General features: G+C 56.6%; 51 protein-coding genes (2 of these 51 only partly in view). 31 read left to right on the top strand and 20 right to left on the bottom strand.

Features of this window, described 5'->3' with window-relative positions; translation table 11 throughout:
* From CTZ24_RS22535 to glgX, 4 genes are all read left to right on the top strand, one after another.
* On the top strand, positions 1–802 hold the 3' portion of the coding sequence (locus CTZ24_RS22535; protein WP_208725846.1) for an ABC transporter substrate-binding protein. The gene continues 284 nt to the left of window position 1, outside the view; 802 of the gene's 1086 nt are visible here — the last part of the coding sequence; its start codon lies beyond the left edge, outside the window; the stop codon is at positions 800–802.
* A 273-nt stretch (positions 803–1075) separates the two neighbouring features.
* Positions 1076–2857, top strand: coding sequence for a malto-oligosyltrehalose trehalohydrolase (treZ, locus tag CTZ24_RS22540; RefSeq protein ID WP_208725847.1), 1782 nt, complete (start codon positions 1076–1078; stop codon positions 2855–2857).
* Positions 2854–5271 (top strand): malto-oligosyltrehalose synthase, encoded by a 2418-nt coding sequence (gene treY, locus CTZ24_RS22545; protein WP_208725849.1) that lies wholly within the window; start codon positions 2854–2856, stop codon positions 5269–5271. The genes treZ and treY overlap by 4 nt, the downstream gene beginning before the upstream one ends.
* Positions 5272–5371: 100 nt before the next feature.
* Entirely contained in the window at positions 5372–7453 is a 2082-nt protein-coding gene (glgX, locus tag CTZ24_RS22550; RefSeq protein WP_208725851.1) for a glycogen debranching protein GlgX, read from the top strand.
* Here the strand turns inward: glgX and CTZ24_RS22555 are convergent.
* Positions 7440–8348, bottom strand: coding sequence for a LysR family transcriptional regulator (locus tag CTZ24_RS22555; RefSeq protein WP_208725853.1), 909 nt, complete (start codon positions 8346–8348; stop codon positions 7440–7442). The two genes, glgX and CTZ24_RS22555, sit on opposite strands and share 14 nt — an antisense overlap.
* Positions 8349–8480: 132 nt before the next feature.
* Here CTZ24_RS22555 and CTZ24_RS22560 point away from each other — a divergent pair, with 132 nt between their 5' ends.
* Positions 8481–9230: an SDR family NAD(P)-dependent oxidoreductase gene (locus CTZ24_RS22560; RefSeq protein WP_208725856.1), complete on the top strand. Its 750-nt coding sequence runs from the start codon at positions 8481–8483 to the stop codon at positions 9228–9230.
* Positions 9231–9236: 6 nt separating this feature from the next.
* Here the strand turns inward: CTZ24_RS22560 and CTZ24_RS22565 are convergent, their stop codons facing one another.
* Positions 9237–9962 (bottom strand): SDR family NAD(P)-dependent oxidoreductase, encoded by a 726-nt coding sequence (locus CTZ24_RS22565; RefSeq protein WP_208726614.1) that lies wholly within the window; start codon positions 9960–9962, stop codon positions 9237–9239.
* Positions 9963–9980: 18 nt separating this feature from the next.
* Positions 9981–10520 (bottom strand): 2,4'-dihydroxyacetophenone dioxygenase family protein, encoded by a 540-nt coding sequence (locus CTZ24_RS22570; RefSeq protein WP_208725858.1) that lies wholly within the window; start codon positions 10518–10520, stop codon positions 9981–9983.
* A gap of 280 nt (positions 10521–10800) precedes the next feature.
* Here CTZ24_RS22570 and CTZ24_RS22575 point away from each other — a divergent pair, with 280 nt between their 5' ends.
* Both CTZ24_RS22575 and CTZ24_RS22580 read left to right on the top strand, forming a co-directional pair.
* Positions 10801–12123: an MFS transporter gene (locus CTZ24_RS22575; RefSeq protein WP_208725861.1), complete on the top strand. Its 1323-nt coding sequence runs from the start codon at positions 10801–10803 to the stop codon at positions 12121–12123.
* Positions 12124–12225: 102 nt separating this feature from the next.
* Positions 12226–12678 (top strand): SgcJ/EcaC family oxidoreductase, encoded by a 453-nt coding sequence (locus CTZ24_RS22580; RefSeq protein ID WP_208725865.1) that lies wholly within the window; start codon positions 12226–12228, stop codon positions 12676–12678.
* Between the two features lie 6 nt (positions 12679–12684).
* Here CTZ24_RS22580 and CTZ24_RS22585 read toward each other — a convergent pair whose 3' ends face one another.
* The 5 genes from CTZ24_RS22585 to CTZ24_RS22605 form a co-directional block, all read right to left on the bottom strand.
* Positions 12685–13851 (bottom strand): alpha-hydroxy acid oxidase, encoded by a 1167-nt coding sequence (locus tag CTZ24_RS22585; protein WP_208725866.1) that lies wholly within the window; start codon positions 13849–13851, stop codon positions 12685–12687.
* A gap of 128 nt (positions 13852–13979) precedes the next feature.
* Positions 13980–14741 carry an iron efflux ABC transporter permease subunit FetB gene (gene fetB, locus CTZ24_RS22590; protein WP_208725868.1) on the bottom strand — a complete coding sequence of 254 codons (762 nt, stop codon included), beginning with the start codon at positions 14739–14741 and terminating at the stop codon, positions 13980–13982.
* A complete protein-coding gene (gene fetA / locus CTZ24_RS22595) occupies positions 14728–15393 on the bottom strand; it encodes an iron efflux ABC transporter ATP-binding subunit FetA (RefSeq protein ID WP_208725870.1) in 666 nt (221 codons plus the stop codon). Before fetA ends, fetB begins: the two co-directional genes overlap by 14 nt.
* A 98-nt stretch (positions 15394–15491) precedes the next feature.
* A complete protein-coding gene (gene arnT / locus CTZ24_RS22600; RefSeq protein ID WP_208725871.1) occupies positions 15492–17138 on the bottom strand; it encodes a lipid IV(A) 4-amino-4-deoxy-L-arabinosyltransferase in 1647 nt (548 codons plus the stop codon).
* Positions 17139–17279: 141 nt separating this feature from the next.
* Entirely contained in the window at positions 17280–18272 is a 993-nt protein-coding gene (locus tag CTZ24_RS22605) for an FUSC family protein (protein WP_208725872.1), read from the bottom strand.
* 294 nt (positions 18273–18566) lie between these two features.
* Here CTZ24_RS22605 and CTZ24_RS22610 point away from each other — a divergent pair, with 294 nt between their 5' ends.
* The gene (locus CTZ24_RS22610; protein WP_208725873.1) at positions 18567–19946 is read left to right on the top strand and encodes a glycoside-pentoside-hexuronide (GPH):cation symporter; all 1380 of its coding nucleotides are present in this window, start codon (positions 18567–18569) and stop codon (positions 19944–19946) included.
* A complete protein-coding gene (locus CTZ24_RS22615) occupies positions 19943–21979 on the top strand; it encodes a glycoside hydrolase family 31 protein (RefSeq protein ID WP_208725874.1) in 2037 nt (678 codons plus the stop codon). The genes CTZ24_RS22610 and CTZ24_RS22615 overlap by 4 nt, the downstream gene beginning before the upstream one ends.
* Positions 21980–22035: 56 nt before the next feature.
* Here the strand turns inward: CTZ24_RS22615 and CTZ24_RS22620 are convergent, their stop codons facing one another.
* From CTZ24_RS22620 to galB, 4 genes are read right to left on the bottom strand one after another with little or no spacing between them, the layout of a single operon-like run.
* Positions 22036–22920 (bottom strand): NAD(P)-dependent oxidoreductase, encoded by an 885-nt coding sequence (locus CTZ24_RS22620; RefSeq protein ID WP_208725875.1) that lies wholly within the window; start codon positions 22918–22920, stop codon positions 22036–22038.
* Positions 22913–24004: a 4-oxalomesaconate tautomerase gene (locus CTZ24_RS22625; RefSeq protein WP_208725876.1), complete on the bottom strand. Its 1092-nt coding sequence runs from the start codon at positions 24002–24004 to the stop codon at positions 22913–22915. The genes CTZ24_RS22620 and CTZ24_RS22625 overlap by 8 nt, the downstream gene beginning before the upstream one ends.
* 2 nt (positions 24005–24006) lie before the next feature.
* Positions 24007–24723, bottom strand: coding sequence for a 4-carboxy-4-hydroxy-2-oxoadipate aldolase/oxaloacetate decarboxylase (locus CTZ24_RS22630; protein ID WP_208725877.1), 717 nt, complete (start codon positions 24721–24723; stop codon positions 24007–24009).
* Positions 24720–25457 carry a PIG-L deacetylase family protein gene (galB, locus tag CTZ24_RS22635; RefSeq protein WP_208725878.1) on the bottom strand — a complete coding sequence of 246 codons (738 nt, stop codon included), beginning with the start codon at positions 25455–25457 and terminating at the stop codon, positions 24720–24722. The genes CTZ24_RS22630 and galB overlap by 4 nt, the downstream gene beginning before the upstream one ends.
* A 136-nt stretch (positions 25458–25593) precedes the next feature.
* Between galB and CTZ24_RS22640 the strand changes: the two genes are divergently transcribed.
* Positions 25594–26805 (top strand): LysR family transcriptional regulator, encoded by a 1212-nt coding sequence (locus CTZ24_RS22640; RefSeq protein WP_208725879.1) that lies wholly within the window; start codon positions 25594–25596, stop codon positions 26803–26805.
* 122 nt (positions 26806–26927) lie between these two features.
* On the opposite strand, the gene flhA is transcribed toward CTZ24_RS22640, so the two are convergent.
* The 6 genes from flhA to hypA all read right to left on the bottom strand — a co-directional run bounded on the left by flhA (position 26928) and on the right by hypA (position 32689).
* Positions 26928–28997 (bottom strand): formate hydrogenlyase transcriptional activator FlhA, encoded by a 2070-nt coding sequence (gene flhA / locus CTZ24_RS22645; RefSeq protein WP_208725880.1) that lies wholly within the window; start codon positions 28995–28997, stop codon positions 26928–26930.
* 110 nt (positions 28998–29107) lie between these two features.
* Positions 29108–30118, bottom strand: a complete 1011-nt coding sequence (hypE, locus tag CTZ24_RS22650) for a hydrogenase expression/formation protein HypE (RefSeq protein ID WP_208726616.1) — start codon at positions 30116–30118, stop codon at positions 29108–29110.
* A complete protein-coding gene (hypD, locus tag CTZ24_RS22655) occupies positions 30105–31235 on the bottom strand; it encodes a hydrogenase formation protein HypD (protein WP_208725881.1) in 1131 nt (376 codons plus the stop codon). The genes hypE and hypD overlap by 14 nt, the downstream gene beginning before the upstream one ends.
* The gene (locus CTZ24_RS22660) at positions 31235–31492 is read right to left on the bottom strand and encodes a HypC/HybG/HupF family hydrogenase formation chaperone (RefSeq protein WP_208725882.1); all 258 of its coding nucleotides are present in this window, start codon (positions 31490–31492) and stop codon (positions 31235–31237) included. The genes hypD and CTZ24_RS22660 overlap by 1 nt, the downstream gene beginning before the upstream one ends.
* Positions 31483–32334 (bottom strand): hydrogenase nickel incorporation protein HypB, encoded by an 852-nt coding sequence (gene hypB / locus CTZ24_RS22665; RefSeq protein WP_208725883.1) that lies wholly within the window; start codon positions 32332–32334, stop codon positions 31483–31485. Before hypB ends, CTZ24_RS22660 begins: the two co-directional genes overlap by 10 nt.
* The gene (gene hypA / locus CTZ24_RS22670; protein ID WP_208725884.1) at positions 32327–32689 is read right to left on the bottom strand and encodes a hydrogenase maturation nickel metallochaperone HypA; all 363 of its coding nucleotides are present in this window, start codon (positions 32687–32689) and stop codon (positions 32327–32329) included. Before hypA ends, hypB begins: the two co-directional genes overlap by 8 nt.
* 205 nt (positions 32690–32894) lie before the next feature.
* On the opposite strand from hypA, the gene hycA reads away from it, so the two are divergent.
* The 18 genes from hycA to hcr all read left to right on the top strand — a co-directional run bounded on the left by hycA (position 32895) and on the right by hcr (position 53766).
* Complete coding sequence (hycA, locus tag CTZ24_RS22675) at positions 32895–33350, top strand: formate hydrogenlyase regulator HycA (protein ID WP_208725885.1); 456 nt, start codon at positions 32895–32897, stop codon at positions 33348–33350.
* A gap of 89 nt (positions 33351–33439) precedes the next feature.
* Positions 33440–34045, top strand: a complete 606-nt coding sequence (locus CTZ24_RS22680) for a 4Fe-4S dicluster domain-containing protein (RefSeq protein ID WP_208725886.1) — start codon at positions 33440–33442, stop codon at positions 34043–34045.
* On the top strand, positions 34042–35850 hold the full coding sequence (gene hycC, locus CTZ24_RS22685; RefSeq protein ID WP_208725887.1) for a formate hydrogenlyase subunit 3: 1809 nt from the start codon (positions 34042–34044) through the stop codon (positions 35848–35850). The genes CTZ24_RS22680 and hycC overlap by 4 nt, the downstream gene beginning before the upstream one ends.
* Before the next feature lie 9 nt (positions 35851–35859).
* Positions 35860–36786 carry a respiratory chain complex I subunit 1 family protein gene (locus CTZ24_RS22690; RefSeq protein WP_208725888.1) on the top strand — a complete coding sequence of 309 codons (927 nt, stop codon included), beginning with the start codon at positions 35860–35862 and terminating at the stop codon, positions 36784–36786.
* An 18-nt stretch (positions 36787–36804) separates the two neighbouring features.
* Positions 36805–38514 carry a hydrogenase large subunit gene (locus CTZ24_RS22695; RefSeq protein ID WP_208725889.1) on the top strand — a complete coding sequence of 570 codons (1710 nt, stop codon included), beginning with the start codon at positions 36805–36807 and terminating at the stop codon, positions 38512–38514.
* Positions 38515–38526: 12 nt separating this feature from the next.
* Positions 38527–39072: a formate hydrogenlyase complex iron-sulfur subunit gene (locus tag CTZ24_RS22700; protein WP_208725890.1), complete on the top strand. Its 546-nt coding sequence runs from the start codon at positions 38527–38529 to the stop codon at positions 39070–39072.
* Positions 39069–39833, top strand: a complete 765-nt coding sequence (locus tag CTZ24_RS22705; protein ID WP_208725891.1) for an NADH-quinone oxidoreductase subunit B family protein — start codon at positions 39069–39071, stop codon at positions 39831–39833. Before CTZ24_RS22700 ends, CTZ24_RS22705 begins: the two co-directional genes overlap by 4 nt.
* A complete protein-coding gene (locus CTZ24_RS22710) occupies positions 39833–40243 on the top strand; it encodes a formate hydrogenlyase maturation HycH family protein (RefSeq protein ID WP_208725892.1) in 411 nt (136 codons plus the stop codon). Before CTZ24_RS22705 ends, CTZ24_RS22710 begins: the two co-directional genes overlap by 1 nt.
* Positions 40236–40703 carry a hydrogenase maturation peptidase HycI gene (gene hycI / locus CTZ24_RS22715; protein WP_208725893.1) on the top strand — a complete coding sequence of 156 codons (468 nt, stop codon included), beginning with the start codon at positions 40236–40238 and terminating at the stop codon, positions 40701–40703. Before CTZ24_RS22710 ends, hycI begins: the two co-directional genes overlap by 8 nt.
* 182 nt (positions 40704–40885) lie before the next feature.
* Positions 40886–41431 (top strand): electron transport protein HydN, encoded by a 546-nt coding sequence (hydN, locus tag CTZ24_RS22720; protein WP_208726618.1) that lies wholly within the window; start codon positions 40886–40888, stop codon positions 41429–41431.
* A gap of 35 nt (positions 41432–41466) precedes the next feature.
* Positions 41467–43617, top strand: a complete 2151-nt coding sequence (gene fdhF, locus CTZ24_RS22725; protein WP_208725894.1) for a formate dehydrogenase subunit alpha — start codon at positions 41467–41469, stop codon at positions 43615–43617.
* Positions 43618–43700: 83 nt separating this feature from the next.
* On the top strand, positions 43701–45965 hold the full coding sequence (gene hypF / locus CTZ24_RS22730; RefSeq protein ID WP_208725895.1) for a carbamoyltransferase HypF: 2265 nt from the start codon (positions 43701–43703) through the stop codon (positions 45963–45965).
* Positions 45943–46956 (top strand): HoxN/HupN/NixA family nickel/cobalt transporter, encoded by a 1014-nt coding sequence (locus CTZ24_RS22735; protein ID WP_208726620.1) that lies wholly within the window; start codon positions 45943–45945, stop codon positions 46954–46956. The genes hypF and CTZ24_RS22735 overlap by 23 nt, the downstream gene beginning before the upstream one ends.
* 279 nt (positions 46957–47235) lie before the next feature.
* Positions 47236–47982, top strand: a complete 747-nt coding sequence (locus CTZ24_RS22740) for a gluconate 2-dehydrogenase subunit 3 family protein (protein ID WP_208725896.1) — start codon at positions 47236–47238, stop codon at positions 47980–47982.
* A gap of 4 nt (positions 47983–47986) precedes the next feature.
* Positions 47987–49750, top strand: a complete 1764-nt coding sequence (locus tag CTZ24_RS22745) for a GMC family oxidoreductase (protein ID WP_208725897.1) — start codon at positions 47987–47989, stop codon at positions 49748–49750.
* A complete protein-coding gene (locus CTZ24_RS22750; RefSeq protein WP_208725898.1) occupies positions 49747–50964 on the top strand; it encodes a c-type cytochrome in 1218 nt (405 codons plus the stop codon). The genes CTZ24_RS22745 and CTZ24_RS22750 overlap by 4 nt, the downstream gene beginning before the upstream one ends.
* Before the next feature lie 164 nt (positions 50965–51128).
* The gene (hcp, locus tag CTZ24_RS22755) at positions 51129–52781 is read left to right on the top strand and encodes a hydroxylamine reductase (protein WP_208725899.1); all 1653 of its coding nucleotides are present in this window, start codon (positions 51129–51131) and stop codon (positions 52779–52781) included.
* 10 nt (positions 52782–52791) lie between these two features.
* A complete protein-coding gene (gene hcr, locus CTZ24_RS22760; RefSeq protein ID WP_208725900.1) occupies positions 52792–53766 on the top strand; it encodes an NADH oxidoreductase in 975 nt (324 codons plus the stop codon).
* 47 nt (positions 53767–53813) lie between these two features.
* On the opposite strand, the gene CTZ24_RS22765 is transcribed toward hcr, so the two are convergent.
* Complete coding sequence (locus CTZ24_RS22765; RefSeq protein ID WP_208725901.1) at positions 53814–54143, bottom strand: YciI family protein; 330 nt, start codon at positions 54141–54143, stop codon at positions 53814–53816.
* A 101-nt stretch (positions 54144–54244) separates the two neighbouring features.
* Between CTZ24_RS22765 and CTZ24_RS22770 the strand changes: the two genes are divergently transcribed.
* Positions 54245–55138: a LysR family transcriptional regulator gene (locus tag CTZ24_RS22770; protein ID WP_208725902.1), complete on the top strand. Its 894-nt coding sequence runs from the start codon at positions 54245–54247 to the stop codon at positions 55136–55138.
* Between the two features lie 37 nt (positions 55139–55175).
* Here the strand turns inward: CTZ24_RS22770 and CTZ24_RS22775 are convergent, their stop codons facing one another.
* Positions 55176–55976 (bottom strand): IclR family transcriptional regulator, encoded by an 801-nt coding sequence (locus CTZ24_RS22775; RefSeq protein ID WP_208725903.1) that lies wholly within the window; start codon positions 55974–55976, stop codon positions 55176–55178.
* A 71-nt stretch (positions 55977–56047) separates the two neighbouring features.
* Between CTZ24_RS22775 and CTZ24_RS22780 the strand changes: the two genes are divergently transcribed.
* Together CTZ24_RS22780 and CTZ24_RS22785 are read left to right on the top strand one after the other, a co-directional pair.
* A complete protein-coding gene (locus tag CTZ24_RS22780; RefSeq protein ID WP_208725904.1) occupies positions 56048–57502 on the top strand; it encodes an NAD-dependent succinate-semialdehyde dehydrogenase in 1455 nt (484 codons plus the stop codon).
* 28 nt (positions 57503–57530) lie between these two features.
* Positions 57531–57671, top strand: partial view of an iron-containing alcohol dehydrogenase gene (locus CTZ24_RS22785; protein WP_208725905.1) — the 5' end (the start) only. The gene runs 1020 nt beyond the window's last position; 141 of the gene's 1161 nt are visible here — the first part of the coding sequence; it begins with the start codon at positions 57531–57533; the stop codon falls past the right edge of the window.

Here is a 57671-nt window from a genome sequence, read left to right on the forward strand (position 1 = left end):
TATAAACCCGGAGCAGGTGCTGGCGTTAAAACCGGACGTGGTGATCCTGCCAAGCCTGGCACGCTATGACGACGGCGATTTGCGCCTGGCAGCGATGCTCAAGGCGGCGCACATTCCGGTGGTTAAAATCGACCTGCGCGTACATTTGCTGAAGAACACCACGCGCAGCGTCGCAATCTTTGGTGAAGTACTGAACCAGCAGGCACGAGCCAACGCCTTCAATGATTTCTACCGCGCGCACATGCAGGTGATTCAGCAGCGTCTGGCGAGTTATCAGGGGCCAAAACCGACGGTGCTGCTGCAACTCCATCTCGGACGTCGCAATGAATGTTGCGTCACCGCCGTAAAAGGCAGCCTGGGTGAATTGCTGAACGCGGCCGGAGGCGACAATATCGCCAGCAAAACTGTGCAAGGCGTGTTTGGGCGTCTGAGTGAAGAGACGGTGATCGCCACGCAACCGGAATACTACATCGCCACGGGTGCAGGGGATAACGATGCGCAAAGCGCGCTGAAGTTAGGTCCGGCAGTGGCTCCGCAAGCAGTGCAAAGCAGCTTTAACGCCATGACCGCAAAACAGAACGGCCTGCGTGAACTGAAAGCACTGCGCAACGGTCATGCGGCGGTGATTTGGATGAATTTCTACCTCAGCCCGTGGCATATCGCCGCCACTGAGTTTATGGCGAAGACGCTGTATCCGGATCGGTTTAAAGATGTCGAGCCTGAGCAAACCCTGAAGCAAATCTTCCATGACTATCTGCCGATTCCGTATAGCGGCACGTATTTCCTGCAACCACAGCCATAAAATGCCTACCTTCTCGTAGCGGCACGGTTTATCGCGCAATCCTGTGCATGATGCAGGAAAAAGCCGCGCGATAAATCGCGCCGCTACTGCCCGTGCAGAATTGCGTATCTGCCTGCGATAAATCGCGCCGTTACGGAAAACATGCCACCGTAGTCTATGCTTGTTTCTCACAGGCTAATCCCTGACCACCCCGAAATTTATAGCTCGCATTACCGTATTAGAAACTGCGCGACGTCGTTGACAGCTCACTTCTGGAACCAGCGAGGCGATAAAATGGAGTCCAATACCTTTAACAAAAGTTGGGGTGCTGAGTATGCACCAGACGGCAGCGTGCGCTTTCGCCTCTGGGCCTCCGGCCAGCGCAGCGTCACACTGCGTCTGGCAGGCGTTGATCATGTGATGGAGACCAGTGGCAACGGCTGGTTTACATGGCAGGAGAGCCATGTGACGCCAGGTACGCCTTATCAGTATCTGCTGGCCGATGGCACGCTGGTGCCCGATCCCGCCTCACGCGCGCAACAATCCGATGTGAATGGCCCCTCGCTGGTGATTAATCCCAACCACTATCCCTGGCAGCACCCTGACTGGACCGGACGCCGCTGGGAAGAGAGTGTTTTCTACGAGTTGCATATCGGCACTTTTACACCGCAGGGCACGTTTCAGGCGGCGATTGAAAAGCTGCCGCACCTGGCGGAACTGGGCATCACCATGATTGAGCTACTGCCGGTTGCGCAGTTTGGCGGTAACCGTGGCTGGGGTTATGACGGCGTGCTGCTCTATGCCCCCCATTCGGCCTACGGCACGCCCGATGAGCTGCGGGCGCTGGTGGATGCCGCGCACGGGTTGGGTATCTTAGTGGTACTGGATATCGTGCTTAACCACTTTGGCCCGGAAGGCAATTATCTGCCGCTGTTATCACCGGATTTTTTCCACCAGCAACGGATGACGCCCTGGGGGGCCGCAATCGCCTATGATGTCGCGCCGGCACGTCACTACATTGTCGAAGCGCCCTTGTACTGGCTGAAAGAATTCCGCTTTGATGGCCTGCGCTTTGACGCCATCGACCAGATCAAAGACCCATCCGGGCAACACGTATTGCTGGAAATCGCTGAGCGTATTCGTCAGGAGATCAGCGACCGGCAGATTCATCTCACCACCGAAGACAGTCGCAACGTTATTTTTCTGCATCCACGCGACCCGGACGGCAGCGCGCCACTGTTTACCGGCGAGTGGAATGATGACTTCCATAACGCGATTCATGTCCTCGCCACCGGTGAAACCCATGCGTACTACACCGATTTTGCCGACCAGCCGGAAAAACTGCTGGCCCGCATCCTGACGCAGGGCTTTGCTTATCAGGGCGAAGTCTCGCCCCACAGCGGCAAGCCACGCGGAGTGGACAGTTCCGGGCAACCGCCGGTGGCTTTTGTCGATTTTATTCAAAACCACGACCAGGTCGGCAACCGCGCCCAGGGTGACAGGCTGCTTACCCTCGCCGGAAAGGCTCGCACTCAGGCATTGTTTGCCACCTTGCTGCTCGCACCACATATTCCATTGCTGTTTATGGGTGAGGAGTATGGCGAGACGCACCCTTTTCTGTTCTTCACCGATTTCCACGGTGATCTGGCAAAAGCCGTACGCGAGGGGCGTGCCCGCGAGTTTACCGGCCATGCCGGACATGAGGCTGACAGCGTGCCGGACCCAAATGCCCGCAACACCTTTGTGAAGTCGAAGCTCGACTGGTCGAAAACCAGCGGCAGCGAGGGACAAGCGTGGCTGGCGTTGACCCGGCAACTGCTGGCGTTGCGTCAGCAACATATCGTGCCATTACTGAATCACACGCCCAAGGGCCGGGTTATCACCATCGCGCCAGGTTTGGTTGCAGTCAGTTGGCATTTTCCCGCAGGGACCCTGTCGCTGGCGCTGAATATCGGCGAGCAAGCACAGCCGCTGCCAGCGCTGCCCGGTACTACCCTGTTTAGCTCGACTCCGGTGACCGCTTCGTTGCCACCCAATTCGGTGATCGTACGGCTGGCGCTGGAGGATCAACCATGACCATTCCAACCGCAACTTACCGCATTCAGTTTCGTGACGGCATGACGTTTGATCGTGCCGCCAGGCTGGTGCCTTATCTGAAAAAGTTGGGCGTGAGCCATCTGTATGCCTCCCCCATTTTCACCGCTACCACCCATTCCACCCACGGTTATGATGTTACGCGGGCCACGCAAATTGACCCGGCATTAGGTGGACGGGCGGGTTTTGATCGCCTGGTGCAGGCACTGCAAAACGCCGGTCTGGGGCTGATCCTCGATATCGTGCCCAATCATATGGCGGCTTCGCTGGAAAATCCGTGGTGGCGTGATGTTATCGCGCACGGCGAGCACAGCCGCTACGCGCATTTCTTTGATATTGACTGGTCGCGCCCGCTGACGCTGCCGTTTCTCGGCACACCTTTTTCCGAAGCGTTGGAAAAGGGAGAAATCAGCGTCAAAGCCGATCCCCTCACCGGTCTGCCCGCTTTCGCGTATTACGACAATGTTTACCCACTGACACTGGATAGCTGGCAGGGGCTAAATCTTCAGGACAAGGTGGACCTTACCGCGCTGCACGAACGCCAGCCCTATCGGCTGATGAGCTGGACCGATGCACCGCGCGATCTTTCGTATCGGCGTTTTTTCGAAATCACCGGGCTGGTCGGCGTGCGGGTCGAAGACCCGGAAGTATTTGACGCAACCCATCAGCTGATTCTCGAACTGGTGCACAGCGGTGCGGTCAACGGGTTACGTATCGATCATATTGATGGTCTGGCCGACCCCAAAGGTTATCTGACACGACTGCGTCAGCAGGTCGGCCCGGCGTGCTATATCACGGTGGAGAAAATTCTGGCAGGCGATGAAGCGCTGGCCGCAGACTGGCCGGTATCTGGCACCACCGGTTATGAATTTATCGCCGCCCTCGCCGATGCGCTGGTCGCCGGCCCTGGCATTCAGGCGCTGCGCCACGCTTACAACGCGGTAACCGGCAAGTCACTGAATATGGACGCTGAATTACGGGCGGCGAAAGCGCTGATGGTTGATCGCAATTTCGCAGGCGAATTTACCCGGCTGCTGGCACTGGCGCAGCAACTGGTCGCCACTGACTCACTGGAGAACGATCTACGTGAATTGCTGCTGGCCTTCCCGGTATATCGCACCTATGCCACCGCTGCGGGGTTACCTGCGACTGATGACCTGCTGCTGCAAAAAATTGTGGCGCAAATCGGGGCGGATACCCCGCTAACCCGGCTTTTTCGCGGTACGGCGCCGGATGACGCCACCGCGCTGTTTCGCACCCGCTTTCAGCAACTTAGCGGCCCGCTGATGGCAAAATCGGTAGAGGACACCCTTTTCTTCCGTCAAAGCGTGGCGCTGGCGTTGAATGAAGTGGGTGCAGAGCCACTGGCAGGTGACTTCTCGCCAACCCGTTTCCACCGCGCAATGCAGGCACGACAGCAACAACAACCCGCCGGACTTTCCAGCACCTCCACCCATGATACCAAGCGCGGCGAAGATGCCCGCGCCCGTTTGTATGCCCTCAGCGAAGCGCCAGAGCGCTGGGCAGCCGCGGTGGCGCGCTGGCGACAGCTGCATCAGCCATTCGTCCGGCAGTTGCGCGATGGCCCGGCCCCGGAACCGGCGGTGGAGTGGCTGCTGTATCAGGCGCTGGCAGGGGTGTGGCCGGTAACGCTGAAACCCGATGACGCGCCAGCATTACAGGCGCTGGAAACACGTTTTATTGATTTTGTCGAAAAAGCCCTGCGCGAAGCGAAACTGCGCACCGACTGGGCGGAGGACAATCAACACTATGAACAGACGGTGCTGGCCTACGCCCGTCAGTTACTGTCGCCCGACAACCCGGACTTTTTGCAGGATTTCACCACCACGCTCCAACCGTTTATTCATGCCGGGCTGGCAAACAGCCTGAGTCAGACGCTGATCAAGCTGGTCGCACCAGGCGTGCCGGATATCTATCAGGGGAGCGAAGCACTGAATTTTAGTCTGGTCGATCCCGACAACCGTCAGCCACCCGATTTTGCCCGGCTACAACAGATGCTGGCTGAGTCGCCGCCCTACAGCTGGCTCAATGGCCAGATAAAACAACAGGCGATCGCCGCGTTACTGTCTGTGCGCCAGCAACATGCGCCGTTGTTTGACACCGGTGCTTATCTGCCGCTGGCAACCTCACGGGACGATGTGATTGCCTTTGCGCGCACCGACGGAGACGCAGCGCTGTTGGTGGTGGTGCCGCGTCTGCCGTTCACGGCGTTTCAGGGGCAGTTGCCGCATCCGCTGCCGCGGGCACCGATTGATCTGCCCGCATCGCTGACTGCACGCCGCTACCGTGACGTGCTGCAAGGCGGCGAAATTGACGTGGGCGATACGTTGATCAGCGCTGAGCCTTACCTGGTTTTATTTAGCAGCTCACAATAACTGCGCGATAAATCGCGCCGCTACCGGATTCATACGACTCGTAGCGGCGAGATTTATCGCGCATATCGAAATCAGGTGTTTATTTACAGGAGAGGGAACCATGTCACACACCAAACCTGGCGTTATTACCGCCGGTTACAGCTATCCGCTGGGGGCCAATTTCGATGGTGATGGGGTGAACTTTGCCCTGTTCTCCGCGCACGCTGAGCGCGTCGAACTCTGCCTGTACGATGACAGTGGACAGCATGAAATCGCCAGATTTGACCTGCCGGAGTACACCCATGAAGTCTGGCATGGTTATATTCCTGGCCTGCAACCTGGCGCGCTATATGGTTATCGCGTACACGGTCCGTTTGATCCGGAAAATGGTCACCGTTTTAACCCGCATAAGCTGCTGCTGGACCCCTACGCCCGTGATCTTTCCGGTGATATCGCCTGGAACGAGGCGCATTTCGCCTATGATTTACATCACGACGGCGAAGACAAGGATCTGACGTTTGATACCCACGACAGCGCCGCCTTTACACCAAAATGTCGGGTTATCGATCCCAACGAATTCGACTGGCACGACCAAAACCGCCCCGTTATCCCCTGGTCGCAGGCCATCATCTATGAAACCCATGTCAAAGGCTTCACCCAGCTTAACCCGGCCATTCCTGAAGCGCTGCGTGGCACCTATGACGGCATGTCGCATCGCGCGTCGGTGAATTATCTCAAAAGCCTGGGCATCACCTCGGTCGAGTTATTGCCGGTGCACTGGTTTCCCGACGACCAGCATCTGCTGGATAAGGGACTGAAAAACTTCTGGGGTTACAACACGCTGAACTTCTTTTCCCCTGCGGCGCGCTATTTTGGCCCACGCGGTATCCAGGGGTTTCGCGATATGGTACGCGCGCTACACGATGCCGGTATCGAGGTGATTCTTGATGTGGTGTATAACCACACGGCGGAGGGCAACGAACTGGGACCGACCCTGTCGTTTAAAGGCATCGACAACTACTCCTATTACCGCACCCTGGCGGATCAGCATCGTTACTACGTTAACGACACCGGCACCGGTAATACCGTCAACACCTCACACCCACGAGTGTTGCAGATGATTATGGATTCCCTGCGCTATTGGGCTGAATCGATGCATATCGATGGTTTTCGCTTCGATCTTGGCACCATTCTGGGACGTGAACCCGGAGGGTTCGACCCACGCGGCGGCTTTTTTGATGCCATGACCCAGGACCCGGTGTTAGGGAAACTGAAACTGATCGGTGAACCCTGGGATATCGGCCCTGGCGGTTATCAGGTTGGCGCATTTCCACCTGGCTGGGCGGAGTGGAACGACAAATATCGTGACACGGTACGTGAATACTGGAAAGGCGACAATGTCTCCAGCGATTTTGCCGCGCGTCTGCTCGGATCCGGCGATTTGTATGATCAACGTGGTCGCCGCCCGTGGGCCAGCATCAATTTTATCACCGCCCATGACGGCTTTACCCTGAATGACCTGGTGTCGTACAACGAAAAACACAATGAGGCCAACGGCGAAGAGAACAACGACGGTCACAACGACAATCGTTCGTATAATTACGGCGCAGAAGGCCCAACCGACGACGAACACATCAATGCGGTGCGTGAACGCCAGAAGCGCAATTTTCTCGCTACCCTGCTGTTTTCCCACGGTACCCCCATGATGCTGGCCGGTGACGAGTTTGGCCGCAGCCAGATGGGCAACAATAACGGTTACTGCCAGGACAGCGAAATCTCGTGGGTTCACTGGGAAAACCTGCCCGCCAGCGCCGACGCGCTGCGCGAATTTACTCGCCAGCTTATTCGGTTGCGCGCCAGTCAGCCGCTGCTGCATCGCGAGAACTGGCGCGACGGCATGGTGATTGAATGGTTCAACGCCGGTGGCGGCCTGCAACAGTCGGAGCACTGGGAAGAAGGCACGACCCTCGGCATGTATATTGGCCGTCCCGACCTGCAAACCGTTGAGGGTATCTGGCATGACGTGTTGATGCTGTTTAACCCATTTGAAGGCAACGTGCCGTTCCGTATCCCACAGTTTGGTGAAGGAGGCTGGGTGCTGGAACTGAGTACCAGCGACAATTATCAACCCGGATTAGTGATCACCAAAGAGAAAGATTTCGAGCTGGAAGGCCGCAGCCTCGCGCTGTTCAGACGCCCCTGAGACGTTGTGGAAACACCGCAATCAGCCAGTCAATAAACACCCGCAACCGCTGCGTCACATGGCGGTTTTGCGGGTAAACCACATGAAACGGATAGGCGGCCGGTCGCCAGGGTTTGAGGATCTCCACCAGCGCCCCTCGTTGCTGCGCTTCCGCAGTGGCATAGGTAAAGGTCTGGATTATCCCCAGCCCGGCCAATGCCGCCGCCAGATGTGCGTTGCTCTCGTTGACACCGATACGGTGCTCGCTCTTGATCTCGGTTCTCTCCCCCTCACGCATAAAGCGAAACGGAAACGGACGCCCACTTTGTGGTGACAGGTAGCTGATCAACCGGTGGCCGTTTTTTAACTCATCCGGGTAAGCTGGCACGCCAAAAGCTTTCAGATAGCCGGGTGTGGCGCAGGTAATCATGGTGGCATTGCCGATATGGCGGGCGATCAACGATGAATCGCTCAGCGGCCCACCGCGAATCACGCAATCGACGTTGTCGCTGATCAAATCCACTGCGCGATCCGACACCCCCAGATCAATGCGGATATCAGGATAACGCGCGAGAAAATCGGGGAGCGCCGGAATCAGCACATCGCGGGCGGTTGAGCCGCCAACATCAATGCGCAGATGTCCACGCAAACGGCTGCTGACCACGTTAAACGACGCATCGATATCCTCCAGGTCGCGCACGATACGCAGCGCTTTTTCGTAGTAATCGCGCCCTTCCGCCGTCACCGTGACGCGGCGCGTGGTGCGTTGCAGCAAGCGAATCCCCAGATGCGCCTCCAGCTCCTGCACCAGCTTGCTCAAGGTAGCATTCGGCATATCGAGTGAATCCGCCGCGCGGGTAAAATTCCCCGCTTCCACCACGCGGGCAAACGCCCTGATCGCCAGCAGTTGATCCATTGCGCCCTCAGTTATTATCCATGTATGTGAATAGTCCTTTTCATTTTACACGATTTATCACTAAACGCGGCAAGGTTACATTGCGTCCATGCACTACACGACACGTTAAATCATCAATCTGGAGAGACAAACATGAACGCATCACTGAAAGGTAAAATTGCATTGGTTACCGGTGGCACCAGCGGTATCGGTCTGGCGTCAGCACAAGTCCTGGCAGCACGCGGCGCGCAGGTGTTTATTACCGGACGCCGTCAGGCAGAACTCGATGCCGCCGTCGCCAGCATTGGCGCAGCCGCTACCGGCATTCGCGCTGATGCGTCGGTCCTGAGCGATCTCGACGCCGTATATGCTCAAATCGCCCAACAGGCTGGCCGCCTTGATATCCTGTTCGCCAACGCCGGTGGCGGCGATATGTTGCCGCTCGGCAGCATCACCGAAGAACATTTTGACCGTATCTTTGGCACCAACGTACGTGGCGTATTATTCACCGTACAAAAAGCGCTGCCGTTGCTGAGTGACAAGGCGTCGGTAATTCTTACCGCCTCCACCACCTCGGTGAAAGGCACCGCCGGATTCAGCGTCTACAGTGCCAGCAAAGCCGCAGTGCGTAACTTTGCCCGCTCATGGGCGCTGGATGTGAAAGAACGCGGCATCCGCATCAACGTGGTCAGCCCTGGTCCGATTCGTACCCCAGGGTTAGGTGAACTGGTTAGCGAAGAGCAGCGTCAGGGTTTGTTTGATGCGCTGGCCGCGCAGGTGCCGCTGGGCCGTCTCGGTGAGCCGGAAGAGATTGGTAAGGTAGTGGCGTTTCTGGCCTCCGACGATTCCAGCTTTATTAACGCCACCGAACTGTTTGTTGATGGTGGTATGGCGCAGATTTAGTTGTCATTACGCGGTTAAATACCCGCCATCCACCGGTAAAATAATCCCGGTAATAAACGACGCCGCCGGACTGCACAGGAAGGTCACCGCCTGTGCCACATCGTCCGGCTGGCCCCAACGTTTCAGCGGCGTGCGTGACAGAATCGGTTGCGCACGTTGCGGATCATCCTGCAACGCCTGGGTTAATGGTGTTGCAATCCACCCCGGCGCAACGGCATTAACGCGGATTCCCTCCTCCGCCCAGGCAATCGCCAGTGACTTGGTGAGCTGCATAATCCCGCCCTTGCTGGCGCTGTACCCCGGAACCAAACCGCCACCAAAAAAACTCAGCATCGACGCAGTATTAACGATACACCCCTGGCTTTGCGCCAACTTTTCACGCGCGGCACGACAACAGCGCATTGTTCCGCTGAGGTTAATATCAATCACTTTTTCAAACACCTCCACCTCATGCTCCCTGCCCCGGCTGATAATCCCGGCACAGTTCACCAACAGGTCGAGTTGCGGTAACGCGCCGAACACATCCATGATCGCCTGGTTATCACGCACATCCAGTTCCTGAATGCGAACCCGTTCGCTGGCGGCTAACTGATGCTGCTCGCTGCCGACACCCGCCGCGATCACCTCCGCACCGAGGCTGGCAAGCTGGCTGACAATACCGGCGCCGATGCCACTGGTGCCCCCCGTGACCAGCGCGGTTTTCCCGGCAAACAATGTCGGGTGAAAAGTCATCATGCGGGTTCTCCCTGTCTAACGAATAAATTGATCGACAAAATCGCTACCCAATCCGACCGCGTCGTAGTGCTCACGGCACATCGCGATTTTAGTGAACACATCCTCGAACCCAATATGCTCTCCCCAGGGATCGACGTAATACATACAGCCATGTACCTGGAACAGGGTGATCATCTCTTCCACGTCCGGGTCAACCACCAACGTATGCGTCTCGCCTGGCGGTTCGAAGACGTAACCGCCTTCTACCGCTTCCCAGTCATGTTCGAGATAGCGCCAGCGTCCTTTCAGCACAAAAGCATGAACCGGGGCAGGATGACGGTGACGACTCAGCACCCCGGACTTGCGTACTTTCAGCAAGTTCATCCAGTAACCGGCAGACCGGTTGAGGCATAGCGGGCGAAACCAGACGTTTTCTGCCTGGGGCACCCAGATACGGTCGTCCAGTGGTACCGCGTTCGGGATGACCAGGTCCGGCACCATTTCGGCGGGCTGGCTGAACTGATAAGGCATACGACGCAGGGTTTCTGCGTCCGGTGAGGTGTCATTACGCTTCATCGCTGACTCCGTTTTATTAACAATTAAGTTACATAGATTTAGTCGCTGATAACGGCTGTTGGCAACAGGCCACAGGTTGAAATGTGGACACCATCACGAAAATCTGACATGTTATAATTAAGTATAACATCAGCGTATCCTCCTGAATACAGGAGCGCCATAGCGCGCAAATTCCGCCATTTGTGATCGCTATCTAAACAATAAACTCTGCCTCTTGCCGCTTTCACCTGACCCATGACTATTATTCTGACATGTCAGTTAACAACAACAGGATATCGCTATGTCATCGCATCAGGTTGTGGGCAGGAAACGTTGGTTTGTTGCTTTTGTGTTACTTTTGGGCGGTTTTATCAACTATCTCGATCGCGCCAGCCTGGCGGTGGCCGCGCCATCGATGATGGCTGACCTGCATCTCACCAACACCGACATTGGGTTAATGGGGTCGGTGTTTTCCCTGTTTTTTGCCTTTAGCCAGTTTCCGGCTGGCTGGCTGGCGGATCGCTTTGGTCCCCGTAAGGTGTATGCTTCGGCAGCCTCCTTGTGGGGACTGTCGACTATGATCACCGGGTTATGCACCAGCCTACCGGCGCTGCTGGGCGCCCGTGCCTTGCTGGGGATGACCGAAGCCCCCGGCTGGCCGACCTCCGCCAAAATCACCTCGATTTGGTTTCCGCGCAAAGAACGGGCGCTGGCAAGTTCCATCTGGGATGCTTCCTCACGGTGGGGACTGGCATTCGCCCCACCGCTGCTGGTGTTGATGAGCCTGCATTTTGGTTGGGGAGCGCTGTTTTATCTGGCGGGTAGCCTTGGGGTAATTTTTGGCCTGATCTTCTTCTGTCTCTATCGCCATCCGGAGCAACATCAGGGGCTTGGTGATGCGGAGAAGCAGTACATTGTCGCTGGTGGCGGTGGCAGCGTCTCCAACATCCCCCGCGGCAAACGCGTGAAATGGCGTGAGTTGTTCCGCTATCAATCGATGTGGGGAATGATGCTTGGCTGGTTTTGCTACATTTGGCTGTTCAATATCTTTGTCACCTTTCTGCCCCTGTATCTGATGAAAACCCAGCATCTCTCCCTGAGCAGCATGGGGGTGTACGCCAGCATTCCTTATCTCGCCGGTATTGTGGGTGCCGCGCTGGGCGGTTATGCGGTGAAATGGCTGATCGATCAGCGCAAAGTGGCCGAACCACTCAAGGCGAAAAAAGTGGTGATTATGGTCGCGGCCTTAATCAGCGGCGCAACCACCGTTGCCGTGCCTTTTTGTGATTCGCTGATCGGCGCACTCAGCATGATGACAGTGGCGATGTTTTTCCTCTCCGCCGTCTCCTGTACCTGCTGGGCGATCCCTGGCGATGTCGCGACCAATGATATTGTCGGTTCCGTATGCGGCATCCAGAACTTCGGCGGCTTCTTTGCCGGCGCGCTTTCACCGTTGGTCACTGGCTATATTGCCGATGTCACCGGTTCTTACGCGCTGGCCTTTATCAGCGGGGGCGTCATCGCGGCCCTGGCCGGGTTGTGTTACTGGCTGCTGGTACGTAAACCGATTGAACATCGCGATGCGCCTGTCGCCCGTGACACCGTGCCGGTCAGCAATCTTTGAAAAATGCGTTAATGGCCGTGGCGGTAGCCAAATCTTATTTGTCAGGTGGGTAATTCTTGCTATCCATGAAGGCGAGGAAATCACTTAACGAAAGGGAATCAGATGAAAAAATCACTTACCGCCGTTGCTGCATTGCTGATGGTTTCAGGTTCTGCGCTTGCTGCCACCCCGGCCAGTTGCGTGAAGGTGGACCAGCAGCAAATCGAAGCTTTATTTGATAAATGGAATGCAGCGTTAAAAACGGGCAACGCGAAGCAGGTTTCCGACCTGTATCTGGAGGATGCGGTGCTCCTGCCGACGGTATCAAACCGGGTGCGTCTGACTGAAGCGGAGCGTATTGATTACTTTGCGCATTTTATGGCCAATAAGCCGAGCGGCAAGATTGATAGCCGTACCATTCGCATCGGTTGTAACAAAGCGGTTGATACCGGCACCTATACCTTCACTTATGCCGACAAGCCTGCGGTTTCCGCCCGTTATACCTTTACTTATGCCTGGACGGGTAGCGAATGGAAAATATCCACCCACCACTCGTCCGCCATGCCGGAGGGATAACCCCGATCAATTGTGCCAGTTCTGCTGGCTTACGCCATTAATATCATGCACCAGGCCAGGATGCAGATCCCTGGGGGAACTGCATCCCAACTGCGCCAGGGTGCGATCTATTTCGGCAATCATCGATTGCAGCGTGGCATTCACCAGCGCTTCACCTCCCGCCGCCACGGCATACAGCAGTGGCCGCCCGAGCAACACCGCATTGGCACCCAGCGCCAGCGCTTTCACCACATCAGTCCCCCGCCGAAAACCGCTGTCGATAAGGATGGAGAAATCTGGTCCCACCGCTGCGCGAATGGCTGCCAACACCTGCATCGGGCTGAAGGTGCCGTCCAGCTGACGGCCACCGTGATTGGACAATACAATGCCGTCGAACCCCAGTTGTCGGGCAATCAGCGCATCCTGTTCGGTCATAATGCCTTTGATATACAACGGCCCCAACCATAACTCGCGCACCCAGCGCAGGGTTTCCCAATTGAGGGTGGGATCCATCTGTTGGGCAAAATAGGTGGCAGCGTTCAGACCACGTTGATATTCCGCAGGAAGATAGGGTTTGAGATTACCAAACCCCGGCATTCCGGCCGGACGTAACGTGCGCCATACCCAACCTGGATGGCTGGCGACATCGGCCAGGGCTTTGACGGAGAGTTTAAGTGGTCGCCGGTAGTGTGATTTATCGCGCTCACGGTTACCGAAATGTACCGCATCCACGGACACCACCAGCGCGGAACATCCCGCTGTCTGGGCACGTTCAATCAGACTCGCAGTGACCTGGCGGTCTTTCAACACATACAACTGGAACCAGCGTGGTCCCTGACTCACCGCAGCGCTCTCTTCCAGCGAGGCAGTGGACACCGTGCTCTGGATATATCCGATCCCATTTTGTGCTGCGGCGCGCGCCAGCATTAAATCGGCCTGGTAACGCAACATGCCATTGTAGCCGGTTGGTGCCACCAGTAACGGTGCCGCCATTGAGTCATTGGCGAGTGACGTTTGCAGACTGCGCCTGCTGGCATCCTTCAATACCGCCGGTTTAAACATCCAACGGGCGAAGACCTCACGATTATGGCGCAGCGTTTGCTCGTCATCGGCACCACCATCAACATAATCAAAGGCAAATCCCGGCAGCGCACGCTGCGCTGCCCGGCGTAAATTTTCCCAGTTAATCACCATATTGGCGAGTTAATCCCTGTTGGTTAGGTGGTTGAGACAGAGTAGATGGGGGGATGGGTGTTGTCGATAGTTTCTGGTGTCGTGCATCCTTTGCTGCGGCGCAATAAATCGCGCCGCTAACCATCGGTTCAGAATCTGAGCTGCGCCCTGTCATTATAAAAGCGTCGATAGGCCAGGTAGACCGCGATGATGGTAGAAAGACTGGCGGTGCCAATTAACATAAAGGTCACCATAATCTGGTACTTGATGGCTTTAACCGGATCGATCCCGGCAAAGATTAAACCGGACATCATGCCGGGTAAACTCACCAGTCCTACCGTTTTTGCCGCATCCACCGTCGGGATCATCGCGGCGCGAATGCTCTCGCGGATAAGCGATGCGGAAGCCAGTTTTACCGAGGCACCAAGGCTCAACATCTCCAGAATTTTTTGCCGGTTGTCAGCGAAACGCTGGTTCAGGTTGCTGTAACATAAGCCCACCGCCACCATAGCATTACCGGCAATCATCCCGGAAATAGGGATCACCTGCATTGGCATAAATTCAATGGCGCCGCTCAGCACCAGAATCACCAACGTCAGCGCCGTACCGCTGGTGATGGCGACAAAAGAAATCACAAAGGCATGATCAATATTACGGCTGCGTTTGCGCGCGTTCGCCGCCGCATTGACGCAGATAAATAACACCATCAACACCGTTAACCCGTCATTATTGACGTCAAAAATCGATTTCAATACATAACCGACGACCACCAGTTGCACAATGGCGCGGCACACACTCCAGATAATGTCTTTACTCAGCCCCAGCTTCTCTTTCTGGCTAATCAGCACCGCAATCAGCACCAGGACCAGCGCCATAACCAGTGAGGAGTTGGTGATATTATGCTGACTCATGGTCGTTCCTCTCTGGTGCGTGCAGTTTCAGCACCCGTGATGCCTGGTGGATTTCCTCAACGTCATGGCTAATCCAGATCACCGCCACCCCCTTGTCAGTCACCATCTCGCTGATCAGTCGATGGATCAGTGCTTTATTGTCTTCATCGAGGGCGCTGGTGACTTCATCCAGCAGCAACACCTGCGGCAGAAACTGCAAATTACGCAGCAAACCCACCCGCTGTTTTTCACCACCAGAGAGTTGATCGATTTTTTTATCCAGCGTGTCAGCGGGCAAATTGACTTTTGCCAGGTCGTTAATGAACGCGTCACGGTTGGGTTTCTGTTGCCGAATCTGCCACGGCAGCGCCAGATTGTCATAAACGGTACTGCCGAACAGCACCGGCGTCTGGAAGCAGTACGACACCTGTTGCCGATACGTTTCGGCTTTCAGTTGCGTGATATCCTGGTTTTGCAAGCGTATCTGCCCGCTGCTGGGGGCGAGCAGCGATGCAATTATCTTCAGCAACGTGCTTTTCCCACTGCCTGAAGGACCGGTCAGCAGTAAAAAATCACCGGGGTTGAGTTGCAGTGAAACGGGCGCCAGTAACTCGCGACCTTCCTGTGAAAACGTAACGCCTTGCACATCCAGCAAGGGAAAATCGTTGGCCATCGTTATCCATCCCTAACAATCTACATTTGCAATGACGGGCTACCGGTCACTGACCAGACAGCCCTGCGCATATTACCAGAAAGGTGATGAGGATAAGCTTAAGGTGCGGCGTCATATTGCAGGAATACCAGACGCCCCTCGCGATAGACCCGTTGAGCCAGGGGCAAATCGTCGGGCATATCGCCACCTCGCTCTAACAACAGCACCAAAGATACCGGGCCGCGTAATTGATGTGAGGCAAGCCACTGACGGAAATCCGCCCTGGAGACAAAACGCGACTGAGAATCGGGATACGCCAGCCCGTAAAGCAGCTCATTTTTCTTCGCGTAGAAATGGATATCGTTGCGCTGTAAATGCCAGGCGATGGCGGAAGCAATGCCGGGATCGTTACTCAAAATATAACGGCTGACCGCGAGTTTTTCGGCTATTTTGCTGACAAACACCTCGGGTTGGTTAGCATTCTGCACACTTTCGGGAATCGCTTTGCCTACGCACAGCGCCAGCGCCAGCGGGCAAAGCGCCGCCAGTTGCCAGCGTTTAAGACTGGCGAAACCGGCCACTGCCCAGCCCGCAAACGCAACGAGCGCCAGGGTTAGCGTCAACATCTCATGCGATTTAAACAGCGACTGCCCCCCTATTCCCCAGGGAGCCAGCACCACCACCAGGGCAAACAGTCCGAGGCAACCAAACAGGATATTGATCCAGGCGTTCAGGCGCAGAATCCGGCTCGCCCTGCTGGCAAGGGTGTGACCGTGATGCGCCATCAGAATCGCCAGTGGCGCAAAACAAGGCAGGATATAGGTGAGCAACTTGCCTTTCGCAATACTGAAAAACAGCAACGGCAACAGGATCCAGCACAACAAATAGAGGCCACCTGGCAGCGTTTTTCTTTGCTTCCAACCACTGCGCAGTGCACCGGGCAGCAGGGCCAGCCACGGCAGCGACCCGGCGATAACAACAGGCAGGTAGAACCAAAACGGTGCCTGATGTTGCGCGTTGGATTGTGCAAAGCGCTGGATATGCTCCACCCAGAAGAAGTAGTGCCAGTAATCAGGTTGCTGATGATGAATAGCCAACGCCCAGGGTGCACAGAGCAGCGCGGCACTGACAATCGCCACCGGGCCGAATATCAGCAATTCGCGCCAACGATGATGCCAGACAGCCCAGGGAACGATAGCCAGTACCGGCACCGCCAGCGCCAGAAAGCCTTTGGCCATAAAGCCCATGCCACAGGCCAGGCCCAACAGCACGTAACCCAGCAGCCGCTGTCTGTGATTCACCGCCCCGGCAGCAAACCAGTAGCTGCACATCGCGGCCACTAACCATAACGACAGCATTGGATCGAGCACCGCATAGGTGCCAATACCGTATACCAACAATAAGGTGAGGAAGATAAGGCCCGCGGTCAGCGCCACCGCACGCTGAGCATAAATGCGCCCTGCCAGCCAGTAAACCAACAAGGCGCTGAGTAACGTGGCAACCACCGAACCAATGCGCACACCAAAACGGCTATGACCAAACAACCACTGCCCAATGTTATTAAACCAATATCCGGCAATGGGCTTTTCGAAATAGCGAATGTCGAAAAAGTAAGGGGTAATCCAGTTGCCACGTTGCAGCATTTCCCGACTGATCTCGGCATAGCGCGTTTCATCAGGTTGCCAGAGGTGGCGAAATTCGAGCGGAATAACGTAATAAAGGAGCAGCAAAATAAAAAGCAAACACGATTTGGTGGTAACGGTCATGCACATTTCCCTGTGAGTCATTCACATCGCACTGGTCTTCCCGGCCAGTGCCTGTATCCATATCGGGAATAAGACCCTGGTTTTGTCGTTCGGTTTCACTGACAGAATATAAAAATGCCAGCACAAACAATGAAGCCTGGATTATGAGGAAGTATCGACGGTTGGCGCCATGCTTAATCTGAAAACCACAATCGCCACCACCACACCAATCAGGGTGTCGAGCGCTCTGGCAGCGAACAGAGAACTCACTTCGCTAAAATCCCGGCCCCCGGCCGCAATCGTCAATGCATTGGCGGTGATAAACACCGTGGCGGCGGCGTATTGCAGCACCACCCCTATCTCGATAGCGAACTGCAACACGCCAACCGTCAACGCGATCCATAACCCTTGAGGATTGAGCGTCAGAATGCTCCACGCCAGCACCAGTCCAACCAGCGTACCCAAAAGCCGGTTAAAGGCACGCCGGGAGGTTCCCGGTAAACCATCCGGCTGGTTAAGCACCACCACCACCGCCGCCATTCCCCAGTACGCATGTTCCAGCCCGAGGATGATGCCGATCGACCCGGCCACCAGCGTGCCAAAGGCGACCCGTGCCGCGGTACGTCTGGCGTTTTCTTTGATTACCTTATCCGCAGCCGGGCTGTTGTCGGCTTCGGCCCGTTCTAACAGGCAACCCAGCATATGCGCCAGCCACGAGATTGCACCACCACACAGCACCCACAAGCCACTCAACCCGGGATCGACGCTACTGTCTGGCATGCCAGTGCCGCTGGCACAGGCCAGAGCAAACATATAGGCACCCGGCGGGCCAATCTGTTGTCGGTTGCAGATCAAGGTCGCAAGAGAGGCAATACCGGTCACGGTCACCACACCGAGCCACGGATAAGGCGCGACGAGAATCCCCAGGGTGACGATAACCGCCAACGCCACCGCAATGATCGCCAGCAGACGCGCGCGTCTGCCCCAGGGGAGGCCATCGCCGTACAACGCCGTAAATCCCCCGATGGTCGCCAGCAGGCCCGCCTGAAGATGTCCGGCGTAATAACCCAGCACCACTGGCAAACCGCAGCATAGCCCCGCGCGCAATGCGAAAGGCAGACGGTGCCGCAGAGCGGCTGAAAGTGGCTTGCTCATCGTTTTCTCCGCGATAGCGTGTTAGCACTCCATTTGTAGCGGCGCGCTTTATCGCGCCACAACGGTCTGAGCTAAACGATAATACCGGACGATCAATTCTAACCCGTTGATTAATGGTAGCCCGTTGCACTTTGCCTGCCATGTTAATTTTTTGTTGTTATTCTTGTTACCCGTATCACATAAAGTAAAAAACATAAAACCTGAAACAGATCCCGCAATTGTCTCATCCCGGCCCGCTTCCTATAACTAACCGTCGATTGACCCTTAGCGATATAAAGACAGGCGGGACTCTTTATGCAAACAAGCTTAACGATAAAAGAAAAAATCAGTTACGGACTGGGCGATATGGCCAGCCATATCGCGATTGATAACGTCATTATTTTTCTCACGTTTTATTACACCGATGTGGTGGGGCTACCGGCGGTGTTTGTTGGCACGCTGTTTTTACTGGCGCGTGTCGCCGATGCGGTGATCGATCCCGCTATGGGCATGGTGGCGGATCGCACCCGTTCACGTTGGGGACGATTTCGTCCGTGGCTGCTGATGCTGGCGGTGCCGTTTGGTGTGAGCTGCATGTTGATTTACGCCGTGCCGGAAAGCCTGTCGCTGACGGGAAAAATGATTTACGCCGCGGCGACCTACAGCCTGATGATGTTGATGTATACCGCCATCAATATTCCTTATTGCTCGATGGGGGCGATTATCACCACCGACGACACCCAACGTATCTCATTACAATCGTGGCGCTTTTTCCTCGCCACTCTCGGCGGCGCGATGTCCACCTTTTTGATGATCCCGTTAGCCACCTGGCTCGGCGGTGGTAACAAACTGGAGGGCTATTTCGCCGCCATGTCGATTATGGCAACGCTGGCAACCCTGATGTTTTTTATCTGCTTTCTGAATACCCGTGAGCGCGTCAACGCGCCCGCCAGCCACGGCCACTTTCTTGCTGACCTGCGTGATTTGTTACGTAACGATCAGTGGCGCATTGTGGCGCTGCTGGTGTTCTGCAACATCTCATTCGGCGTCGTGCGTCTCGGTGCCATGATGTACTACGTCACCTATTTTCTCGGTAACGCCAGCCTGTTTATGTGGCTACTGGCGGCACACATTGTCGGCAAAAGCGTTGGTAGCGTGCTGGCAAAACTGTTGACGCGCAACGTAAGCAAAATCACCGCCTTTACCCTCAGCGCCATCGTCACCGGCGTGTTAAGCATCAGCATCGTGTTTCTGCCCGGCAACCTTGTGCTGCTGGTGGGCATGACCTTTATCGTCTCCAGTTTCTATCAGGTCACTACCACGCTGATGTGGGTAATGATGTCGGATGTGGTTGATTACGGTGAATATCGTCAGGGCAAGCGCCTCGACGGCACCGTGTTCTCGACGCTGCTGGCGGTGTTGAAAATGGGGATGGCAATCAGCGGGGCGATCGTCGGCTGGACTCTCGGCCTGAGCGGTTATGTTGCCCAGGCCGCACATCAGCAACCCAGCGCAATGATGGCCATCGTCGCGCTATTTTCAGTCATCCCTGGCGTGCTGGCACTGTTCAGCGCGCTGGCGATGCGCGGTTACAAACTTAACGACGCCACCATGCGAACCATCAATCAAAACAAACTGGCAGCACAGCCCGCCACAACCGGCCCCACCGTGCTGCAACCACAGGAGTTGTCATGAGCGAATTACGCGCCGAATCCCAGCGTATTATCTGGACCTTTGACCGTCAGACCCTGGTTATCGAACCCTGGGGGGCAAATAGCCTGCGGGTACGAGCGACCTGCCAGGCGGCACTGACTGACAACGACTGGGCCTTGTTAGCGCCAACGCCTTGCGAGCCAGACATCCAGCGCGAGCCTGAATCGCTACGTATTCGTAACGGCAATATCACCGCCGTGGTCAATATTCGTGGTCAGTTGGCCTTTTACAACCAGCACGGTGAACTGTTGCTGGAAGAGTTCTGGCGTCAACGCAGCACCGTCGGCATAGGTGCGACCGAAAAGAGCCAGGACAAGTACATCAGCGCATTGAAACTGGACGCCCGCACCTTCCGCCCGATTCCCGGCGGGAAGTATCAGCTCAGCGTGCGCTTTGAAGCGCGGCCAGAAGAGAAAATCTACGGCATGGGCCAGTACCAGCAGGATTGTCTGGATCTGAAAGGGTGTACGCTGGAACTGGCACAGCGCAATTCGCAGGCCAGCGTGCCGTTTATGGTTTCCAGCCTTGGCTATGGCTTGCTGTGGCACAATCCGGCGATCGGTGAAGTGACCTTCGGCAAGAACGGCACGCGCTGGCAGGCCGAGGTGACGGACCAGATGGATTACTGGATCACCGCAGGCGATACCCCGGCGGATATCGTGCGCCAGTATGGCCGTGCCACCGGCACCGCACCCATGATGCCGGGCTTTGCTACCGGTTTCTGGCAATGCAAGCTGCGCTATCGTACCCAGCAGGAAGTGCTGGAGGTGGCGCGTGAGTATCGCCGCCGTCAATTGCCCCTTTCGGTCATCGTTATCGACTTTTTCCATTGGCCGAATCAGGGAACCTGGTGTTTTGATGCCCGTGACTGGCCCGATCCACGGGCGATGGTAGCAGAACTGAAGGCAATGGGGATTGAAACTATGGTTTCGGTCTGGCCTACGGTGGACAGCCGCAGTGAAAATTATCGTCTGATGAAATCCAAAGGCCTGTTGGTAAACAGCGAGCGCGGCGTCTCGGTGAACCTGGATTTTATGGGCAACACCACCTTCTTTGATGCTACCCATCCCGCCGCCCGCGAGTTTGTCTGGCAGGAAGTGAAGCAAAACTATTACGATCACGGGATTCGCACTTTCTGGCTGGATGAGGCTGAGCCGGAATACCGCGCCTACGATTTTGATAACTATCGCTATCATCTCGGTCCGGTACAGGAAGTGGGCAATATCTATCCGCAACTGTTTGCGCGTGGTTTTTATGAGGGGTTGCAACAGCAGGGGGAAAGCGAAATCGTCAACCTGGTGCGCTGCGCCTGGGCAGGTAGCCAGCGTTACGGCGTACTCGCCTGGTCGGGTGATGTTCACTCCTCCTTCCACGCGCTGCGCAATCAGTTCACTGCCGGACTGAATATGGCGATGGCCGGTATTCCGTGGTGGACCACCGATATCGGCGGCTTCCAGGGCGGCAACATTCACGATCCGGCGTTTCACGAATTGCTGATTCGCTGGTTCCAGTGGGCGGTGTTCTGCCCGGTGATGCGGCTGCACGGCTACCGCGAACCGCAGATTGAACCAACCGAAGCCTGGCGTGACGGCATTGCACAGTGCAACAGCGGCTCGCCCAATGAGGTGTGGAGTTACGGCGACGAGAATTTCGCCCTGATGAAAAGTTGCCTGCTGCAACGTGAACGGCTGCGCCCCTATATTGACGGGCTGATGCGCGAAGCCCATGAACTGGGCGATCCGGTGATGCGCCCGCTGTTTTATCACTATCCTGAGCAAGCCGAGAGTTGGCAGGTGGAAGATCAGTATCTGCTGGGCCGCGATCTGTTGGTGGCCCCGGTGCTGCACGCTGGACAGCGCGAACGCGACCTCTGGTTACCGGCGGGCGATCAGTGGATTGCGCGCAATGGCGAGCGTTACCAGGGGGGACAGCGTATCACCGTTGCCGCCCCGCTCAGCGCCATCCCGGTGTTTTTACGCGTCGGCGGCAGCGCTGACGTGCTCGAAAACCCCTAGCGCAATAAATCGCGCCGCTACCGCCCGTAGCGGCGTGATTTATCACGCGTATTTTTTTACGGTTTTTCCGCCAGTTTCGTCAGCACCGCACGCCAGCTAAACGGCACCACATCCAGGTAACGCAGATGATGGGCGCTAAGCTGGGCCGGTAAATCGGCCTGCACATGACGGATAGCCTGACTGAGGGTGCCCGCCAGCCCGACATCCTGAAGCGTTTTCACCACTTCCTGCATCTCTTCGGCACGGCGCACGCCGTGTTCTGCCACCCGACTGATCAGATAATCTGGCAGCTCGGCCTGCCATCCCAGCGACGGGAAACTGGCATGCAGCGATTCCAGCACCGCGTCTTCCACGCCATAACGTTGCGCTGCGCCGAGGCACTCGGTGGTTAACGCTTCCAACCCTTTAATCATCACGCTGCGACACATCTTGATGGCAGAAACCGCACCGACCTCTTCGCTGGCGGCGCGCGCCTGACATCCGAGTTCACTCAACTGCGCGGCAATCTGCCTCGCCTGCGTGCCGCCGAGTAGCAGTGGCGTCGCGAGCCGTTTTGGCGGAACCGGGGCCATCACCGCCACATCGATATAACGCCCCGCCCCCTGAGCCACGGCACGCGCCGCCGCGCGTTTCGTCTCCGGTGCTACGGAGTTGAAATCCAACAGGGTTTGCCCCTCGCGTAACAGCGCGGCAGCCTGTTCGGCGACCGCAAACGCGTTACCGGCGGTCACCAGCGACAGCACCAGCTCCGCCCCTGTCAGCGCCAGCGCAAGGTTGCCCGCAGGCTGTACACCAACCTGTTCGGCCTGCGCCTTCAGCGCATCACCTTCCGCATTAAGAAACTTTTTGTCCCACACCTTCACCTGTGCGCCCAGGCTTGCCAGGTCCTGCGCATAGATCCGTCCGGCCTCACCAAAGCCGATAATCGCGATGTTAGTCATTGACCTTCCCCTGCCAGAGTGAACCCGGTACCGCTACCGCACCGATAAACAGCAGTCGGGCGGTGCGAATCAAACCGCTGCGGATAACGTTGCCGGCTTCATCACGCTGCAACATCACGCTGAATTCGCCACTCGGGTGTTCCACCGCCAGCCGTTGTTCACGGCCCGCCTCCAGCCGCGCAATGCCCTGCGCAACCGACCCCGGGATCAGACAAGCCGTTGCCACGCTCACTGCGCCCAGCACCCCGATGGAGGCGTGGCAACGATGCGGAATAAAGGTGCGCGTCGATACACAGCCACCGTGATTCGGTTCGGCTATCAGCGTCATTTTTGGCACGGTACGCGCAGCAACATCGCCCAGATTCATCCGCGGTCCGGCCTGTAGACGGATCGACTCCAGCCGCGCTTTGAGTTCGTCATCATTATCCAGTTGTTCACGGCTTTCACGCCCGGTACGCCCGAGATCGGCAGCACGTACCAGCACCACCGGCATACCGTTATCGATACAGGTCACGGCGACACCGGCAAAGTGATCCTGCGCCTGGCCGGTGGGCAGCAGTGCGCCACAACTCGAACCGGCGATATCGGTAAAATTCAGCACCTGTTGCGCCGCATAACCCGGAACGCCATCAATCTGAACATCGCCTTCATACTCCACCGCGCCATCCGGCGTGGAGAGTTGCGCTTCGGCGATCTGCCCGGTATTGACCATAAAAATGCGCACCCGCGTTAGCGCCCCCTGGACCGCCACCACGCCTTTCTCGATAGCAAACGGGGCCACCGCCGCCAGAATGTTGCCGCAGTTCTGCCCGTAATCAACCAGCGCTTTATCGACATTCACCTGGGCGAACAGGTAATCCACATCGGCATCTGCACGGGTTGACGGCGAAATGATCGCGACCTTGCTGGTCAGGGGATCGGCACCGCCGATCCCGTCGATCTGACGTGCATCAGGCGAGCCCATCACCGCCAGCAGCACCCGATCGCGCAACGCCGGGTCGGTTGGCAAATCCTGCGCCAGAAAACAGGCGGCTTTCGAGGTGCCGCCACGCATTAACACACAGGGGATCAGCGTCTGTTTCATAGTTAGCTATTCTTCAGTTCAGCCAGCGTTTCGACATAGCGCAGTCCCTTCGCCGCCAGTTTTTGTCGCATCTGATAGATATCCAGTCCCAGCTCACCTGCGGCCAGCCGCTGCCGTTTGCTCTCCTCCACCTCAATGCGCTGCGCCGCCGCCTGCGCAACGGTCGGAATGTCGGCACGGGGAACAATCACCACACCGTCATCGTCAGCTACCACTACATCGCCAGGATGGACTAACTGACCGGCACAGATCACCGGCACATTGACCGAACCCAGCGTCTCCTTGACTGTGCCCTGCGCGTAAACCGCGCGTGACCAGACCGGGAATGCCATTTCACGCAAGGTTTGGCTATCGCGGATGCCGATATCCCCCACCAGTGCGACCACGCCTCGCGCCTGCAACGAGGTCGCCAGCAGATCGCCAAAGAAGCCGTCATAGCAATCTGAGGTGGGAGCCACCAGCAACACGTCACCGGGCTGGCATTGTTCCACCGCAACGTGGAACATCCAGTTATCCCCCGGCGATACCAGCACCGTCACCGCGCTGCCCGCTATGGTGGTGCCCTGCTGCACCGGACGAATGCGCCTGTCCAGCAAGCCCTGACGCTGCTGCGCTTCATGTACCGTCGCCACGCCGAAGCGCGCGAATTGCGCGATCAACGCCGCATCGGCACGCTCGATATGCCGTACCACCACACCTTTCTGGTTGACATCACTCATGCCAGATCCTCCGTCACGCGCGGGAACAGGCTTTGATAACCCTCACCGTGGCTGAGTAAGCGTGAGGAAGCGATACCGACATTACGTTTTGCCTGCACGCCACGTTGCAGCGCCACGCGGGTGTAGTACTCCCACAGATGCTCCTGACCGGCCATGCATTGAATCGCGGCGTATTTCTTTTCCCACACCGAGGTGATGTCCAGCAGCACGTCCGGTTTCCAGTGGCACTGCTCGGGCTGATGCGGTTCAAAACAGTAAACCGGCGGGGCGCCAATAATCGGTTCTCCCGGACGGTAACCCTCCGCCTGGGCAATGATGCGTGCTTCCTGGGTCAGATTGGCCGCCAGCGGGTGGTCATAGTTATAGGGATCAGCCACAGAATGGGTCAGGACAAAGTGCGGCTGAATCTTGCGGAACACATCAGCCAGACGGAAAAGCGTCTCTTTATCGGCACGCAGCGGGTAATCACCAAGATCAAAAAACTCAATCGAGGCACCGAGGATGTCTGCGGCTGACTGCGCTTCGCTGCGACGGTTCGCTTTGACGATCTCCTCCGTCATATTGCCTTTACGCCACAGTTTGGCGGATTCACCCCGTTCGCCAAACGAAAGACAAACCACATGGACGTCATAGCCACGTTCAGCGTGCAGCGCGATTGCGCCACCTGCGCGCCAGACGAAATCGGCGGAGTGAGCACTGACGACGAGGGCACTTTTTTTAGCGGTGTTTTCCATCTTGTATTCCTGCTGTTGCGTTTTTTTTCATCCTGACATGCAGCCATCCGCGCGAATAATGCCTTTCATTGCGCGAGCTATGATTTTTATTTATGTTGTGATTTTGATCGCCGCAGGACGTGAGGCTGAACCGAAAATGACGCAGCAAGATAATGATATTAAAATCATGCAACTACGTGCTTTTTGTATGATTGCAGAACGCGGTACAGTGTCAGAAGCTGCGGAGAAATTATTTCGAACCCAGTCGGCGATCACCCGTTCTATTCGTGATCTTGAACACACTTTAGCGATGCCGTTGTTTGAACGTCATGCCAGCGGCATGCTGCTGACCGAAATGGGAAAATGCGTGTTGCCGCGTGCCCAGCGCGCGATCAACGAATTGCAGCACATTCCCGCGGCGCTGGCACGGCTGAAACAGCGTGACCACCAGCGGGAAGAGGCAGAACCGATTTGGTTATTTAATGTGCGACGCCTTCAGGTGTTTCTCCGGCTGTATCGCCTGCACCATACGCAAAGCGTGGCTAACTCTCTCAACATCAGCCAACCAGCGGTGAGCGCCGCCCTTAAGGTGCTGGAAAAGGGTGCCGGGCTGACGCTGTTTCAACGTACGCCAAAAGGGATGATGCCTTCTACCGCGGCGCGCGAGATGGCCCCCTTTATCAGTCGCGCGCTGAATGAAATCCGTCATATCCCGGAAGATCTCGCCGCTGCAACCGGGATTTTGCGTGGCACGGTGCATGTTGGCGCGCTGCCGCTGTGCCGCAGCACCCTGCTGCCGCTGGCGATAACCCGGCTGGTGGCGGCGCATCCGGGCATTAAAGTGGTGACCAATGAAAGCGCCTTCGACGCCTTAATTACCGAGCTGCGCGCCGGGGATATTGATTTCATTCTTGGGGCATTACGTCAGGACGAGCAGGTGTTGGATATCCACAATCAGGTGTTGTTTGCTGAATCGCTGGTGTTGCTGGTAAGGCCCCAGCACCCTCTGGCGGGACGCACCCTGACGGCCAACGATTTGGCTGATGCGCAGTGGATATTGCCGCGCGATAACACCCCTTCCCGTCACTTGCTGGACGCGGCTTTCGCGACGTTGGGAATGGCCGCCCCCACCCCGGTGGTGGAAAGCGGCGATCTGGCGATTGTGCGCGGTCTGCTGCTAAATTCCGATATGATAGCCGCCGTTTCCTCGCACCAACTGGAGTACGAACTGCAAGCCGGAATTTTGCAGCCGTTGAGGTTTGCCTTACCGGACACCCGCCGTGAGATTGGCTTAACCCTGCGCCAGGGCGCACTTCATGCTCCGGCGGCTGAAGCGCTGATTCAATACATTGTTGAGGTGGCATCGTAGCGGCGCGATTTATCGCGCGGGTTTGCCCACATCGTGCACAGCATCGCGCAATAAATTGCGCCGCTACGGTTGCGTTCGGCCCGTTGCGGCGCGGTTTCCGGCACCGCGACGCGACGAGCGGGTTACGACTCCACTTTGTTAATCCCCAAACGCTTCATCCGCGAAAGTAAGGTGGTTCGCTTGATGCCCAGACGCTGGGCTGCACCACGCGGTCCGGCCACCACACCGTTCGTTTCACGCAGCACCCGCATAATCAGCTGATATTCATCCTCTCCTTCGCGTGGCTCGGTGACGGGCGCGGCGATTTTTTTGGCGGTCGGAGTGTCCAGCATTTCCGGCAGCGACAGATGCAGCACATTGCCGCGCGTCATCAGCACCGCCCTTTCAATCACATTCTCCAGTTCTCGCACATTTCCCGGCCACTCCATGCGTCGCAGCATACTCAGGGTTTCCGCGGGAATGCTGTCAATATTACGATTCAGGCGGTGAGCGATTTTGAAAGTGAGCGATTTCACCAGCAGCGGGATATCTTCCGGTCGCTCACGCAATGGCGGTAATCGGATGGGAAAAACGTTCAACCGATAGTAAAGGTCGTTACGAAATTCACGGTCAGCCACCATTTGCTTCAGGTCACGGTTAGTCGCCGCAATCAGTCGCACATCGACCGTTTGCAGTTTGTTGCTGCCAAGGCGTTCAAACTCCTTTTCCTGTAACACGCGCAGCAGTTTCGGCTGCAACTCCAGCGGCATATCCCCCACTTCATCAAGGAATAACGAGCTTTTATCCGCCAGTTCAAAGCGACCAATTCGCTGGGTATTGGCCCCGGTAAAGGCCCCCCGTTCGTGACCAAACAAATCGCTTTCCAGCAGCCCGGCAGGCATCGCGGCGCAATTCATTTTTACCATTCGCCGACGATTGCGTTGGCTTTGGTTGTGAATGGCGCGCGCAATCAACTCCTTTCCGGTGCCGGTTTCGCCAAGGATCAACACCGTGCTGTCGCTGGCTGCCACAATCTCGACCTGTTTCAGCACATCCATCATCACTTCGCTGCGGCCAATAATTTCACCAACATCAGGGTTCCCGGCATTGATCGACTCCGTGGCCCACGAACCTTTATCCGTCAGGCTCTCCTTTAGTCGATTGATTTCCTGCCATGCCAGCGCATTATCGAGCGCAATCGCAATGCGTTCAGCGATTTGATGCAACAACTCAAGGTTGGCGGCGCTAAAGCCCCGTTCACCGCATTGCGCCAGCTTCATCACCCCCAACATATTGTCACCAAATTTCAGCGGCATCAGGCACAACGTCTGAGCCTGATTATCCCAAAGCTCCAACAACCTGCGCTCGTAGGAAGCCGCTTGTTGCTGCGGGTAAAGGTTCAGCAACAACATTTCACCACTGGCAAACACCTGTTCGGAGAGCGTACCCGCTTCAGGCACTTCACTCAGATCATGAATAGGTGACGCTTCATCGACAAAATGGGTGGAATAAATAGTGAGCCACGCTTTACGGCTGCTGCGCACCACGATGCTGATGGAATCAATGGCAAAGTGGTGATGGATTTCACGCGCGGTTTCCTGCATCACCTCGTCAAGATCCAGTTTCGACAGCACTGCATTGGTCACCGCCACCAAAATGCGAAAGTCATCCCGCTCACGACTCAGCACCTGGCAATGGTGATCGATATCCTGGGTGCTGCGAATCTGCTGGGCGCACAACCCCACCACCTGCGTCAGGGTATGCAGACGTTCCAGCTCTTTCTCGCTCCAGCCCTTGTTGCTGTCGCGAATAAACTCACAGCCACCGTAGATCTCGCCACTGGAAACCAGCGGTAGCAGGCAGTAGCGCCCAAAAGGTGTATAAAGCGGCAGGCTAGCTACTTGGGGCCAGGCCGCCTCAAACTCACGCCAGGGACAAATCAGCGCTTCAGGACGGGAAAGGATGCGTTGCATCGGTCCCGTCGCCAGTAAGCTCTGCTGATCCGGCGTGAGCGTCTTATCTCTGCCATAAAAACTGACTTGCCGGTGTTGCGGATGATAAAGCAACACATTCACGCGGTCCGCCAATGCCCCTTGTTTAACCAAACGGGTCAGGCAATCAGCAAGCGCACTAAAATCGGGCTGTTGCAGCAGGGTCTGGGTGATATCAAACAATCCCTGCTGCCCGATATCGCTCATCGGGGTATATGCCATGTATGTCGTCCATTGAAAGACCTCCCGCTAAATATGGAGGTGAGTCCATCGTCCAATATTGATGAGAATTAAAGTTTATGTGGTTTTCTTTCGGGGAGACCAGGCATAGATCAACAAATTCGTGGCAAGGGTTCTGCATGCGGGAGTTCCAGGGTACGTCTGACGCCATAAAGTCCGTTCATTCTGACGCCGGGCTTTTCAGTCACGATGCCGATAATTGCGGCACGCTCACCCAAAGGATGGCGCTGCAATGCAGCGACGACTGCCGGTGCCGCTTCGGCTGAAGCTGCTATCAGCAGTTTTCCTTCATTGGCAAAATTCAGCGCATCCAGACCTAACAATTCGCAAACACCTCGCACCGCCGGGGAGAGCGGTAGCTGACTTTCGTGGATTTCCATCCCGCAGTGGCTGGCAGCGGCGAACTCATGCAGTACCGCATTGACGCCACCGCGCGTGGCATCACGTAACGCCTTCACGCCGCTGATGCCGACCAACGGCGCAATCAACGTGCACAGTGGCGCGCAATCACTTGCCAAATCCCCATCCAGCCCCAGCTGTTCACGCAAATTGAGGATCGTGGCTCCGTGGTCACCCAGGGTGCCACTGACGATCAACACATCGCCAACGTCAATCTGTGCTGCGCCCCAGCTTAATCCGGCAGGAATCGCGCCAAGACCGGCGGTATTGATGAATAGCTTATCGACCGCGCCACGCGGCACCACTTTGGTGTCGCCGGTAACGATGCTGACCCCCGCGTCTCTGGCCGTCTGCGCCATGCTGGTCACCACCCGTTCCAGCGTCACTAACGGCAGCCCCTCTTCAAGGATAAAACCACAGGAAAGCCAGCGCGGCTGCGCGCCACTGACGGCAATATCGTTGACCGTGCCGCACACCGCCAACTTGCCGATATCCCCGCCAGGGAAAAAAAGCGGATCGATAACGTAGCTGTCGGTGGAAAATGCCAGCCGATCCCCTTTACCGGTCAGCTCGCTTAACCCCAACCGCGCCTGATCTTCCTGCTCCGCCAGCCAGGGATTGTCAAAAGCCTGGAGAAACAGATCGGCGATCAGTTGCTGCATCATTCTGCCGCCACTGCCATGTGCTAATTCAATTGATTTCATCATTCACTTCCTGACTTCTGTACTGATACCAGGCCGCGCAGGCCCCTTCCGAGGAGACCATCAGCGCACCAAAGGCGTTTTGTGGATTGCAGCCCTTGCCGAACATCGGACATTGATGCGGTTTACAACGCCCGGTGAGCACATCGCCACAACGTGCGCGCGGGTCGTCACTCACCTGCTGCTGCTGTGGCCGGAATCTGACCTCCGCATCATAGGATTGATACGCCTCCGTCAACTGAACACCGGATTCCGCAATCACCCCCAATCCGCGCCATTCAGACGCCCCTCGGAGGCAAAAAACCTCGCGCATGGCTTGCTGCGCCAGCAGGTTTCCCTCATCCGGCACCACACGTTTGTATTGATTCTCCACCCGGCTTTGCTGCTTGATTTTTTGCTCCACCAACATCAACACGCCCTGCAATAAATCCATCGGCTCGAAACCCGCCACCACCAGTGGCCGCCGGAAATGCCGGGGGATAAACTCATAGGCGGCAGTGCCGATCACCATGCTGACATGACCCGGTGCCAGGAAGGCGTCGATGCGGTTATCCGGCTGCGACAGCAGGCTGCGCAGGGTGGGGATAAGCGTAATGTGCTGGCAAAAGAAGAAGAAATTGGTGACCTGTTGCGCTTTGGCCTGTTGCAGCGTAATGGCCGTGGCGGGCATGGTGGTTTCAAAGCCGAGAGCGAAAAACACCACCTTACGGTGTGGATTCAGACGCGCCAGCGTCAGGGCATCCATCGGTGAATACACCACCCGTACATCCGCCCCCTGCGCTTTGGCCTGCATTAGCGAACCCTGTCTGCCCGGCACGCGTATGGCGTCGCCGAAGGTACAGAAAATCACTTCAGGATGGCGGGCAATTTCAATGCAGCTATCAATGCGCCCCATCGGTAACACGCATACCGGACAGCCCGGACCGTGGATAAAATCGATGTTATCAGGCAGCAACTGATCGAGGCCAAAACGGAAGATGGCGTGGGTATGTCCCCCGCACACCTCCATAATCTGCAACGGATGCTGTGCATCGTAATCCAGCAATGGCGCCCGCTTATTCAGGGTTTCAATCAGCTGCATCACGCGGGTGGGATCGCGATATTCATCAACATAACGCATCAGCCACGCTCCTCGCCGTACAGCAAGGCCCCGACATCAGGTTCCATGTCGAACATGTTTTGCAGCGCATCGAGGGTGTCACGCGCCTCCGCTTCATCAATGATGCTCATGGCAAAGCCAACGTGCACCAACACCCACTGGCCCACCGCCGCATCACCCACCAGCGTTAAATTGACATCGCGCTGCACGCCACACACATCCACTTTCGCGTCATTACCCTGGCGCTCAACAATCTGGCCCGGAATGCCTATGCACATCGCTCGCTCTCCAGCCAGTTAATCCACGCTTCCATGCCTGCGCCGCTGGTGGCGGAAACCAGCATGATCTGGATATCCGGGTTGACCTCGCGGGCATAGGCCAGACAACGGTCGACATCGAATTGCAGATACGGCAACAAGTCAATTTTGTTAAGCAACATCAGCGAAGCCGCAGAAAACATATACTTATATTTTAGTGGCTTATCCTCACCTTCCGTCACCGAGAGCAGCGCAACTTTGTGGCGTTCACCCAAATCAAAACTCGCCGGACACACCAGGTTGCCGACGTTTTCAATAAACAGCACCCCGTTGTCTGCCAGCGGCAGACGCTGCATCGCCGTCTGAACCATTTGCGCATCCAGATGGCAACCTTTGCCGGTATTCACCTGAATCGCTGGTGTGCCCGTGGCGCGGATGCGTGCGGCATCATTTACCGTCTGCTGATCTCCCTCGATCACCGCGCAGGGCACCTTGCCCTGTAACCGTTTCAGGGTTTCGGTCAGCAGGGTGGTTTTACCGGAGCCAGGGCTGGACACCAGGTTCAGCACCAGTTGACGCTGCGCAGTAAAAGCGGCGCGATTCGCCTGCGCCAGCTGATTATTTTTATCCAGCACATCAAGCTCCAGCTCCAGCATCTTACGCTGGCTGATACCCGGTGCATGGGCTTCGGCCACGCCGTGCCCATAATGCAGATCGCCATGCTCACTGAGGTTTATGCCAGAAATCCGCGGCACCCGACGTGGTGCCGGGGCAAACGGGGCGCTGCGAAACGCCGAATGCGGGTTACGCTCATCGCCTTCGATATACAGGTTGCCTTCACCGCAACCACAGGTACTACACATGATTGATCTCCTGATCGATTTCCAGCCGCTTAATTTGCACGCCATCATCCGCCACGATGCGCAGTTGATGACCGCCACATTGCGGGCACCGTCTGACGCGCTGCGTAAGCAGCGTGATGTACTGCTGGCAATCGTGACACCAGCACTCCGCCTCCTGCTGATGAAGATGAAGTTCACACCCTTCAGCCAGGGTGCCCCGGCACGTCAGTTCAAAGCAGAACTGCATCGCGCTGGTCTCCACGCAAGAAAACGCCCCGACCTCCAGCCAGACCGCAGTGACACGGCGTGCGCCATGTTGTCGTGCGTGGTTATCGATCAGTTCGACTGCGCGTTGACAGAGGGTAATTTCGTGCATGCTGCCTCCTGGGTTCACTGAGGGCTGCTAATGCAAAGACGGTGCCAGCGCGGCGGCGTGTCGATGTCAAAGATGACGAAATGACATGTCACTGACGGTTTTTTTGCAACGGTGATTTATAGATTAACCATAAAATTCAATACGTTAAAAACATGGCACGAAATGTGCCTTAGGGGAATATCCGCACAAACAGAGTGATTTAATAATGGATATTAGGGAACTGAGTGACAAAGCAGCCTACATCGCTGATAAGCATCAACGCTTGCAGGCACAGTGGAAACAATACGGCAACGCCTTAGTTCAGGGGATAACCCTGTCAAAAGCCAAACTGCACCACACCATCGCCTGCACACCGGGGGATGACTTGCGCTTCTTCTTATTTGAACACTTCGTCATTCATATTCAGCCAGGCGAAGGCTTTAACAATCACCGTATCGAGTACTTTCTCGCACTGCCGGATGACAGCGATAAGATATTGATTGGTCATGCCAATATCGACAATGACGGTTGCATCGACAATGCCTTCAGCAATCGCGATCGCGAGAAAGTACTTACCCACTATCTGGAACTGATTCAGCCGATTTACGACAGCCTCTATCTGGCGGTCCATGAAAACACCCCGGTGTCGATGGAACGGCTACAACAAGCCGCCGTGGCGTAAAGAGGTTGAGGGTGTCGAAAACTGTCGAAGCGACAGGTTATCGGCATGATTTCGTCATTAATGACGACAGTCACCAGAGGAATCCGTTGGTGAACCGTTTTGTAATCGCTGATTCAACATTATGCATTGGTTGCCATACCTGTGAAGCGGCCTGCGCGGAGACGCACCGGCAACAGGGTTTACAGTCGATGCCGCGTTTAAAGGTGATGCGCAACCGGGACGAATCCGCCCCGCAGTTGTGCCGCCACTGCGAAGACGCCCCTTGTGCCAGCGTCTGCCCGGTGAATGCCATTAACCGTGTGGATGGCGCGGTACAGCTGAACGCTAACCTGTGCGTCAGCTGCAAACTGTGCGGCATAGCCTGCCCGTTTGGGGCTATCGAATTTTCCGGCAGCCGCCCGTTACACATCCCGGCAGACGTCAACAGCCCCAAAGCGCCTGCCGCCCCTGCCGATCCCCTGCGCGTTAGTTCGCTGCTGGACTGGGTTCCTGGCATTCGTGCTGTCGCGGTGAAATGTGATCTGTGCAGCTTCGATGAGCAGGGTCCAGCCTGCGTGCGCACCTGTCCGACGAAAGCGCTGCAACTGATCGACAACACCGATATCGCCAAAACCAGCAAACGCAAGCGTGAACTTACGCTGGCGGGTGCGCTGGGTGATTTAAGCCTGTTCAGCCAGCCAGAGGCACGTAAATGAATGTTTTTTTTCTGATCCACTGGGCACTGACCGGTCTGATGCTCAGTGCGTTACTGGCGGGCATCTCCGCGTTTAACCGGCACATCAGTGGCGTTGTTGCCGGTATCGGTGGCGCGATAAGTTGTGCGTTGCTGCTGGCAGCCAGCGTCCAGGGCCTGCTCGGATTCAGCGCCATCCTGACGCTGTGGCGTTGGCAGCTACAACTGAATAGCTTTAACAGCATATGGTTAGTGACAGTGTCACTCTGCGGCCTGTTTATCTGCCTGTTTAACGTAAGCTGGCATCGGCATTCTCAGGTTAAAGCCAACGGTTTGCTGGTCAATCTGATCCTCGCCGCCGCGACTGTTGCTCTGCTCGCCGCTAACCTCGCCACCCTGGTGGCGATGGCCGAAATTGTCGCGCTGGCAGGCTACTTCCTCACCGGATGTCGCAAGTCCGGCCAACTCTGGTTTGCACTGGGTCGCCTTGGCACGCTTCTGCTGGTCGCTGCCTGTTGGTTGCTGTGGCAGCAGTTTGGCACGCTGAGTTTTGACGGATTACGCCTGGCGCTCCAGGGGGCGGCGCTCTCTCCGCTGGTGTTGCTGTTAAGTTTGCTCGGCTTTGGTCTGCTGGCGGGCATTATTCCGCTGCACGGCTGGGTACCCCAGGCGCATGCCAATGCCCCGGCTCCGGCCGCAGCGCTGTTTTCCGCCGTAGTGCTGAAGGTAGGGTTGTACGGCATGATCAGCGTTTCACTGATCGCCGACGTGTTGCCGCTGTGGTGGGGGGTGCTGGTGGTGGTGCTCGGTATGGTGACCGCCTTTACCGGCGGGCTGTACGCCCTGATGGAGCACAACATCAACCGCCTGCTGGCTTATCACTCGCTGGAAAACATCGGCATTATCCTGCTGGGCGTGGGTTGCGGCTTTATCGGCATTGCGCTGCACCAACCGGCGCTGGTGGCGTTGGGGATGATCGGTGGCCTCTACCATCTGTTTAATCACAGCCTGTTTAAAACCACGCTGTTCCTCGGCGCTGGCGCGGTGTGGTTCCGCACTGGTCAGCACGACATTGAGAAACTGGGCGGGATTGGCAAGCGTATGCCGCTGATTTCGTTGGCGATGCTGGTGGGTTTGATGGCGATGGCCGCCTTGCCGCCGCTTAATGGCTTTGCCGGTGAATGGGTGATCTATCAGTCATTCTTCCAGTTAGGCAACCAGGCTTCCTTTATTGCGCGTGTCCTTGGGCCGCTGCTGGCGGTTGGACTGGCGATCACTGGCGCGCTGGCGGTGATGTGTATGGCCAAGGTCTATGGCGTCACCTTCCTCGGCGCACCCCGCAGCCCGGAGGCCGAACAGGCCACCAACCCGCCCGGCCTGATGAATATCACCGTCGTTCTGCTGGCGTTGGGTTGCGTGATTGCCGGTGTCGCGACTCCCTGGTTGCTGCCGTTGCTGCAACATGCCATCCCACTCCCACTCAACACCGCGCAGACGCTGGTATCGCAACCGCTGATCGCCCTGCTGCTGATTATGACGCCACTGCTGCCTGTGCTGTTGCTGGTGCTGTTCCGTGGCGAACGCCTGCCGCACCGCACTCGTGGCCCGGCATGGGTTTGTGGCTACGACCACGAAGCAGCGATGGTGATCACCGCATCGGGTTTTGCCCAACCGGTGAGAGCGGCCTTTGCGCCCCTCCTCGCCTTACGCAAACACCTTAATCCGGTGCGATGGGTGCCTGGCTGGCGGGGTGACGGGATCGCCATCACGTTCCGGCGTCTGGCATTTATTGAACTGGCGATTTTGCTGGTCGCGGTCATCGCCTGAGGAACCACTATGACGACGTTATTTTTTGCCCTTACCCAGGCGTTGGCCTTATTTCTGGCTGCGCCCTTGCTCTCCGGCATTTCGCGCATGGCCCGCGCGCGCTTGCATAACCGGCGTGGTCCTGGCGTGTTGCAGGAGTATCGGGATCTGTTCAAGTTACTCGGTCGCCAGAGCGTGGCACCCGCCGCTGCGGGTTGGGTTTTTCGCCTGATGCCGCTGGTGATGGTCGGCGTGATGTTGACCATTGCTACTGCGCTGCCGGTGGTTACCCTCACCTCGCCGTTGCCGCCAGTTGGCGACCTAATCACCTTGATTTATTTGTTCGCCATCGCCCGCTTCTTTTTCGCCATTGCGGGCCTGGACACCGGCAGTCCGTTCACCGGCATCGGTGCCAGCCGCGAGACGATGCTCGGCGTGCTGGTGGAGCCGATGTTGCTGCTCGGCCTGTGGGTGGCGGCTCAGGTGGCAGGCAGTACCCATATCAGCAACATTGCCATGACCGTCCATGCCTGGCCGCTCAGCCACAGTCTGACGCTGTTGCTGGCGCTGGCCGCCTGCGCCTTCGCCACGTTTATCGAGATGGGGAAACTGCCGTTTGACCTGGCGGAAGCCGAGCAGGAGTTGCAGGAGGGGCCACTTTCCGAATACAGCGGCGCAGGCTTTGCCGTACTGAAGTGGGGCATTTCGTTAAAACAGTTAGTGGTGCTGCAAATGTTTGTCGGGGTGTTTTTGCCCTGGGGGCAGATGCACGCCTTTAGCTGGGGTGGAGGGGTACTCGCCGTGGTACTGGCCATCGTCAAACTGATTGCCGCTGCCCTGCTGATCGCGCTGTTTGAAAACAGCATGGCACGCCTGCGGATGCTCGAAACGTCACGTATTACGTGGGCCGGTTTTGGTCTGGCCTTTTTAGCCTTCGTCTCCTTGCTGGCGGCGTAATTGCAGAGAACTTATTTCATGTCTGAAGAGAAAATCGGTCAACACTACCTTGCTGCACTGCACCTCAAGTTCCCCCACGCGGTGCTGGAGGAGAGCTGGCAGACCAAAGATCAAATCACCATTACCGTCAAACTCAACATGCTGCCGGAAATTGTCGAATGGCTGTATTACCAGCAGGGAGGCTGGTTATCGGTGCTATTCGGCAATGATGAACGCCAACTCTGCGGCAGCTATGCGGTTTACTACGTACTGTCGATGGAGAGCGGCACCAAATGCTGGATCACCGTCCGGGTGGCGGTAGACGCCCATCGACCAGAGTTTCCATCGGTGACGCCACGCGTCCCTGCTGCCGTCTGGGGTGAACGCGAAGTCCGCGATATGTATGGCTTGCAACCAATTGGGCTGCCGGACGAACGTCGTCTGGTGCTACCGGACGACTGGCCCGATGAACTCTACCCATTGCGTAAAGACAGCATGGATTATCGCCAACGTCCGGCCCCTACCAGCGATAGCGAAACCTACGAATTTATTAATGAACTGGGTAGCAGCAAGAACAATGTGGTGCCCATCGGACCGCTGCATGTCACCTCCGATGAGCCTGGCCATTTCCGCCTGTTTGTCGACGGTGAGAATATTATCGATGCCGATTATCGCCTGTTCTACGTCCATCGCGGCATGGAGAAACTGGCAGAAACCCGCATGGGATACAACGAAGTCACCTTCCTCTCCGATCGCGTGTGCGGCATCTGTGGCTTTGCCCACAGCACCGCCTACACCTCTTCGGTGGAGAATGCGATGGGGATTGTGGTGCCCGCGCGCGCGCAGATGATCCGCTCGATTTTGCTCGAAGTGGAGCGTCTGCACAGCCATCTGCTGAACCTCGGTCTGGCCTGCCACTTTGTGGGTTTTGACTCCGGGTTTATGCAATTTTTCCGCGTGCGTGAGTTGTCGATGAAGATGGCGGAGATCCTGACCGGCGCACGTAAAACTTACGGGTTGAACCTGATCGGCGGAATTCGTCGTGACCTGATGAAAGACGACATGATACAGACGCGCCAACTGGCGCAGCAGATGCGCCGCGAGGTCTATACCCTGACCGACATTCTGCTCAGCACGCCCAATATTGAATCGCGCACCGTGGGCATTGGCCGTCTTGATCCGGGTATCGCACGCGATTTCAGTAACGTCGGTCCGATGGTGCGCGCCAGCGGCCACGCTCGCGACACCCGTTCCGACCACCCGTTTGCCGGTTACGGCCTGCTGCCGCTGGAGGTACATACCCTTGCCGGTTGTGACGTGCTTTCGCGGCTTAAAGTGCGCATCAATGAAGTGTTCACCGCGCTGAATCTGATTGATTTCGGCCTTGATAACCTGCCTGGCGGCCCCCTGATGGTGGAAGGGTTTACCTACATCCCGCAGCGTTTTGCTCTCGGTTTCTGCGAAGCGCCGCGCGGTGACGATATCCACTGGAGCATGACCGGCGACAACCAGAAGCTGTTCCGCTGGCGCTGCCGTGCGGCGACCTACGCCAACTGGCCGACGCTGCGCTATATGTTGCGCGGCAATACGGTGTCCGATGCGCCATTGATCATCGGCAGTCTCGACCCCTGCTACTCCTGCACCGATCGCATGACGGTGGTGGATGTACGCAAAAAGAAAAGCCAGGTGGTGCCGTACAAAGAGCTGGAGCGCTACAGCATTGAGCGCACCCATTCACCGCTGAAATAGTCGGGAGTCATCATGTTTAGTTTTATTAAAAACGCGCTCAAAGGCGGTATCGCGACCGAATCTTATCCCTTGCGACCCATCGACGTGGATGACAACTTCCGCGGTAAACCCGAGCACAATCCGCAGCAGTGCATCGGTTGTGCTGCCTGCGTTAATGCATGTCCTTCCAATGCGTTAAGCGTGGCAACCGATCTCGAAGCCGGGCAACTGGCGTGGAGCTTTAACCTCGGGCGCTGCATTTTCTGCGCCCGCTGTGAAGAGGTGTGTCCAACCGCCGCAATTACCCTGTCGCAGCAGTTCGAACTGGCGGTGTGGAACAAAGCCGATTTGCTGCAACAGGCGCTTTTTCCGCTGTGCTATTGCCGGGAATGTGGTCATCCCTTCGCGGTACAAAAGGAGATCGACTATGCCATTGCCTTGTTGCGCCATAACGGCGACCAGGGGGCGGAAAACCGGCGGTCGGCGTTCGAAACCTGCCCGGCATGTAAACGTCAGCACAGCCTGGCCTCATCCGGCAGCGCCGTGTTTCACCGTCAGTTACGAGGAGCCAACGGATGAGTAACGTATCAGGTCCACGCGACCATAACGGCCTGCCACTGCCGCTCTCGGTGGAAGAGTCGATTGCCAGCATGAAGGCTTCATTGCTGAAAAAAATCAAACGATCAGCCTACGTTTATCGCGTTGACTGTGGCGGTTGCAACGGCTGTGAAATTGAGATTTTCGCCGCACTTACCCCGCTTTTTGACGCCGAACGCTTCGGAATCAAAGTGGTCCCCTCACCGCGCCATGCTGATATTTTGCTGTTCACCGGCGCGGTCACCCGCGCCATGCGCTCACCAGCGTTACGTGCCTGGGAATCCGCCCCGGACCCGAAAATTTGTATCTCCTACGGGGCCTGTGGCAATAGCGGCGGTATTTTCCATGATCTCTACTGCGTCTGGGGCGGGACGGACAAAATCGTGCCGGTAGACGTGTATATCCCAGGCTGCCCACCCACACCCGCCGCCACCCTGTACGGCTTCGCCATGGCGTTGGGTCTGCTGGAGCAAAAAATCCATGCCCGTCCGGCAAGCGAACAGGATTTGCAACCCGCACGCATCCTGCATACGGCGATGGTACAGCCGCTGCGCGTTCGCATTGATCGCGCGGCGCGCCGTCTGGCGGGTTATCGCTATGGACGACAAATTGCCGACAACTTCATGCACAAACTGACCGACGGCGATGGCGCAGTGCAGCAATGGCTGGCGGAAGAGAACGATCCACGTCTGACGGAGATTGTTACGCATCTGGAAAATCTGGTGCAGATGGAGCGCGTGTAATGAGTGAGTCCGTGGTGTTTTGCCAACTTAGCCGCAAATTTGTCGATGAAAATGACGCAACGCCGGCAGAAGCACAACAGGTGATGTACTACAGCCTGGCCATTGGTCATCACCTTGGCGTGATTGATTGCCTGGAAGAGAGCCTGGTATGTCCCTGGGCGGCTTATCTGGCGTGGATTGCCACGCTTCCGGCGGCAAGCCAGGCCAGCCGTAAGATGGCCGGCGTGCCGCGCTACGGGGAAATTGTGATCGACCACAGCCATGTGGTGATGCTGGCACAGGCATTTGATACCGCCAGAGCGTGTCAGACGCCGCAGCAACAGCAATGGAGCCAGGCACTGTTGGCGATGCTCCAGGCCATTCAACAGGAACCGGCTATCTATCTGATGGTCAGGAGGCGTGATGACTAAGGTTTTATTGTGTGTCGGCAACAGCATGATGGGTGATGATGGCGCAGGCCCGTTGCTGGCGGAGAAATGTCGCGCCGCCCCCTGTGGCGACTGGCTGGTGATCGACGGCGGCAGCGCGCCGGAAAACGATGTGGTCGCCATTCGCGAACAACGGCCCGATTTGCTGCTGATTGTTGATGCCACCGACATGTTGCTGTCCCCCGGTGAAATCCGCGTTATCGACCCGGATGACATCGCCGACATGTTGCTGATGACCACCCACAATATGCCGCTCAATTACCTGATTGATCAGCTTAAAGACGATGTCGGTCAGGTGGTGTTTCTCGGCATTCAGCCTGATCTGGTGGGCTTTTGCTATCCCATGACCGAGGCGGTGAAGAACGCGGTAGACCAGGTCTATCGACATCTTGACGACTGGGTGGGTGACGGAGGGTTTGCAGCGCTCACCAGCGAAGCGTGATGGCACACAACCGTAGCGGCGCGATAAATCGCACCGCTACGACATGTGCCGACAGATGTCATCGTCAAAAGTGTCAATGCCAACAAGGCCGACAAGCAACTCATTGTTATTAAACAACTAAAAAACTGGCACGGTTTGTGTATAGCTCCCTGACAATAACAAGTTCAATGCAGGAGTTTATGATGAACCGCTTCATCATTGCTGATTCAAGCAAGTGTATCGGCTGCCGTACGTGTGAGGTAGCCTGTGTCGTGTCCCATCAGGAAAACCAGGATTGCTCGGCGCTCACCCCGCAGACCTTCCTGCCCCGCATTCATGTCATCAAAGGCGTGAATGTCTCTACGGCCACCATGTGCCGCCAGTGTGAAGATGCCCCTTGCGCCAACGTCTGCCCGAACGGCGCAATCAGCCGTGATAAAGGTTTTGTCCATGTGATGCAGGAACGCTGCATTGGCTGCAAAACCTGTGTCGTCGCCTGTCCTTACGGTGCGATGGAGGTGGTGGTTCGCCCGGTGATTCGCAACAGCGGTGCCGGACTGAACGTCATGGCGGAAAAAGCCGAGGCTAACAAATGTGACCTCTGCCACCAGCGTGAATCAGGTCCGGCGTGCATCGACGCCTGTCCGACCAACGCCATCATGTGCGTCGATCGCAACAAACTCGAACAGATGAGCGCAGAAAAACGCCGCCGCGCCGCGTTAGATGCCCCCTCATCGCTGTCGTTTTAATCCTGGCTTTTCAACTTCTTACAGGTTGGCTATAGATGAAAAAAGTGACTACCGTCTGCCCCTATTGCGGTGCAGGCTGCAAACTGAAACTGGTCGTCGAGAACAACAGAATTCTGCGTGCCGAAGCGGCCGATGGTGTGACCAACCAGAACGAATTGTGTCTGAAAGGCTACTATGGCTGGGACTTCCTCAACGACACCAAACTGCTCACGCCACGTCTGACGCAGCCGATGATCCGTTATCAGAAAGGGGGCAAACTCCAGCCCGTTAGTTGGGAGGAAGCTATCCGCTACACGGCCAAACGCCTTGGCGAGATTAAGCAGCAGTTCGGGCCACGCGCCATTATGACCACCGGTTCCTCACGCGGCACCGGTAACGAAACCAACTATGTGATGCAAAAATTCGCCCGTGGCGTGCTGAACACCAATAACGTCGATTGCTGCGCACGCGTGTGCCACGGTCCCTCCGTCGCCGGGCTACAGGTGACGCTGGGGAACGGCGCGATGAGCAACTCCATCGGTGATATCGAAAACTCCAAATGCCTGCTGGTAGTGGGCTATAACTGTGCCGACTCTCACCCCATCGTGGCGCGCCGCGTGATCAAAGCCAAAAGTAATGGCGCGAAGATCATCGTCTGCGACCCACGCCGCATCGAAACCGCTCGTATTGCCGATCAACATTTGCAAATCAAAAACGGCTGCAATATGGCGCTGGTTAACGCCTTTGGTTACGTATTGCTGGATGAGCAACTTTACGACAAGGAGTATGTCGCTAAATACACCGAGGGGCTGGATGCCTATCGCGAGACCGTTAAAGGTTACGCCCCGGAAGATGTCGAGCATTTGACCGGTATCCCGGCCCAGCAGATTCGCCAGGCAATGCGCACCTACGCCGCAGCACCTTCCGCCACCATTATGTGGGGCATGGGGGTGACGCAGTTTGGTCAGGCGGTGGATGTGGTGAAAGGCTTGTCCAGCCTGGCGCTGCTGACCGGTAATCTGGGCCGCGAACATGTCGGCGTCGGGCCGGTGCGCGGTCAGAACAACGTGCAGGGTGCCTGCGATATGGGCGTCATCCCCAACCAGTTTCCCGGCTACCAGGACGTGGTTGATCCGGCGGTGCGAGCGAAGTTCGCCAGCGCATGGGGCATTGATCCGGCAGTGATGGACGACAAAGTTGGCGTGCGCATCACAGAAGTGCCGCATCTGGCGCTGGAAGGCGAGATGAAGGCTTACTACATCATGGGGGAAGATCCGCTCCAGACCGAGGCGGATTTAGGCCTGGTGCGTCAGGGTTTTGAAGCGCTCGACTTCGTGGTGGTGCAGGACATCTTTATGACCAAAACCGCCGAAGTGGCCGACGTGCTGCTGCCCGCCACCTCATGGGGTGAACACGGCGGCGTGTTTACCTGTGCCGACCGGGGTTTCCAGCGCTTTGAGAAAGCCATCGAACCGCAATACAACGTCAAACGTGACTGGGAAATCATCAGCCTGATTGCCACAGAAATGGGCTACCCGATGCATTACGACAATAACCAGCAGATCTGGGATGAGCTGCGCGATCTGTGCCCGCTGTTCTATGGCGTAACCTACGAAAAAATGGGCGAGATGGGACACGTTCAGTGGCCTTGCCCGACGCTGGACCATCCCGGCACCCCTTATCTCTACAAAGGGAATAAGTTTGATACCCCAACCGGTAAGGGGCAGTTGTTCGCCGCTGAGTGGCGCGCCCCGGCGGAAGTGCCGGATAAAGACTACCCGTTGGTGCTTTGCACCGTGCGTGAAGTAGGGCACTACTCCTGTCGATCCATGACCGGTAACTGCGCGGCGCTGCAAACCCTCGCCGACGAACCCGGTTATATGCAAATCAACCCGCTGGATGCCGAAGCATTGGGGATAAAAGACCAGCAACTGGTGTGGGTCAGCTCACGACGCGGCAAAGTGATCAGCCGCGCCGACGTCAATGAACGCATCAACAAGGGTTCGGTGTATATGACTTATCAATGGTGGATTGGTGCCTGTAATGAGCTGACTCAGGACAATCTTGATCCGATTTCCAAAACACCGGAAACCAAATATTGCGCGGTCAACGTCAGCGCGATTGAGGATCAGGCGTGGGCTGAACTCTATGCGCAGACCACCTATAACCAGATGAAAGCGCGCCTGCGCGAAGCGGCAGAAGCGTAACAAGGGCTTCGTAGCGGCGCGATTTATCGCGCGGGTTTTTCCATTATCGCGCAATAGATTGCGCCGCGACGGTATAAATTCCTATGAATAACAACGGTATCGCATTACGTATTCGCGGCAAGGTCCAGGGCGTCGGTTTTCGCCCCTGGGTCTGGCAACTGGCACAACAACTCCAGCTCAAAGGCGACGTCTGCAACGACGGCGCGGGCGTGTTGGTGCGTCTGACCAGCCCGGCAACAACGTTACTGGCGGCGCTGCATCAGCACTGCCCGCCGCTGGCGCGGATTGATAGCATTGAACAACAGACAATGTGCTGGATAAGCCTGCCGGAGAGTTTCACCATTCGTCACAGTGACGAGGGTGCCATGACCACGCAAATCGTCCCCGATGCCGCAACGTGTCCCGCCTGTCTGCGCGAACTGCATGATCCCACGGACCGACGTTACCGCTACCCCTTTATTAACTGTACCCACTGCGGTCCACGCTACACCATTATCCACGCCATACCTTACGATCGTCCCGCCACGGTAATGGCCGCGTTTCCCCTGTGCCCGGCCTGTGAACGGGAGTACCGCAACCCGCTAGACCGCCGTTTTCATGCTCAACCGCTGGCCTGCACGGATTGCGGCCCGCAGATAATCTGGCACCACAACGGGCAACGGTGTAAGGGAGATTCGGCACTGCAACAGGCCGTGACGCTGCTGAAAAAAGGCGGGATTGTCGCCATTAAAGGACTGGGTGGGTTTCATCTGGCGGTGGATGCCCGCAACCCGCTGGCGGTGCAGCGCCTGCGGCAGCGTAAGCAGCGGCCAGCAAAACCTTTTGCTGTGATGATACCGGATACGCTGGGCTTACCGGATTCGGCCACCGCGTTCCTCACCTCACCAGCCGCGCCGATTGTGCTGGTCGACCGTCACCTGTTAAGCGGGTTAAGCGCCGGGATTGCGCCAGGTCTGAATGAAACCGGTGTGATGCTGGCGGCCAATCCTCTCCAGCATCTGTTGATGGCGGATTTTGGCGGCCCACTGGTGATGACATCCGGCAATCTGAACGGTTTGCCCCCTGCAATAGAGAATGATCGCGCGCTGGCGGAGCTGGCGGGGATTGCCGATGGATGGCTGCTGCATAATCGCCCGATCCTGCAACGCATGGATGATTCTGTGATGCGCGCCAGCGGTGAAATGTTACGGCGCTCGCGTGGGTTTGTGCCCGATGCCCTGCCGCTACCGCCCGGTTTCAACCAACTGCCACCGATACTGGCACTCGGCGGCGATCTGAAAAATACCTTCTGTCTGGTGCGTGACGACCAGGCGGTGCTCAGTCAGTACTTTGGCGATTTAGCGCAAAGCGGCGTCGAAACCCAGTGGCGTCAGGCATTGCAGCTGATGTGCGAGATCTACCACTTTACGCCACAGCAGATTGCGGTTGATGCGCATCCGGCCTGGCGTAGCGCACAACTGGGGCGTGAGATGGCGCTGCCGCTCTCAGAAATATTGCATCATCACGCTCACGCTGCCGCCTGCCTGGCCGAACATCACTGGCCGCTGGAGGGTGGCAAGGTGCTGGCGCTGGCCCTTGATGGTATTGGCTATGGCGCTGACGGTCAGCTCTGGGGGGGTGAATGCCTGCGGGTGGACTACCGGGAATGTACGCACCTCGGCGGTCTGCCACCCGTGGCGCTTCCGGGTGGCGATCTGGCAGCGCGGCAGCCCTGGCGTAATTTGCTGGCACAATGCGAAGCCTTTGTGCCGCACTGGCAACACTATGCGGAAACGGCGGTGGTTCGTGCCCAGCCCTGGCAGCCGTTGGCGCGGGCTATCACCCGCGGGGTCAATGCCCCGCTCGCCTCCTCCTGTGGTCGCCTGTTTGATGCCGTGGCAGCCGCCCTGGGCTGCGCGCCCCTCCAGCAAAGTTATGAAGGCGAAGCCGCCTGCCTGCTGGAGACAATGGCCCTCGACCACGGTCCTTGCCCGCATTCCGTGACGTTGCCGCTGGTGCAGGGATGTCCCGATATGGCTACCTTCTGGCAGCAATGGCTGGGATGGCAGGCCAGCGCCCCGGCGCGTGCGTGGGCATTTCATGATGCCCTGGCTCAGGGGCTGGCCGAGCTGGTTCGTCAGCATGCCAGTCACCTGGGCATTTCCACCCTCGTTTGCTGTGGCGGGGTGATGCATAACCGTCTGTTACGTGAACGCCTGCGCTGGTGGCTTTCTGATCTGGAGATTCTGTTTCCGACACAGTTGCCTGCGGGCGACGGTGCGCTTTCACTCGGCCAGGCATTGATTGCCGCCGCGCGTCTTATACCTCATACACAAGGAAAAAATGATGTTGTTGCGTGTTCTTCGTGAAACCCCGCGCGCTGGCGCTTTATTGGGCGCGCTGGTGGCCGCGAATTTTGCCGCCTGGATTTGGGCATTGGTGGTGTTCCAGCAAAGCACCGCATTGATGGCAACCTGCCTGCTGGCATGGTGTTATGGACTGCGCCATGCGGTTGATGCCGACCATATCGCTGCCATCGATATTGTCACGCGTAAAATGATGCAGCAGGGAAAACGTCCGACAACTATTGGCGCCTGGTTTTCCCTGGGTCACTCAACCATCGTTATTCTGGCATCGATTGCCATCGCCGCCACTGCCGCCGCTTTCCAGAAAAATATGGCCTGGTTCCATGAGGTGGGAGGCGTGATCGGCACCGCAGTGTCGGCCTGTTTCCTGCTGGCGATGGGGCTGGTTAATCTGGTGATTCTGCGCAGTGTCTGGCGTAACTTCCGCCAGTGGAAACGCGGCGAGCCGCTTACCGCCGACGCGCTGGAAAGCAGCGGGGGTGGCCTGATGAGCCGCTTATTCAACACCACCTTTAAGCTGGTGAATAAAAGCTGGCATATGTACCTGGTCGGTTTTCTATTTGGCTTAGGCTTCGATACCGCCACAGAAATCGGCGTGCTGGGTCTTTCGGCCGCTACCGCCTCTTACGGCATCTCAATGTGGTCGATTCTTATCTTTCCGGTGATGTTTGCCAGCGCCATGATGCTGGTGGATACCCTCGATAACCTGGTGATGCTCAATGCCTATGGTTGGGCGTTTAATAAACCGCAGCGCAAACTGTATTACAACATGACCATTACCGGCACGTCGGTGGTGGTGGCGCTGTGTATCGGTGGCGTGGAGGCTCTGGGGCTATTGATCGACAAACTCGGATTGCAGGGTGGTATCTGGCCGTGGATTGGCAAACTGAGTGACAACCTGGGTAATGCGGGCTTTGTGGTGGTTGGGTTGTTTGTCGTGTGTTGGGGCATTTCGATGCTTAATTACCGCTTGAGGAACTATGACGCGTTGTAATCAGTTAACGGTTTAATCCCTCTGCTTTCAGGCAGCCAACGAAGTAACAATTTGTTAGCTGCCATGTTTATCTATTACTAACCCTTATCTTTTCCCCTCATTTTTTGACAAAAAATGCATTTTTTCCCCTGCTAAAGCCCGCTTTTGCCGAAAGGCCTTACATTTAACAATTGTAAAATGTTAATGATACAAAGTCGCAACATAAAAATTGACTGCTTGTTTCAATGTCCTGAAAAACAACCTTTGTTTCAAATTTGTTCAACTTAATTAGGAAGCAATATGAAAAAAAGAGCCAAAACACTGCCGGGGGTGACACGACGGCAGGTGTTGACGTGGACAACGTTGGGTGTCGCTGCCACGGTGACACAAGCGGCTGATGCCGTGTCTCTCAAAGGTACACCGGGCTGGACGCCCTTTTCTGACAATCCTCCCGAATCATTCGATCAACAAGGCTGGCTGTTCTTTACCCCTGAAGAAGCGCAAACCCTGGAAGCGATCGTTGACCGTCTGATCCCTGCCGATGAACTCAGTATCGGTGGCAAAGAAGCCGGTTGTGCCGTGTTTATTGATCGCCAACTGCACGGTTTTTACGGGACATTTGAACGGCTGTACATGCAAGGCCCATTTCACCAGGGCACACCGCAACAAGGTGACCAGTCTCCGCTGATACCACAGCAGCGTTATCGCCAGGGCATCGCAGCGCTCAACCGCTACGTGCAACAGAGCGCACAAAAGAACTTCGCCGACCTTCAACCGGAGCAGCAGGACCATTTGTTGCAGGCAATGGAGGCAGGCAAGGTGCATTTCGACGGCTACGATGCGCAATCCCTGTTTAACGATGTGCTGACTAACACCATGGAAGGCTTTTTTGCCGATCCGATTTATGGCGGCAACAAAGACATGGTTTCGTGGAAGATGCTGGGATTCCCTGGCGCGCGTTACGACTATCGCGACTATATCGATCGCCATAACGAGAATCTGGGATTAGAACCCATCAGCATGATGCAATGGAAAGCCAGGGGATAACAGCATGAAAAAATTACCAAAAACGGATGTCGTGGTCATTGGCCTCGGCTGGGCTGGGTCGATCATTGCGAAAGAACTGGCCGATGAAGGCCTCGAGGTGATCGGCATTGAACGTGGCCCCTGGCGCGATACCGCGCGTGACTTCAATGTCGCCACCGTGACCGACGAACTGCGCTATGTGATGCGCGAAGAACTGATGCTGCGCACCCGGCAAAATACCTGCACCATGCGTAACAATCCATCACAGACCGCACTGCCGATGCGCACATGGGGATCATTCCACCCCGGTAACGGCACGGGTGGCGCAGGCAACCATTGGGCAGGCATCACCTTCCGTTTCCAGCCGGAGGAATTTCGCCTCAAAAGTCATCTGACCGAACGGTATGGCGCAAATGCCATCCCCGATGAACTGGTACTCCAGGACTGGGGGACAACCTGGGAGGAGATGGAGCCGCATTATATGCAGTTTGAGCGGGTGGCCGGTACATCGGGCTATGCCGCCAACCTCAATGGTGAAAAACGTGCTGGCGGTAACCCGTTTGAAGGTATGCGTTCCGGTGATTACCCCACGCCGCCACTGCGTCAGCCTTACGGCCCCACGCTGTTTGCCGAAGCCGCAAAGAATATGGGATATCAGCCTTTTCCGGTTCCCTCATCGTTGGTGTCAGAGGCCTATACCAATCCTTACGGCGTGACGATGGGTCCCTGTACTTTCTGCGGTTTCTGCACCAACTACGGTTGCGCCAACTATTCCAAAGCCAGTGCCATTACCACGGTACTTCCGGCGTTGATGCGTAAGGAAAATTTCACCGCTTACACCAACTGCGAGGTGCTGGAGGTGCTGACCGATTCATCCGGTAAGAAAGCCACCGGCGTGACCTATATCGACTCCTCTGGTGATAAGTGGGAACAACCCGCCGACCTGGTGATTGTCGCCGCGTTCACGTTTGAAAACGTGCGCCTGATGTTGCTGTCAAAGATTGGCGAAGCCTACGATCCCGTCACAAATCGCGGCACCACTGGCCGCAATTACGCTTATCAGACCGCAAATGGCGTAACGTTGTTTTTCGACAACAAAAACTTCAACCCCTTTATCGGCGCAGGTGCCGTCGGCATGGGGATTGACGAGTTCAACAACGACAACTTCGACCATAGCGGCCTTGGCTTTCTCGGCGGAGGCAGTATTCGCGTCACGCCCATCGGTTCTGCGCCGATTGGTTACCGGCCAGTGCCGCCGAATACACCAAAATGGGGTTCCCAGTGGAAGCGTGCGGTCAAAGATAACTACCTCAGCACCATGTCGATCGGATGTGAGGCGAGCAGTTACACCACGCGTACCAACTATCTGTCGCTCGACCCCAATTACAGCGATCCCCACGGGCGTCCACTCCTGCGTATCACCTTTGACTTCGCGGAGAATGATCTGAAGATGGCGCAATACTGCACCGGTAAGGTGGCAGAAATTGCGCAATCAATGAATCCGCGCCAAATCGTCGCCAAACCGATGTCCGGCCACTGGAACAGCGTTCCCTACCAATCATCCCATGTGGTGGGCGGTTTCATTATGGGAGCCGATCCCAGTACCAGTTCGGTGAACAAACATTTGCAGGTCTGGGATGTGCCTAATTTGTTTGTCGTCGGTGCATCGGCCTTCCCGCAAAACCCTGGCTATAACCCAACCGGTACTGTCGGTGCGCTGGCATTTAAAGCGGCTCACGCCATTCGTCATTACTATCTCAAACGTCCCGGGGAGATGATCACCGCATGAAAACGCTCACGTCTCTCTCACTCGCGGCGTTACTGGCTACGGCCAGCTTCGTTGCGCAGGCACAACCGGAATATGATCAAATCAGTCGTGGCAGCTACATCGCTACACTCGGCGATTGCACGGCGTGCCACACCACCGATGCCACACAGCCTTTCGCCGGTGGTGTAAAACTCCAGACGCCTTTTGGCACCCTGGTGGGAGCCAACATCACGCCGGACCCCGCAACCGGTATTGGCAACTGGAACTATGACGACTTTAAACGCGCCATGACGGCAGGCATCGGTCACGGAGGCAAACGGCTGTATGGTGCGATGCCGTTTACGGCTTACACCAAAATGTCCGATGCGGATCTGCGCGACCTTTGGGCCTGGATGCAAACATTGCAGCCGATTCACCATGAGGTAGAGACCAATCAACTGCCGTTCCCCTTCAATATCCGCAGCAGCCTGATGGTGTGGAACTGGATTAATTTCGACAAAGGAGAATTCCAACCCCATCCCGACAAATCAGCACAATGGAATCGCGGGGCGTATTTGGTTGAAGGCCCAGGCCACTGCGGCACCTGCCACACCCCCAAAAATCTGCTTGGTGGCGATAAAGGCGGCCAGTTTCTCACTGGCGAAGTGGTTGAAGGCTGGTATGCCCCCAACCTGACCAACAGCGACCATAGCGGGCTAGGGAAATGGACAACGGAAGACATCGTCAGCTACTTGCGTACCGGCGTCAACCGCTTCGACATCGCCTCAGGACCGATGGCCGATGCGGTCAGTCATTCAACACAACATTGGCGTGATGACGATCTTCAGGCCGTCGCAACCTATCTGAAAGGTGGAGATAAACAAAGCGAAAAAGTCCCGCAACCCTTGCCAGCCAGTGATGAGCGCATGCAACTTGGTGCGCAGATTTATGCGTCCAAATGTTCGGCCTGCCATAGCCCGGGTGGACGCGGCGAGCAAAATATCTTCCCGCAATTGAAAGATAACCCTTTGCTTAACCAGTCGGATGCAACGTCGTTGATTCGCGTGGTCGCAGCGGGCAGTCGTGGTGTAAACACCGACATCCGCCCGACTGCACCCGCTATGCCCTCTTTTGCTGGTGTGTTGGGTAACGACCAGATTGCCGCGGTGGTGACGTATATCCGCAACAGTTGGGGTAACGCCGCAGCACCGGTTGATGCCACGGCGGTTCAGAAAGTGAAAGACAACCTGCAATAACCTGTTTGGGTGGCAGGGAAGCCACCTCGTTCGCGGCAACATGACTGGCAAAATTGCGCCAAATCAATTCCCCTGCAAATCACGCGAAATTCTTCTGGTTGGTTTTCATCATCAGGATTAGCCTAAAGTTGCATTTAAAATACAACTTATAAAGGGCTATGATTATGTTCTGTGTGCAATGTGAGCAAACCATTCGAACCCCGGCAGCCAACGGCTGTTCGTATGCGCAAGGTATGTGTGGCAAAACCGCCGAAACCTCCGATTTACAGGATCTGCTGATCGCCACATTGCAGGGACTGTCTGCCTGGGCCGACAAAGCCCGTACCTATGACCTGATCGATCACGACATCGACCATTTCGCCCCGCGCGCCTTTTTCTCTACCCTGACTAACGTTAACTTCGACTCCCTGCGTATTGTCGGCTACGCGCGTGAAGCCATCGCCAAACGTGAAGCCCTGAAGGCGGCCTGCCTGGCGATTGACCCGCGAGCATCTCTCGACCATCCACTGGCGGATTTACAGTTGGTCAGTGACGATCTCGGCACATTGCAGCAACAAGCCGCCAGTTTCGCGCCCAATCGTGATAAGGCGCTGATTGGCGACAATATTCTCGGTCTGCGTCTGCTGTGCCTGTACGGCCTGAAAGGGGCGGCGGCCTATATGGAACACGCCCATGTACTGGGTCAGTATGACAACGCCCTTTACGCCACTTATCATCGCATCATGGCGTGGCTGGGCACCTGGCCTGCGGATATGGATGCCCTGCTGGCCTGTGCGATGGAAATCGGCCAAATGAATTTCAGCGTGATGCGTATTCTCGATAGCGGCGAAACCAACACCTATGGTCATCCCACGCCGACGCAAGTCAACGTCAAAGCCGTCGCTGGCAAATGTATCCTGATTTCCGGCCACGATCTCAAAGACTTATACAACCTGCTGCAACAAACCGAAGGCACTGGCGTTAACGTCTATACCCACGGTGAAATGTTGCCCGCGCACGGCTACCCGGAACTGCGCAAATTTAAGCATCTGGTCGGCAACTACGGCAGTGGCTGGCAGAACCAGCAGGTGGAATTCGCCCGCTTCCCTGGCCCGATTGTCATGACCTCCAACTGCATCATCGACCCGATGGTCGGTGCCTATGACGCGCGTATCTGGACACGTAGCATCGTCGGCTGGCCAGGCGTGAAGCATCTGGAAGGGGATGATTTCACCGCCGTGATCCAGCAGGCACAACAACTCAATGGCTTCCCGTATAGCGAGATTGAACATTTGATCACTGTCGGCTTCGGTCGTCAGACCTTAACCGGGGCGGCGGATACCTTGATCGACCTGGTCAGCCGGGAGAAATTGCGCCATGTATTCCTGGTAGGTGGCTGTGACGGTTCGCGTAGCGAACGGAGCTACTTCACCGATTTCGCCACCCAGGTGCCGCACGACTGCCTGATTCTGACGCTGGCATGTGGCAAATATCGCTTCAACAAACTCGATTTTGGCGACATTGAAGGGCTGCCCAGATTGATCGATGCCGGCCAATGCAACGATGCCTACTCAGCGATCATTCTGGCAGTGACGCTGGCGGAAAAACTCGGTTGTGGCGTCAACGATCTGCCGCTGTCGCTGGTGCTGTCATGGTTCGAACAGAAGGCGATTGTCATTTTGCTGACGTTGTTATCGCTGGGCGTCACCAATATCGTCACTGGCCCGACGGCCCCTGCCTTCCTGACACCAGACCTGCTGGCCGTGTTGAACGAGAAATTTGGTCTGCGTCAGGTCACCACCGTTGCGCAGGATATGCAGCAGTTACTGAGCGCCTGAGGAGATCAACATGACCATGCCAACTCCGCAATGCCCGTGGCGTATGCAGGTGCATCACATCCACCAGGAAACACCGGATGTCTGGACGCTGTCGCTGTTGTGTCACGATTATTATCCTTATCGTGCCGGGCAATATGCGTTAGTCAGTATCGCCAACAGCGCGACCACCCTGCGTGCCTATACCCTCTCCTCCACACCCGGTGTCAGTGAATACATCACCCTCACCGTGCGTCGCATTGCAGGCGGTGCTGGCTCGCAATGGCTTACCGGTGAAGTCAAACGCGGTGATTATCTGTGGCTCTCAGATGCTCAGGGGCACTTTACCTGCGACAACGAAGCGCAGGACAAGCTATTGCTGCTGGCTGCGGGTTGTGGCGTGACACCGATAATGTCGATGCGTCGCTGGCTGGCAAAGTACCGTCCGGCTGTCGATGTGCAGGTCATTTATAACGTACGTTCGCCGCAGGAGGTAATTTTTGCCGACGAATGGCGCGACTACGCGGTCACGCTGGTGGCAGAGCAGTCGGCCAGCGCCGGTTTTGTCTCTGGCCGCCTGAGCCACGCGCTATTGAGTGAAGTCCCCGACCTCGCCGGACGCACGGTATTTTGCTGCGGCCCGGCACCCTATATGGCGTGGGCGGAAGAGGCGGTGAAACAAGGCGGCGTGACGCGCTTCTTTAAAGAACAATTCTTCACCCCGACAACATCGGTGGCGGCGGCGACCGAAGGGCTAACATTCAGCAAACTCTCCGCCGGTAAGACCTTTTTCGCCCCGCAGGGCAGTTCGCTGCTCCAGGCGCTGGAGAGCAACAACGTGCCAATCATTGCAGCCTGCCGTGAGGGTGTGTGTGGCTGCTGTAAAACCCAGGTGCTGGCGGGCGAATACCACGTCAGCAGCACCGCGACCTTAACCCAACAAGAAATCGATGACGGTTTTGTGTTGGCGTGTTCGTGTCAGCCTGAAGGAGACATGGTGCTGGCCTGATCGACTGATACGTAGTGGCGCGATAAATCGCGCCGCTACCGTTGGCATTAATCCACCAGATCCTGCAACTCACTGGCGGTGACGCGACTCGACAATGCCGTAAGTTGACCAAACAGCGGGTCCCATTCCTGTATGTCCAGTTGCGCAATGAGATTTTCACGCGCAAAAGGATCGGCATTCACCAGCTTGCTCACTTCTTCACGGCTATCTGCGTTGAAAATCAAAAAACCAGCGCGTAGCGGGGTCTGCTTCAGCGGCCCTGAAGCGATAAGTTTCCCTTGTTTAATCAAGTCCTTCAGATAAACCACATGTTCCCGAACAAAGCTATTCCACTCGGGACCTGCCGGATGGTCCATTCTCACAATATAGATACTCATGATTCACCTCTGCTTATTTGCTGATTAAAAGCGAGTGTAATAAGTACTATTGATACTTAAAATGACCTGATATTGCGTTCTGAAACAACCAGGAGTTGTTAATGTTGGACAAAATCACCGGGATGCGCGTATTTGTCGCCACCGTACAACAGGGATCTTTTGTTGCTGCGGCGGAAAAGCTGGCTATGTCTCCGCAGATGGTGGCCCGGCACATCGCTTCAATGGAAAAGCAGCTGGAAACACGTTTACTCACACGAACAACACGTCAGCAGAGTCTTACCCCGACTGGCAACCAATATTTCAAACGCTGCCAGACGATTTTACAGGCGATTGCCGATGCCGATAGTGAAGCCCGTGGCAGTGCTGACGTTCCCAGCGGTACCTTGCGGTTGAATGCACCTGTCACCTTTGGACGCTATGCCCTGACTGACTTTCTCACTGATTTTCTGGCGCGCTATCCCCACATCAATATCGAACTCACGCTGTCGGACGACGTGATCAATCCGGCAGCGGAAGATTTTGATGCGGTGATCCGCATTGGTGAACTGGATAAAAACTTGCGACTGGCCGCGCGGCCCTTAGCCGCCTATCGGCTCATTACCTGCGCTGCGCCAGAGTACCTGGCGAAACAGGGGTGGCCGCAACACCCCGCCGATCTGGCACATCATCAATGCCTGACATTCGCGCCCTGGCAGGCAGGATTGAGCGATCGCTGGCCGTTTATCAGCGAGGGATTACTTTATGACGTTGACGTTAATTCCCGGCTGAAGATTAACGATTGGGGCGCCTTGCTGGAGGCCGCTATCCGGGGAGCAGGCGTGGTCATGGGTTATGATAAAGCGCTGGCTTTGCCACTCAAACGGGGGCAATTGGTTGCTATTCTGGCTGACTACCCATGCCCGGAACGGGCAATGCATCTGCTCTGGCAACCTGCGCGCGTCAACGAAACCCGTTACCGGGTGTTTATTGACGCGTTATGCGAATACTTTCACTGACTGCGCGATAAATCGCGCCGCTACCGGATATCGGTTCTCACCCCTGATATCCACACTGGCATGAAAGCGCCAATGCCGCTTCCCGCATCTTTTCACCCAAACTTTCAACCAACCCCGTCCGGGCTTCGCTGCTGAGAAAACTGGTAGCGATGCCCGCAATCGCCTTGCCGGTATGATCGTAAATCGCTGCGCCAACGCAGGTCATCGCGGCGTGAATCTGACCGTTATCAATCGAAAAATGGCGCGCGCGGATCGCGATCAACTCCTGGCGCAACTCATCAAGGTTACTCACGCCGGCAGCTGTCATGGGCTGAGGGAAACCGTTCGCGAACAATGCCGCCAGCGCGTCGTCGGGCAGTTCGGAAAGCAACATCTTGCCGGTGGCGGTAAAAGGGGCAGGCAACCGCATACCAATACGGAACGTATGACCGAGGGGTTTTTCTGAATTTCGGCAACTGATGTAGACCACTTCATCGCGGTCGAGCACAGTCAGCGTGATGGTATAGCCAGCCAGCTCGCTGTCGCTGGCAAAGTATTCCCGGAACAGCGCCACGATATCCATCTGTGACAAAAAACCGTCTGCCCAGCGCATCAGATGCGGTCCGAGGCGGAACGCTCCATCGGCGGTCCTGACTAACAGCCCCAGTTCCGTCAGGACATTCAACTGCCCATGCGCGGTACTTTTTGGCAGGGCCAGTTGACGCGTGATATCCGCCGCGGAGAGTGCGCCGCCCTGCGCGGCGACCAGATCAAGAATGGTCACCGCCCGACGCAGTGCAGGAACAGTATCAATATTTTTGCGCGTTTGATCGCTTTTTGTTACGGAATCCCCTGACATACTGCCCCCTGTCCAACGTTCACTATACAGATCTTAGTTCAATATATTGAACTTATCTTAAGGGGGAGTCGATGATCAAACTAAAAAACCCAACATTGCTACGCGACCGTTGTCTGGTAAATGGCGAATGGGTCAGCGGCAGTAAAGGTGAAGTGATTGAAGTAGATAATCCTGCCACCGGCAAAATTATTGCCACCGTACCTGCTCTCTCGGCATCCGATACGGAGAACGCAATCCATGCAGCACAAACAGCGTTCCGCAGTTGGAGCAAAATGGCGGCCAAAGATCGCACCGCCGTACTGCGCCGCTGGTTCACTCTGATGGTCGACAATGCCGACGACCTCGCAGCCCTGATGACCGCAGAACAAGGAAAACCGCTGGCGGAAGCTAAAGGCGAAGCGCTGTATGCCGCCTCCTTTGTCGAGTGGTTCGCCGAGGAAGCCAAACGTGTGTATGGCGAAACCATTCCGGCTCCGACCAATAACAAACGGATTGTGGTGATCAAACAGCCGATTGGCGTCTGTGCCGCCATCACCCCGTGGAATTTCCCGGCCGCGATGATCACCCGCAAAGCCGCGCCCGCCCTGGCCGCAGGTTGCACCATGATCGTCCGTCCCGCCGAAAAAACACCGCTGACCGCGTTGGCGCTGGCAGAACTGGCGCAACAGGCTGGCATGCCGGCCGGCGTGTTCCAGGTGATCACCGGCGATGCGCGTGAGCTGGGCGGCGCGCTTACCGCCAGCGATATCGTCACCAAACTCTCCTTTACCGGCTCGACCCAGGTTGGCCGCCTGTTGATGGCCCAGTGCGCACCGACCATCAAAAAGCTGTCGCTGGAGCTGGGGGGTAACGCCCCCTTTATTGTGTTTGAGGACGCCGACCTCGATGCCGCTGTCGAAGGGGCGCTCGCCTCCAAATACCGTAACGCCGGGCAGACCTGCGTCTGCTCCAACCGCCTTTATGTGCAGGACGCGGTTTACGACCAGTTTGCGGAAAAACTCGCAGCGCGAGTAGCGGCGCTGAAAGTGGGCGAAGGTCATCAACCGGAGGTGCTGATTGGGCCGCTGATCGATGGCAACGCCGTCAAAAAAGTCGAGGAGCATATCGCCGATGCGCTGGCAAAAGGGGCACGACTGGTGACCGGTGGTAAGACTCATGCCCTCGGCGGGACATTTTTCGAACCCACCGTGCTGGCGGAGGTCACCCAGCAGATGAAAATCGCGCGCGAGGAAACCTTCGGCCCGGTCGCCCCGCTGTTCCGCTTTCACAGCGAAGAAGAAGTGATCGCGATGGCGAACGATACCGAGTTTGGCCTTGCCGCCTATTTCTATACCGAAAATGTGCGCCGCACCTGGCGGGTAGCCGAAGCGCTGGAATACGGCATGGTCGGTCACAACACCGGACTGATCTCTAACGAGGTCGCGCCGTTCGGTGGCGTCAAACAATCCGGCCTCGGCCGTGAAGGTTCCCATCACGGCATTGATGAGTACCTGGAAATCAAATACCTGTGCTCAGAAATCGCCTGATTCGAGCAGCCAACAAAGAGGAGAGGAGATGACTATCAATCCATTTGAGTTCCGCACCGTACCCTCGATTGAGATGAAGTGGGGAGGTGCGCAGCAACTCGGCACCAGCATCGCCAGTCGTTTTACACAACGCAACGCCTGCCTGATCACCGACGCCGGGTTGGTTAAA

The organism is Pantoea phytobeneficialis, assembly GCF_009728735.1.
Taxonomy (GTDB): domain Bacteria; phylum Pseudomonadota; class Gammaproteobacteria; order Enterobacterales; family Enterobacteriaceae; genus Pantoea; species Pantoea phytobeneficialis.

Bases quoted from the DNA above. Each gene is read 5' to 3' on its own strand.
- CTZ24_RS22565 (WP_208726614.1), bottom strand. From the start codon at position 9,962: ATGACTTTTCACCCGACATTGTTTGCCGGGAAAACCGCGCTGGTCACG.
- CTZ24_RS22610 (WP_208725873.1), top strand. From the start codon at position 18,567: ATGCAAACAAGCTTAACGATAAAAGAAAAAATCAGTTACGGACTGGGC.
- treZ (WP_208725847.1), top strand. From the start codon at position 1,076: ATGGAGTCCAATACCTTTAACAAAAGTTGGGGTGCTGAGTATGCACCA.
- CTZ24_RS22625 (WP_208725876.1), bottom strand. From the start codon at position 24,004: ATGAAACAGACGCTGATCCCCTGTGTGTTAATGCGTGGCGGCACCTCG.
- hydN (WP_208726618.1), top strand. From the start codon at position 40,886: ATGAACCGCTTCATCATTGCTGATTCAAGCAAGTGTATCGGCTGCCGT.
- CTZ24_RS22765 (WP_208725901.1), bottom strand. From the start codon at position 54,143: ATGAGTATCTATATTGTGAGAATGGACCATCCGGCAGGTCCCGAGTGG.
- CTZ24_RS22780 (WP_208725904.1), top strand. From the start codon at position 56,048: ATGATCAAACTAAAAAACCCAACATTGCTACGCGACCGTTGTCTGGTA.
- CTZ24_RS22640 (WP_208725879.1), top strand. From the start codon at position 25,594: ATGACGCAGCAAGATAATGATATTAAAATCATGCAACTACGTGCTTTT.
- CTZ24_RS22630 (WP_208725877.1), bottom strand. From the start codon at position 24,723: ATGAGTGATGTCAACCAGAAAGGTGTGGTGGTACGGCATATCGAGCGT.
- CTZ24_RS22580 (WP_208725865.1), top strand. From the start codon at position 12,226: ATGAAAAAATCACTTACCGCCGTTGCTGCATTGCTGATGGTTTCAGGT.
- CTZ24_RS22605 (WP_208725872.1), bottom strand. From the start codon at position 18,272: ATGAGCAAGCCACTTTCAGCCGCTCTGCGGCACCGTCTGCCTTTCGCA.
- CTZ24_RS22660 (WP_208725882.1), bottom strand. From the start codon at position 31,492: ATGTGCATAGGCATTCCGGGCCAGATTGTTGAGCGCCAGGGTAATGAC.
- fdhF (WP_208725894.1), top strand. From the start codon at position 41,467: ATGAAAAAAGTGACTACCGTCTGCCCCTATTGCGGTGCAGGCTGCAAA.
- hypA (WP_208725884.1), bottom strand. From the start codon at position 32,689: ATGCACGAAATTACCCTCTGTCAACGCGCAGTCGAACTGATCGATAAC.
- hycI (WP_208725893.1), top strand. From the start codon at position 40,236: ATGACTAAGGTTTTATTGTGTGTCGGCAACAGCATGATGGGTGATGAT.
- CTZ24_RS22700 (WP_208725890.1), top strand. From the start codon at position 38,527: ATGTTTAGTTTTATTAAAAACGCGCTCAAAGGCGGTATCGCGACCGAA.
- CTZ24_RS22690 (WP_208725888.1), top strand. From the start codon at position 35,860: ATGACGACGTTATTTTTTGCCCTTACCCAGGCGTTGGCCTTATTTCTG.
- CTZ24_RS22620 (WP_208725875.1), bottom strand. From the start codon at position 22,920: ATGACTAACATCGCGATTATCGGCTTTGGTGAGGCCGGACGGATCTAT.
- CTZ24_RS22555 (WP_208725853.1), bottom strand. From the start codon at position 8,348: ATGGATCAACTGCTGGCGATCAGGGCGTTTGCCCGCGTGGTGGAAGCG.
- CTZ24_RS22570 (WP_208725858.1), bottom strand. From the start codon at position 10,520: ATGAAGCGTAATGACACCTCACCGGACGCAGAAACCCTGCGTCGTATG.
- hypF (WP_208725895.1), top strand. From the start codon at position 43,701: ATGAATAACAACGGTATCGCATTACGTATTCGCGGCAAGGTCCAGGGC.
- CTZ24_RS22575 (WP_208725861.1), top strand. From the start codon at position 10,801: ATGTCATCGCATCAGGTTGTGGGCAGGAAACGTTGGTTTGTTGCTTTT.
- CTZ24_RS22775 (WP_208725903.1), bottom strand. From the start codon at position 55,976: ATGTCAGGGGATTCCGTAACAAAAAGCGATCAAACGCGCAAAAATATT.
- hypB (WP_208725883.1), bottom strand. From the start codon at position 32,334: ATGTGTAGTACCTGTGGTTGCGGTGAAGGCAACCTGTATATCGAAGGC.
- arnT (WP_208725871.1), bottom strand. From the start codon at position 17,138: ATGACCGTTACCACCAAATCGTGTTTGCTTTTTATTTTGCTGCTCCTT.
- CTZ24_RS22735 (WP_208726620.1), top strand. From the start codon at position 45,943: ATGTTGTTGCGTGTTCTTCGTGAAACCCCGCGCGCTGGCGCTTTATTG.
- CTZ24_RS22695 (WP_208725889.1), top strand. From the start codon at position 36,805: ATGTCTGAAGAGAAAATCGGTCAACACTACCTTGCTGCACTGCACCTC.
- CTZ24_RS22705 (WP_208725891.1), top strand. From the start codon at position 39,069: ATGAGTAACGTATCAGGTCCACGCGACCATAACGGCCTGCCACTGCCG.
- CTZ24_RS22710 (WP_208725892.1), top strand. From the start codon at position 39,833: ATGAGTGAGTCCGTGGTGTTTTGCCAACTTAGCCGCAAATTTGTCGAT.
- hcp (WP_208725899.1), top strand. From the start codon at position 51,129: ATGTTCTGTGTGCAATGTGAGCAAACCATTCGAACCCCGGCAGCCAAC.
- CTZ24_RS22740 (WP_208725896.1), top strand. From the start codon at position 47,236: ATGAAAAAAAGAGCCAAAACACTGCCGGGGGTGACACGACGGCAGGTG.
- CTZ24_RS22745 (WP_208725897.1), top strand. From the start codon at position 47,987: ATGAAAAAATTACCAAAAACGGATGTCGTGGTCATTGGCCTCGGCTGG.
- hypE (WP_208726616.1), bottom strand. From the start codon at position 30,118: ATGAAATCAATTGAATTAGCACATGGCAGTGGCGGCAGAATGATGCAG.
- flhA (WP_208725880.1), bottom strand. From the start codon at position 28,997: ATGGCATATACCCCGATGAGCGATATCGGGCAGCAGGGATTGTTTGAT.
- hcr (WP_208725900.1), top strand. From the start codon at position 52,792: ATGACCATGCCAACTCCGCAATGCCCGTGGCGTATGCAGGTGCATCAC.
- CTZ24_RS22585 (WP_208725866.1), bottom strand. From the start codon at position 13,851: ATGGTGATTAACTGGGAAAATTTACGCCGGGCAGCGCAGCGTGCGCTG.
- glgX (WP_208725851.1), top strand. From the start codon at position 5,372: ATGTCACACACCAAACCTGGCGTTATTACCGCCGGTTACAGCTATCCG.
- hypD (WP_208725881.1), bottom strand. From the start codon at position 31,235: ATGCGTTATGTTGATGAATATCGCGATCCCACCCGCGTGATGCAGCTG.
- treY (WP_208725849.1), top strand. From the start codon at position 2,854: ATGACCATTCCAACCGCAACTTACCGCATTCAGTTTCGTGACGGCATG.
- fetA (WP_208725870.1), bottom strand. From the start codon at position 15,393: ATGGCCAACGATTTTCCCTTGCTGGATGTGCAAGGCGTTACGTTTTCA.
- CTZ24_RS22750 (WP_208725898.1), top strand. From the start codon at position 49,747: ATGAAAACGCTCACGTCTCTCTCACTCGCGGCGTTACTGGCTACGGCC.
- hycC (WP_208725887.1), top strand. From the start codon at position 34,042: ATGAATGTTTTTTTTCTGATCCACTGGGCACTGACCGGTCTGATGCTC.
- CTZ24_RS22770 (WP_208725902.1), top strand. From the start codon at position 54,245: ATGTTGGACAAAATCACCGGGATGCGCGTATTTGTCGCCACCGTACAA.
- fetB (WP_208725868.1), bottom strand. From the start codon at position 14,741: ATGAGTCAGCATAATATCACCAACTCCTCACTGGTTATGGCGCTGGTC.
- galB (WP_208725878.1), bottom strand. From the start codon at position 25,457: ATGGAAAACACCGCTAAAAAAAGTGCCCTCGTCGTCAGTGCTCACTCC.
- CTZ24_RS22560 (WP_208725856.1), top strand. From the start codon at position 8,481: ATGAACGCATCACTGAAAGGTAAAATTGCATTGGTTACCGGTGGCACC.
- hycA (WP_208725885.1), top strand. From the start codon at position 32,895: ATGGATATTAGGGAACTGAGTGACAAAGCAGCCTACATCGCTGATAAG.
- CTZ24_RS22615 (WP_208725874.1), top strand. From the start codon at position 19,943: ATGAGCGAATTACGCGCCGAATCCCAGCGTATTATCTGGACCTTTGAC.